Annotated in this window: 52 protein-coding genes, 2 tRNA genes and 2 pseudogenes; 18 read left to right on the forward strand and 38 right to left on the reverse strand. The window is 30.4% G+C overall.

The window, feature by feature from the left end:
• Positions 1-413 precede the first annotated feature (413 nt).
• The 13 genes from hypA to AJ888_RS04600 form a co-directional block, all read right to left on the reverse strand.
• Positions 414-758, reverse strand: coding sequence for a hydrogenase maturation nickel metallochaperone HypA (gene hypA, locus AJ888_RS04540; protein ID WP_002826529.1), 345 nt, complete (start codon positions 756-758; stop codon positions 414-416).
• A complete protein-coding gene (gene hypE / locus AJ888_RS04545) occupies positions 758-1,732 on the reverse strand; it encodes a hydrogenase expression/formation protein HypE (RefSeq protein ID WP_002861327.1) in 975 nt (324 codons plus the stop codon). Before hypE ends, hypA begins: the two co-directional genes overlap by 1 nt.
• Positions 1,729-2,820 carry a hydrogenase formation protein HypD gene (hypD, locus tag AJ888_RS04550; RefSeq protein ID WP_002861326.1) on the reverse strand — a complete coding sequence of 364 codons (1,092 nt, stop codon included), beginning with the start codon at positions 2,818-2,820 and terminating at the stop codon, positions 1,729-1,731. Before hypD ends, hypE begins: the two co-directional genes overlap by 4 nt.
• Positions 2,804-3,085 carry a HypC/HybG/HupF family hydrogenase formation chaperone gene (locus AJ888_RS04555; protein ID WP_002776342.1) on the reverse strand — a complete coding sequence of 94 codons (282 nt, stop codon included), beginning with the start codon at positions 3,083-3,085 and terminating at the stop codon, positions 2,804-2,806. The genes hypD and AJ888_RS04555 overlap by 17 nt, the downstream gene beginning before the upstream one ends.
• On the reverse strand, positions 3,085-3,828 hold the full coding sequence (gene hypB / locus AJ888_RS04560; RefSeq protein ID WP_002861325.1) for a hydrogenase nickel incorporation protein HypB: 744 nt from the start codon (positions 3,826-3,828) through the stop codon (positions 3,085-3,087). Before hypB ends, AJ888_RS04555 begins: the two co-directional genes overlap by 1 nt.
• Before the next feature lie 77 nt (positions 3,829-3,905).
• A complete protein-coding gene (gene hypF, locus AJ888_RS04565; protein WP_002861324.1) occupies positions 3,906-6,095 on the reverse strand; it encodes a carbamoyltransferase HypF in 2,190 nt (729 codons plus the stop codon).
• The gene (locus AJ888_RS04570; protein ID WP_002861323.1) at positions 6,076-7,596 is read right to left on the reverse strand and encodes a hypothetical protein; all 1,521 of its coding nucleotides are present in this window, start codon (positions 7,594-7,596) and stop codon (positions 6,076-6,078) included. The genes hypF and AJ888_RS04570 overlap by 20 nt, the downstream gene beginning before the upstream one ends.
• A gap of 41 nt (positions 7,597-7,637) precedes the next feature.
• Entirely contained in the window at positions 7,638-8,285 is a 648-nt protein-coding gene (locus AJ888_RS04575) for a M48 family metallopeptidase (RefSeq protein ID WP_002861322.1), read from the reverse strand.
• Positions 8,261-9,577 carry an MATE family efflux transporter gene (locus tag AJ888_RS04580; protein WP_032603301.1) on the reverse strand — a complete coding sequence of 439 codons (1,317 nt, stop codon included), beginning with the start codon at positions 9,575-9,577 and terminating at the stop codon, positions 8,261-8,263. The genes AJ888_RS04575 and AJ888_RS04580 overlap by 25 nt, the downstream gene beginning before the upstream one ends.
• 78 nt (positions 9,578-9,655) lie before the next feature.
• The gene (gene pstB, locus AJ888_RS04585) at positions 9,656-10,396 is read right to left on the reverse strand and encodes a phosphate ABC transporter ATP-binding protein PstB (protein WP_002776307.1); all 741 of its coding nucleotides are present in this window, start codon (positions 10,394-10,396) and stop codon (positions 9,656-9,658) included.
• A complete protein-coding gene (gene pstA, locus AJ888_RS04590) occupies positions 10,393-11,481 on the reverse strand; it encodes a phosphate ABC transporter permease PstA (RefSeq protein WP_070296147.1) in 1,089 nt (362 codons plus the stop codon). Before pstA ends, pstB begins: the two co-directional genes overlap by 4 nt.
• A complete protein-coding gene (gene pstC / locus AJ888_RS04595; RefSeq protein WP_053872560.1) occupies positions 11,478-12,392 on the reverse strand; it encodes a phosphate ABC transporter permease subunit PstC in 915 nt (304 codons plus the stop codon). Before pstC ends, pstA begins: the two co-directional genes overlap by 4 nt.
• Positions 12,393-12,401: 9 nt before the next feature.
• On the reverse strand, positions 12,402-13,397 hold the full coding sequence (locus AJ888_RS04600; protein WP_070296148.1) for a substrate-binding domain-containing protein: 996 nt from the start codon (positions 13,395-13,397) through the stop codon (positions 12,402-12,404).
• A 178-nt stretch (positions 13,398-13,575) separates the two neighbouring features.
• Between AJ888_RS04600 and ctf the strand changes: the two genes are divergently transcribed.
• Genes ctf through AJ888_RS04620 form a run of 4 tightly spaced genes read left to right on the forward strand, consistent with a single transcriptional unit; the run spans position 13,576 to position 17,677 of the window.
• Positions 13,576-14,079 carry a non-heme ferritin gene (gene ctf, locus AJ888_RS04605; protein ID WP_002871370.1) on the forward strand — a complete coding sequence of 168 codons (504 nt, stop codon included), beginning with the start codon at positions 13,576-13,578 and terminating at the stop codon, positions 14,077-14,079.
• Between the two features lie 45 nt (positions 14,080-14,124).
• Positions 14,125-15,501, forward strand: coding sequence for an MBOAT family O-acyltransferase (locus tag AJ888_RS04610; protein WP_002861315.1), 1,377 nt, complete (start codon positions 14,125-14,127; stop codon positions 15,499-15,501).
• Positions 15,502-16,512: a DUF459 domain-containing protein gene (locus AJ888_RS04615; RefSeq protein WP_002861314.1), complete on the forward strand. Its 1,011-nt coding sequence runs from the start codon at positions 15,502-15,504 to the stop codon at positions 16,510-16,512.
• Complete coding sequence (locus AJ888_RS04620; protein ID WP_002861313.1) at positions 16,499-17,677, forward strand: SGNH/GDSL hydrolase family protein; 1,179 nt, start codon at positions 16,499-16,501, stop codon at positions 17,675-17,677. Before AJ888_RS04615 ends, AJ888_RS04620 begins: the two co-directional genes overlap by 14 nt.
• Positions 17,678-17,679: 2 nt before the next feature.
• Here AJ888_RS04620 and AJ888_RS04625 read toward each other — a convergent pair whose 3' ends face one another.
• From AJ888_RS04625 to ppk2, 5 genes are all read right to left on the reverse strand, one after another.
• The gene (locus AJ888_RS04625) at positions 17,680-19,050 is read right to left on the reverse strand and encodes a TolC family protein (protein WP_002861312.1); all 1,371 of its coding nucleotides are present in this window, start codon (positions 19,048-19,050) and stop codon (positions 17,680-17,682) included.
• Between the two features lies 1 nt (position 19,051).
• A complete protein-coding gene (locus tag AJ888_RS04630; protein ID WP_002861311.1) occupies positions 19,052-20,977 on the reverse strand; it encodes an ABC transporter permease in 1,926 nt (641 codons plus the stop codon).
• Positions 20,977-22,149 carry an efflux RND transporter periplasmic adaptor subunit gene (locus tag AJ888_RS04635; RefSeq protein WP_002861310.1) on the reverse strand — a complete coding sequence of 391 codons (1,173 nt, stop codon included), beginning with the start codon at positions 22,147-22,149 and terminating at the stop codon, positions 20,977-20,979. The genes AJ888_RS04630 and AJ888_RS04635 overlap by 1 nt, the downstream gene beginning before the upstream one ends.
• A gap of 78 nt (positions 22,150-22,227) precedes the next feature.
• On the reverse strand, positions 22,228-23,418 hold the full coding sequence (locus AJ888_RS04640; RefSeq protein WP_002861309.1) for a M20 family metallopeptidase: 1,191 nt from the start codon (positions 23,416-23,418) through the stop codon (positions 22,228-22,230).
• 8 nt (positions 23,419-23,426) lie between these two features.
• On the reverse strand, positions 23,427-24,308 hold the full coding sequence (ppk2, locus tag AJ888_RS04645; RefSeq protein ID WP_002861308.1) for a polyphosphate kinase 2: 882 nt from the start codon (positions 24,306-24,308) through the stop codon (positions 23,427-23,429).
• A gap of 93 nt (positions 24,309-24,401) precedes the next feature.
• On the opposite strand from ppk2, the gene dsbD reads away from it, so the two are divergent.
• The 3 genes and pseudogenes from dsbD (at position 24,402) to AJ888_RS04660 (ending at position 28,160) form a co-directional block, all read left to right on the forward strand.
• Positions 24,402-26,105: a protein-disulfide reductase DsbD gene (gene dsbD / locus AJ888_RS04650; protein ID WP_002861307.1), complete on the forward strand. Its 1,704-nt coding sequence runs from the start codon at positions 24,402-24,404 to the stop codon at positions 26,103-26,105.
• Positions 26,102-26,766 (forward strand): annotated as a pseudogene (locus AJ888_RS04655) (MOSC domain-containing protein). The gene dsbD and the pseudogene AJ888_RS04655 overlap by 4 nt, the downstream one beginning before the upstream one ends.
• Before the next feature lie 50 nt (positions 26,767-26,816).
• The gene (locus AJ888_RS04660; RefSeq protein WP_070296149.1) at positions 26,817-28,160 is read left to right on the forward strand and encodes a sodium-dependent transporter; all 1,344 of its coding nucleotides are present in this window, start codon (positions 26,817-26,819) and stop codon (positions 28,158-28,160) included.
• On the opposite strand, the gene AJ888_RS04665 is transcribed toward AJ888_RS04660, so the two are convergent.
• The 5 genes from AJ888_RS04665 to peb4 form a co-directional block, all read right to left on the reverse strand.
• Positions 28,152-29,027, reverse strand: coding sequence for a 1-aminocyclopropane-1-carboxylate deaminase/D-cysteine desulfhydrase (locus tag AJ888_RS04665; RefSeq protein WP_044779328.1), 876 nt, complete (start codon positions 29,025-29,027; stop codon positions 28,152-28,154). The two genes, AJ888_RS04660 and AJ888_RS04665, sit on opposite strands and share 9 nt — an antisense overlap.
• On the reverse strand, positions 29,014-29,967 hold the full coding sequence (locus tag AJ888_RS04670) for an OmpA family protein (RefSeq protein ID WP_070296150.1): 954 nt from the start codon (positions 29,965-29,967) through the stop codon (positions 29,014-29,016). The genes AJ888_RS04665 and AJ888_RS04670 overlap by 14 nt, the downstream gene beginning before the upstream one ends.
• A complete protein-coding gene (locus AJ888_RS04675) occupies positions 29,964-31,406 on the reverse strand; it encodes a MotA/TolQ/ExbB proton channel family protein (RefSeq protein WP_002861303.1) in 1,443 nt (480 codons plus the stop codon). Before AJ888_RS04675 ends, AJ888_RS04670 begins: the two co-directional genes overlap by 4 nt.
• A 94-nt stretch (positions 31,407-31,500) precedes the next feature.
• Complete coding sequence (gene fbaA / locus AJ888_RS04680) at positions 31,501-32,565, reverse strand: class II fructose-bisphosphate aldolase (protein ID WP_002861302.1); 1,065 nt, start codon at positions 32,563-32,565, stop codon at positions 31,501-31,503.
• On the reverse strand, positions 32,565-33,386 hold the full coding sequence (peb4, locus tag AJ888_RS04685) for a peptidylprolyl isomerase PEB4 (RefSeq protein ID WP_002931939.1): 822 nt from the start codon (positions 33,384-33,386) through the stop codon (positions 32,565-32,567). The genes fbaA and peb4 overlap by 1 nt, the downstream gene beginning before the upstream one ends.
• Positions 33,387-33,466: 80 nt before the next feature.
• Between peb4 and nth the strand changes: the two genes are divergently transcribed.
• From nth to AJ888_RS04710, 5 genes are read left to right on the forward strand one after another with little or no spacing between them, the layout of a single operon-like run.
• A complete protein-coding gene (nth, locus tag AJ888_RS04690) occupies positions 33,467-34,093 on the forward strand; it encodes an endonuclease III (RefSeq protein WP_044779333.1) in 627 nt (208 codons plus the stop codon).
• Positions 34,090-34,740 (forward strand): DNA/RNA non-specific endonuclease, encoded by a 651-nt coding sequence (locus AJ888_RS04695; protein WP_044780003.1) that lies wholly within the window; start codon positions 34,090-34,092, stop codon positions 34,738-34,740. Before nth ends, AJ888_RS04695 begins: the two co-directional genes overlap by 4 nt.
• Positions 34,741-34,750: 10 nt before the next feature.
• Entirely contained in the window at positions 34,751-35,383 is a 633-nt protein-coding gene (locus tag AJ888_RS04700) for a trimeric intracellular cation channel family protein (RefSeq protein WP_002861298.1), read from the forward strand.
• 58 nt (positions 35,384-35,441) lie between these two features.
• Positions 35,442-35,882, forward strand: coding sequence for an EexN family lipoprotein (locus AJ888_RS04705; RefSeq protein WP_070277248.1), 441 nt, complete (start codon positions 35,442-35,444; stop codon positions 35,880-35,882).
• Positions 35,873-36,094, forward strand: coding sequence for an EexN family lipoprotein (locus tag AJ888_RS04710; RefSeq protein WP_072225837.1), 222 nt, complete (start codon positions 35,873-35,875; stop codon positions 36,092-36,094). The genes AJ888_RS04705 and AJ888_RS04710 overlap by 10 nt, the downstream gene beginning before the upstream one ends.
• On the opposite strand, the gene cmoA is transcribed toward AJ888_RS04710, so the two are convergent.
• From cmoA to AJ888_RS04760, 10 genes are read right to left on the reverse strand one after another with little or no spacing between them, the layout of a single operon-like run.
• A complete protein-coding gene (cmoA, locus tag AJ888_RS04715) occupies positions 36,084-36,794 on the reverse strand; it encodes a carboxy-S-adenosyl-L-methionine synthase CmoA (protein WP_072225838.1) in 711 nt (236 codons plus the stop codon). The two genes, AJ888_RS04710 and cmoA, sit on opposite strands and share 11 nt — an antisense overlap.
• Positions 36,781-37,635: a bifunctional riboflavin kinase/FAD synthetase gene (locus tag AJ888_RS04720; RefSeq protein WP_070233256.1), complete on the reverse strand. Its 855-nt coding sequence runs from the start codon at positions 37,633-37,635 to the stop codon at positions 36,781-36,783. The genes cmoA and AJ888_RS04720 overlap by 14 nt, the downstream gene beginning before the upstream one ends.
• Positions 37,601-38,362: a TlyA family RNA methyltransferase gene (locus tag AJ888_RS04725; RefSeq protein WP_070296151.1), complete on the reverse strand. Its 762-nt coding sequence runs from the start codon at positions 38,360-38,362 to the stop codon at positions 37,601-37,603. Before AJ888_RS04725 ends, AJ888_RS04720 begins: the two co-directional genes overlap by 35 nt.
• Complete coding sequence (locus tag AJ888_RS04730; RefSeq protein WP_079860372.1) at positions 38,359-39,363, reverse strand: hypothetical protein; 1,005 nt, start codon at positions 39,361-39,363, stop codon at positions 38,359-38,361. The genes AJ888_RS04725 and AJ888_RS04730 overlap by 4 nt, the downstream gene beginning before the upstream one ends.
• Positions 39,344-41,287 (reverse strand): NAD-dependent DNA ligase LigA, encoded by a 1,944-nt coding sequence (ligA, locus tag AJ888_RS04735; RefSeq protein WP_070296152.1) that lies wholly within the window; start codon positions 41,285-41,287, stop codon positions 39,344-39,346. Before ligA ends, AJ888_RS04730 begins: the two co-directional genes overlap by 20 nt.
• On the reverse strand, positions 41,288-42,430 hold the full coding sequence (folP, locus tag AJ888_RS04740; RefSeq protein WP_070276040.1) for a dihydropteroate synthase: 1,143 nt from the start codon (positions 42,428-42,430) through the stop codon (positions 41,288-41,290).
• A gap of 1 nt (position 42,431) precedes the next feature.
• Entirely contained in the window at positions 42,432-43,031 is a 600-nt protein-coding gene (locus tag AJ888_RS04745; RefSeq protein ID WP_002880295.1) for a DNA polymerase III subunit delta', read from the reverse strand.
• Positions 43,032-43,036: 5 nt separating this feature from the next.
• Positions 43,037-43,573, reverse strand: a complete 537-nt coding sequence (locus AJ888_RS04750) for a HobA family DNA replication regulator (protein ID WP_070296153.1) — start codon at positions 43,571-43,573, stop codon at positions 43,037-43,039.
• Positions 43,574-44,776 (reverse strand): aspartate kinase, encoded by a 1,203-nt coding sequence (locus AJ888_RS04755; protein ID WP_070274079.1) that lies wholly within the window; start codon positions 44,774-44,776, stop codon positions 43,574-43,576.
• 1 nt (position 44,777) lies between these two features.
• The gene (locus AJ888_RS04760) at positions 44,778-45,248 is read right to left on the reverse strand and encodes an RNA pyrophosphohydrolase (protein WP_044794063.1); all 471 of its coding nucleotides are present in this window, start codon (positions 45,246-45,248) and stop codon (positions 44,778-44,780) included.
• Between the two features lie 101 nt (positions 45,249-45,349).
• On the opposite strand from AJ888_RS04760, the gene hemW reads away from it, so the two are divergent.
• From hemW to queA, 4 genes and pseudogenes are all read left to right on the forward strand, one after another.
• Positions 45,350-46,417 (forward strand): radical SAM family heme chaperone HemW, encoded by a 1,068-nt coding sequence (gene hemW / locus AJ888_RS04765; protein WP_070296154.1) that lies wholly within the window; start codon positions 45,350-45,352, stop codon positions 46,415-46,417.
• A gap of 58 nt (positions 46,418-46,475) precedes the next feature.
• Positions 46,476-46,891: pseudogene (tatB, locus tag AJ888_RS04770) on the forward strand (Sec-independent protein translocase protein TatB).
• Positions 46,884-47,621 (forward strand): twin-arginine translocase subunit TatC, encoded by a 738-nt coding sequence (tatC, locus tag AJ888_RS04775; RefSeq protein ID WP_002856930.1) that lies wholly within the window; start codon positions 46,884-46,886, stop codon positions 47,619-47,621. Before tatB ends, tatC begins: the two are co-directional and overlap by 8 nt.
• Positions 47,614-48,642, forward strand: coding sequence for a tRNA preQ1(34) S-adenosylmethionine ribosyltransferase-isomerase QueA (gene queA, locus AJ888_RS04780; protein WP_002861285.1), 1,029 nt, complete (start codon positions 47,614-47,616; stop codon positions 48,640-48,642). The genes tatC and queA overlap by 8 nt, the downstream gene beginning before the upstream one ends.
• Here queA and lpxD read toward each other — a convergent pair.
• The 5 genes from lpxD to AJ888_RS04805 are packed head-to-tail and all read right to left on the reverse strand — an operon-like array spanning position 48,631 to position 53,246.
• A complete protein-coding gene (gene lpxD / locus AJ888_RS04785; protein ID WP_070296155.1) occupies positions 48,631-49,596 on the reverse strand; it encodes a UDP-3-O-(3-hydroxymyristoyl)glucosamine N-acyltransferase in 966 nt (321 codons plus the stop codon). The genes queA and lpxD overlap by 12 nt on opposite strands.
• Positions 49,593-50,057, reverse strand: coding sequence for an acetolactate synthase small subunit (gene ilvN, locus AJ888_RS04790; RefSeq protein WP_002852211.1), 465 nt, complete (start codon positions 50,055-50,057; stop codon positions 49,593-49,595). Before ilvN ends, lpxD begins: the two co-directional genes overlap by 4 nt.
• Positions 50,054-51,754, reverse strand: coding sequence for an acetolactate synthase large subunit (locus AJ888_RS04795; protein ID WP_002881862.1), 1,701 nt, complete (start codon positions 51,752-51,754; stop codon positions 50,054-50,056). The genes ilvN and AJ888_RS04795 overlap by 4 nt, the downstream gene beginning before the upstream one ends.
• 17 nt (positions 51,755-51,771) lie before the next feature.
• Positions 51,772-52,215 (reverse strand): GatB/YqeY domain-containing protein, encoded by a 444-nt coding sequence (locus AJ888_RS04800; protein WP_002852081.1) that lies wholly within the window; start codon positions 52,213-52,215, stop codon positions 51,772-51,774.
• An 11-nt stretch (positions 52,216-52,226) separates the two neighbouring features.
• Positions 52,227-53,246, reverse strand: a complete 1,020-nt coding sequence (locus AJ888_RS04805; protein WP_070296156.1) for a bifunctional 3,4-dihydroxy-2-butanone 4-phosphate synthase/GTP cyclohydrolase II — start codon at positions 53,244-53,246, stop codon at positions 52,227-52,229.
• Between the two features lie 92 nt (positions 53,247-53,338).
• Here AJ888_RS04805 and AJ888_RS04810 point away from each other — a divergent pair.
• Positions 53,339-53,413, forward strand: a tRNA-Gln gene (locus AJ888_RS04810).
• Positions 53,414-53,446: 33 nt separating this feature from the next.
• Positions 53,447-53,522 (forward strand) — tRNA-Met (locus tag AJ888_RS04815).
• Positions 53,523-53,726 lie beyond the last annotated feature (204 nt).

The following is a 53,726-nucleotide window of genomic DNA, read 5'->3' on the forward strand; positions in this document are numbered from 1 at the left end:
CCCCCCCCCATGGACACTTTATTTGAAATAATATTTTTACTCAAATATTTTTCTCCTTCCTTATTTAAAATGGTTTATTTTGAAATTAATTTCATATTATTTATTTTTTAATAATAATATAAAATATAAAAATAAAATAGCGGAATATTAAAATATTTAAACTTAAAATATAATTAAATATTAATTATTATAAAACTATATAGTTTGAATTTAAATTTTATTTTATAAAAAAATTGATTTAATGAGAGTAAATTTATATGAAATGTTGTAAATATTTTTGTATTTATAAATTTTTATTTAAAATTATCATCTTTGGTTTTTATATTCTAGATAAAAATTTAAAATTTTTGATTTTGTATTTTTTAGATATTTTATCTATAGGTTAACCATACTTAATCAAGTATCACAATATATTATTTCATCACAAGTCGCATAAGGTGTAAGTCCTCGCCTTGTATGATTTTATATTCTATACTTTGACATTTAGGACACTTAAAAACATTTTCTTCTAAAATACTTGTTTGATCGCATTTTAAGCATAAAATTTCAAGCGGAGCAAGCTCTATAAAAAGTTTAGCATTTTTGCAAATATTTGAGTTTTCTTTAAAAGTTTCAAAACAACGCTTAAAAAGATCCACTTCTATACCGCTTAAACGCCCGATTTTTACATAAATTTCTTGCACATTACAAGCCTTATTGTTTAAGGCATTTTCTTCGCAAAGTTCGATTAAAGATTCTACTATACTTAATTCGTGCATTAGCAAATTCTTGGTAAAAGTTCGCCTTTAGGACTTTCTAAAAAGCGTTTTGCTCCATAAGCGTTTTGTAAGATCACGCGTGCTTTTTTCTCTTCTAAAACTTCTCCTATAATACTCGCATTTACATTGTATTTTTTTAGAATTTCCAAGGCTTTTAACTCATCTTCTTTTTCCACACAAAGTATAAAAGTGCCTTCATTTGCAAGTTCATAAGCTTCATAACCAAAAAGCTCGCAAAGTCCTAAAACCTCATCTTGAACGATGATTTTTTCTTCAAAGATCAAAAGATCATTTCCACTTTGCTTTGCCCACTCATTTAAAACCGCACTAAGCCCCCCGCGAGTAGCATCTCTCATTGCTACAACCTTTATATCTTTTTCTAAAAGCTCTAAAACCTCTTTATTCAAAGCCTTGCAATCACTTTTAATATCAGCTTCTAGCTCATTTCTTTTGATTAAAACACTAGCTCCATGCCTTCCTATATCGCCTGAAAGAAGTATGCTAAGCCCTGCTTTGATATTTTTACTTTCTTTTTTAGAAATAATTTCACCTAAGGCTGTAGTGTTGATATAAATTTCATCTGCCTTACCCTTAGGAACGACTTTAGTATCGCCACAAACTAACATAACTCCACATTTTTCACATTCTTCTTTAATGCTTTTTAAAATGCGTTCTAGTTTTTCTAGCTCAAAACCTTCTTCCAAGATAAGTCCTAAGCTTAGATATTTTGGCTTAGCACCCACCATCAAAACATCGTTAATAGAACCACAAGCACAAAGTTTGCCTATATTAACCTCTTCATCTAAAAAAATCGGACTTAAAACAAAAGAATCCGTGCTTAAAGCCAAATTTCCCAAAATCGCCGCATCATTATTTGCGTTTAAAATTTCATTATCAAAGATCTTAAAAAGCTTAGTTAAAAGCTCATTCATCTCTTCTCCGCCACCTCCGTGGGCTAAGGAAATATTTTTCATGCATTCACCTTTGAGTATTTATAATACGCCGCACAAGCACCCTCGCCAGAAACCATACAACTTCCTATAGGACTTCTTGGCGTACAAGCCTTACCAAAAACCTTACAATCATAAGGCTTGGCCAAACCTCTTAAAATTTGCCCACAAATACAGGCTTTGCTTTCATTTTTACTTTGCACCGCACAATCAAATTTTTTACTTGCATCATAGGCGCTAAATTCTTCTTTTAGCTCCAAACCCCCATCTTTAATAAGTCCTAAGCCACGAAATTCAAAATCACACACTCTAAAGTATTTTTTTACTAAATTTTGCGCTTTAACATTGCCTTCTTTGCTTACGGCTCTTTTGTATTGATTATACACTTTAAAAGTGCCTTCATTGCTTTGTTTTATGATATTTAATACACTTTCTAAAATATCAACTGGCTCAAAACCACTCACCGCTATAGGGGTTTTAAACTTTGCTGCCAAAGGCTCATAAATACCATAACCTGTTATCACACTCACATGAGAAGGGCCTAAAAAAGCATTGATTTTTACATTTTCATCATTCATGATCGCTTCTACAGGTGCTGGAACTGTGATATGATTGATATGAAAAAAGACATTATTTATTTTTTCTTCTATAACCTTTTGAAGAAGTAAAGCACTCATAGGCGTAGTAGTTTCAAAACCTATAGCAAAAAAGATGATATTTTTGTTTAATTTTTGCTTAGCAATTTCCAAAACTTCAAGTGGAGAATAAAGTGCTCTAACATCAGCCCCTTTAGCTCTTAAATCAAGCAGAGAAATTTCACTTCCAGGCACTCTTAAAAGATCTCCTAAAGTACAAAAAATCGTATCTTTCATAGAGGCTAACTTGATAGCTGTATCAATGCGAACTCTTGGCATAACACAAACAGGACATCCTGGCCCATGGATAAAGTTAATCTCCTTTGGCAAAATAGAAGGCAGGGCATATTTCATAATACTATGTGTATGCCCACCGCAAATTTCCATGATGTTAATAGGATTTTTAAGTTCTTGTTCTATGAGTTTTTTTAAAGCTAAAATACTTTCTTTATCTCTAAATTCATCGATGAAATTCATTTAAACCCAAATCTCCCTCATCGCTTTTTATCTCTCCGCTATTCATTTTTTCTACTATTTCTTGATAGGTTTTAATGCTTTCTAGTGCAGCTTCTTTGTCGATTTTTTCCATAGCAACTCCTACATGGATTAAGACATAATCGCCTTGTTTTAAAGGCTCATCAATCAAATCCAAATTAACTTTTCTTTTTACACCTAAAGTTTGCACTAAAGCATTGTTTAACTCATCGATTTCTAAAATTTCAGAAGGTATGGATAAACACATTAAAAAAGCTCCTTTTTAAGTTTAAGCACCTTATACCAAAGCTCCATATTGGTGCCATTTTTTGCATCAAGAGTGATAATATCTGCTCTAGGATTTAATTCTTTAATCAACCTAGTCGCCTCTTTAACATCAAAATCAAAATGATGAGCCAAATCTGCCTTTGTGATTAAAACTATATCAGCCTTTTTGAACATCACAGGATATTTTTGCGGTTTATCACTTCCTTCGGTTACCGAAAGCAAAACTACATTTAAATGCTCTCCTAAATCATAGCTTGCAGGACAAACTAAATTTCCAACATTTTCTATAAAAAGCAAATCCACATCATCAATTGCCAAATGATGCAAAGCCTCATGCACCATAAAAGCATCCAAATGGCAGCTTTGCCCTGTAGTGATTTGATATGCCAAAGCTCCGGCATTTTTTACTCTTAGAGCGTCATTATTGGTTTCTAAATCCCCTTCAATCACAGCGATTTTAAGCTCATTTTTCAAAGCCTTGATCGTACTTTCTAAAAGCGTGGTTTTTCCACTACCTGGAGAACTCATTAAATTAATACAAAGCGTGTTGGCTTCATTAAAATGCGCTCTATTGTGCTTAGCTTCTTCGTCGTTTTTGCTTAAAATTTTAGAAATCACTTCTATGGTTTTACTCTCTTTTAAGCTTGGATTTTCATGGTAGTGATCGTGATGATGATCGTGCGTATGGCTTGAATTTATAGAACAGCCGCAATCTTTACACATTTTCTTTCCTTTTATATTTTTTGTTTCATTTTAACCTTAAAAGCATTAAAAAATTATGAGTTTTTAGAATATTTGCTTTATTTTTCTAAATTTAAAAAATGTACCATTTGCCCTAAAGCTATGGAGCTATCATTGCAAGGGTATTTTAAAGGTACAAAAAAATCAAAATTTTTAGCTTTTAAAATTTCAAGCAAGGTTTTGTTTTGAAAAACTCCTCCACTTAAAAGCACTTTTAAATCATAATCTTTGCTAAAATCTATGATAAAATTTGCCAAGGCATTAAACATACCTGTAATTGCCTTAGTTTTTTCATCTTGCAAAGCCCCTAAAATTAAATTTTTAAAATTAACCTGCCCTTTTTCTACAAAAAGCTTATAAGAAAAATCAAGATTTTTATCATAAAAAGCTTCACACATCAAGCCAACTTGAGCCTCATAAGAGCTTTTTTCTAAGTTAAAAACAATACTTCCAAAAGCATCGATAATGCGTCCTAAGGAACTTGTTTGTAAGTTAGAATGTGAATAAATTTTTTTAAGATTTTCAAGTTTAATTTTTGGAATTTTTGCTAAAAACTCCTTAGCCTTATCTTCTAAATCATAATGAAAAATAAGACTTAGAGCTAAATTTTGTATATTTTTAATATCACTATTTATAAGAGTGAAATTTTCAAAATGTGCAATTCTTTCATATTCTTTTAAATTTCCTACAAAAACTTCTCCACCCCAAATTTTGCCATCTTCGCCATAACCTGTTCCATCACAAATAAAAGCTAAAGCCTTTTCATCTTTTGCAAAATTTTCTTCGTATTCAAAATAAGCCGCACAAAAATGCGCATAATGATGAGAAATTTTAATCCTTTCTTCAAATTCTTTTGCATAGCTAAAATGCGGGTGTTTATCGCACAAAATCGCATCAAATTTCAAATCATAATTTTGTTTAAAAAATTCTAAAAGTTTAAAAAATCTCTCATGCACATCAAGACTTTTCAAATCCCCTATATAAGGAGAAATTAAAAGTTTATTTTCATAAAAAATCACAAATTCATTTTTAAGCTCCGCGCCCAAAGCTAAAAAAGTGCCTTTTTTATTAAAATTTCTTTCCAAATAAAAAGGATTTAAACCCCTTGAAGTACGCAAAAACATAGTTTTACCATTTACCACTTGAGCTATGCTATCATCACTTGCGTTGATAATTTCTCTATCATAATCCAAATAAAAATCAAAAACTTTATCAAGTTTTTGACACAAATTAAACTCATCTTTAATGATACTTTCTCCGCTTAAATTCGCACTCGTTGCCACAAGACTTCCTTTAAAATACTCAAAAAGCAAAAGATGTAAAGGCGTATAAGCTAGCATAATACCGATTTTATCAACATCAGGTGCGATTAAAGAAAAGGCTTTTTTTGCCTTTAAAATCACAATAGGAGCTAAAACCCCACCAAGCAAAGATTCTTCTTTTTCATCTATAAAGGCAAGTTCTTTAGCACTTTGTAAATCTTTACACATCAAAGCAAAGGGTTTTTTGGGGCGATTTTTTCTAAGTCTTAGAGTTTTTAAAGCTTCTTCATTAAAAGCATCACACATGAGATGAAAACCGCCCATGCCTTTAATGGCTAAAATTTTACCTTCCTTTAAAAACTTCGAACTTTGCATAAAAGCTTCTTGATCTTTGGCTAAAATTTCACCCTTTGAATTTTTAAGAAAAACATTGATTTTACACTTAGGACAACTAATAGGCTGGGCATGAAAACGCCTATTTTTAGGATCTTCGTATTCGCTTTTGCAAAACTCACACATCAATAATTCTTGCATGGAAGTATGGGCTCTATCATAAGGAAGACTTTTTATAATACTAAAGCGTGGCCCACAATGTGTGCAAGTGATAAAAGGATATAAAAAGCGTGGATTTTTTTCATCAAAAAATTCTTTTTTACATTCCTTACAAAGCGCAAAATCACTTAACATAGGTGTGCTTTTTGTGTTCTTTAAAGAAGGAGTGATACTAAAATTTTCATAGTTTGAAATAGAAATTTGCGTGATTATAAGCTTGTCTATTCTTGCTAAAGGTGGGAGATGATTTTTTAAATTCTCTATGAAATTTTCACATTCTTTTTGAGTACAAGCAAGGATGATTTCTACCCCAAAACCATCATTTCTTACCTCTCCAAAAAGCTTTGATTTCAAAGCTAGTTCATAAACTAAAGGGCGAAAACCCACCCCTTGAACTAGACCTGAAATTTTGATCTTATATCCTAAGTGGCACATCGCTTAACTGACAATTTTTAAGATGTTTTAAAGTATTTTTAAGTAAAGATTTATGTTCAAACAAAGAGCCACTTATAAGCGCTAAGTCGCTTTGCTTTTTCTCTCTTAATTCATCATAAGTATCACGCAAGAAATAAGCCAAACTCTCAACCGCTCCATAAGCGATATTAGCACTATCCACACCTGCTAACATAAAACTCATAGTAGATCTTAAAGTTCTTGTATAATTAAAACTTTTATCTTCTTTCAAGCGATAATCAATCTTTACTCCACGAGGCATTTTTGATTCATCAGCAATTTTTAAAAGCTCACTAGCACTCTCTTGTAAATTTTTACCCAAATTTAGCACTCTGCCTACCAAGCCAAGCAAGGAATAAAAATTGTTTTGAAGCTCAAAATTTTCATCTAAAAGAGGAAATTCCTTGCTAAAATTTTCTAAAAGCCTTGCACCAATTTCATCTTTTTTAATCTCTTCATAAAGTTCTTTGCTGTGTTTTGGTAAGCAAAGTTTAAGCAAATTAAGCTCTTTGTTAATAAGCAAAATATCTTCATAATCTTTGCTAAGCTCTAAAATAAAAGCCTTTTCTTTATAACGGCTTACAAGATAAGAAATTCTTGCCATATTTTTATCTTCTTTAGAAAAAATAAGCTCTCTTGCCTTAACATTGATAAATTCAAAGCCTTCCAAAACCACCACTTGCTCATCTAAAGCACTGATATAAAAATCTTTTTGGTATTCTTCTATTTTTTTTACGCTTAAAAATTTATATTCATTTTCAAAAAGTTTTAAACCTAAAGCAAAGCAAAACAAATCTCTAGCAAGTCTGATTTTAAAATCATTAAAATCAAGATTGTGATTTTTTCTAAACATGGCATTAAGTCTTAGCTTCATCAAAGGTTTTTCTAAACTTGCAAGAAGTTTTAAATTTTCATTTGAACAAACAAAAACTGAATTTATAGCCTTAATATCACAAGGAAGTAAAAAATCTCCTATAAATTCGTTCTTAAACAAAGAAAATTCATAAATGCCATTTTTATCTTTTAAATAAATCTTTTTTTCTTGACTTAACAAATCAAAGGCAAGATTTAAAAAAGTATTGAAATTTTCTTCATTGATTTTTTCAAATTCTGATAAATTGCTTGAAAATTCACACTCACAAAACACGCCCCACTCGTTTTTGTTTAAAAGTTTTTTTTCTTGATAGGCATTAGAATTTAAATGAGTAATATAAGAAAATCTTGAAAATTCTTTATCTTCTGGCATACAAGGGTTAAAATCCTGTCCCGCTTTTACATCAAATTTTTTCAAAAAAACACTATGACTCATGAAATTCAAAGAATCACAAAAAGTCTTTAAATTTTCTTCATCTGCATCGATAGAAAAATGATAAATATTTTCTTCTTTGCTAAGGGTGTAGTTATAATTTTTCGCATAAAAACGCAATAAATATTCAAAAATATCATTATCCGCATTATAAATAAAATCAAAATCCAAAGTCATATTATGCCTTTTTTGAAAAATAAACTATAAATATAACATTTTTAACTTAAAAATTCTTTCTCTCTTTGTCTAAAATCGCTCATAAAATGCTCCATAAAAGCGTAAAATTCTTTGCTGTGATTAGGGAATTTTAAGTGGCTTATTTCATGCAAAATCACATATTCAATAGCCCTTAAACTCTTTTGAATGAGTTTTAAATTTAAATTAACATAAGCTTTATTGTGATTACAAGAACCCCAACGCGTTTTCATATTTTTAATGCTTAAATGCGTGTAAAATAAACCTGTTTTTTGACTCCATTTTTTAAGATAAAAAGTAAAAATCTTTTTAGCATTTTGTCTTAAAAATAAATCTAATTTTGCTTCATTTTGACAAAGAATTTTATCTTTATTAAAATAAGTTTTTTTGGCATTTTCATCAAAAATAATTTTATATTTTTTAGCTAAAAAGATTAACTCATCATCTTTTAAGGCTTTTTTTTCAAATCTTTTTTTTGCCTCATTCATCCAAGAACTTGATTTATCTAAAAACTCATAAACGCTTTTAAAGGTGCAAAAATAAGGAATGCTAAGAACAAATTCACCCCTTTCATTTAGCCTTAATCTTAAAGTTTTTATGCGTTTTTTAGAATAAAAATAACACTCATCTTTATAAATAAATGATTTTAAACTAGAGCTTTGCCTTGCCATTTTTTACTTTTCCATCTGTATGAATTTACCATTCCACGCAAAAACTCATCTGCACAAAATCCTATCCAAACCCCTAAAATTCCAAGATTAAAATGAAAACAAAGCACATAACCCACAGGCAAAGATACTCCCATCATAAAAACAAGTCCGCTAAAAAATGGAAACTTAGCATCGCCACTTGCACGTAAGGAATTAACCATGACTATATTGAAAGTTCGTGAAATTTCAAGAAAGATTGAAAGGGCAAATAAAGGTATCATTAAATTTTTTAACTCTTCTTTAAGTCCTAAAATTTGCATAGTAAAATCTTGGCAAAGATAATTCAAAAGTGCCACTAAAGCACTTGCCACCACACTAAAATACAAAGCACGCCAAGCATGTTTATAAGCGATATTTTCATATCTAGCACCGACTAATTTACCTACTATGATTTCATTAGCTATGCTTGTAGCTTGTCCTATAAGCATGATAAGCATTGAAATTTGAAAATAAATCGTTTGCACACTCAAACTTGCTTCGCCTAAGCTTGCTACAAAAGCAAAAGCTATAGTGTATTGGACTATCCACAAAAGATTTTCCCCTGCTGAAAATCCACCTATATTTAAAACCTTTTTTAATACCTCTTTTTCAAGTTTTATCATTTCTTTGATTTTAAGATGAATTTTAAGTTTATAAAAAAGTATCACAAGTAAAGCCACTATAGCAACAATACGAGCAAAAATATTACTAAGCCCCACTCCAAAAAGTTCTGATTTTGTATGATGCAAAACATAATAATTTCCACAAATCACCACTATATCCATCAAAAAGCCTATAAGCATGACCCAATAAGCCATATTATAAACCCTTACAATAGCAGCTAAAACAATTCCTATGGCATCAAAAAACAAACAAATTGCAAGCATATGCAAGTAAATTTCACTATCTTTGAGCAATTCTTGTGGGATTTTTAAAAGATAAAGCAAATACTTCCCATGCCATAAAATAAGCGCGCCACACACAAAGCCTAAAAGTGCATTTAAAAACAAACTTTGATGAATCACTTTTCTTGCTAAAACATGATCTTTTGCACCAATAGCCTGAGCTATCACCACACTACAACCCACACTTAAAAATGAAAAAATAGTGATAAAAAGATCTAAAATTTGATTTCCAGCCCCCATAGCACCGACAAGAAAATTAGAATAATGCGACACCATAGCGGTATTGATAATCACGGTTAAATACTTAGAAAGCAAGTCCCAAAATATAGGAAAACTAAGCCTTGTTAAAGAGAGTTGTTTTTTTGCCATAATTAATGCCTTACAAAGATAAAAGGCAAATTTTAACAAATTTTTCTTAAAATAAAAAACCGCTAAAAAGCGGCTTTATTATCCAAAAGCACCGCTTAGATAAGCCTTGGTTTTTTCTTGTTTTGGATTTTCAAAAAATTCTTTACTTTCACCAAATTCTATAAGCTCTCCAAGGTGAAAAAATGCAGTATAATCAGCCACGCGTTTGCCTTGTTGCATGTTATGCGTTACCATAATCATAGAAAGATTATGACTTAATTCTTTTAAAAGCTCTTCTATAACACCTGAGCTAATAGGATCAAGTGCGGAAGTTGGCTCATCTAAAAGCAAGAGCTTAGGTTTTATTGCTAAAGCTCTTGCGATACAAAGGCGTTGTTGTTGTCCGCCTGAAAGAGCTAGAGCATTTTGCTTTAATTTATCTTTAACCTCTTCAAAAAGTCCTACTTTTTGCAAACAATCCACCACCAAAGCTTCTTCTTCATCTTTATTTTTAATCATACCATGAAGTTTTGGTGCATAAGAGATATTTTCATAAATGCTTTTTACAAAAACATTAGGTTGTTGAAAAACCATGCCTACATTTTTACGCAAAGCTACTACATCTTGATTTTTAACATCTTTTCCTTCAATTTCTACCAAACCATCGATTTTTGCGATTTTATCATTCATTCTGTTAAAACAACGCAAAAAAGTGGATTTACCGCATCCTGAAGCACCGATGAGTGCGGTAATTTTGTTTTGTTCTATTTGCATATTGATATCAAATAAAGCTTGTTTTTTTCCATAAAATAAATTTAAATTTGTTGTTTTTGCTATCACTTTAATTTTCCTTGAAAATATTTTCTTAATAATATCGCACTAAGATTTAACACGACTAAAAGTCCTAAAAGCACAATAATACCCGCTGCTGTTCTTTCTAAAAATGCACGCTCTGGCATAGCTGACCATGAGTAAATTTGAGCAGGCAAAACGCTAGTTGGATCAAAAATCGAACTAGCTACATCAGGGATAAATGCTATCATACCGATAATCATCAAAGGTGCAGTCTCGCCTATAGCCCCAGCTAAAGTCAAAATAGAACCTGTTAAAATCATAGGCATAGCCAAAGGCAACATAATACCTTTTACCATTTGAACCTTTGTCATACCTAAGGCATAAGCAGCATTTTTCATGTTAATGTCCACACTTTTTAAAGCCGCTTTGGTTGAAACAATGATAATAGGTAAACTCATGATCGCCAAAGTAAGCCCACCCACTAAAGCACTTGATCGAGGCATTCCAAAAAGATTGATAAACACTCCAAGTCCTAAAAGTCCAAACAAGATACTTGGAATACTTGCAAGGTTGTTAATACACACTTCTATAAAATGTGTAAATAAATTTTGCGGTGCAAATTCTTCTAAATAAATTGCTGCTGCAACGCCTATAGGAACACTCACAACCATACAAACAAGCATAACAAGCAAAGTCCCTACAACTGAAGATAAAATTCCTGAATTTTCAGGAGATTTTGAGTCCCCATTTAAAAAGAAATTGCTATTAAATTTAAGCTCTATATCGCCTTTTTGCACAAGATCATCGACTAAAGTTCTTTGTTTTTCACTAAGGCGATTATATTTTTGCTTCATATATTGATCCACTTCTGAATTTGCCAAAAGCCAAGTTTTTTCAGCGATTTGCCCTGTTCTTATTTTTCTTTGCTCAGCACGAGATAAAAGATCATAAACAGGAGAATTTCTATTAGCCTCTACAAAAATATAAGTTTGCTTAAAAGCTCCAATTCCAAGATAACCCACACTTCCTAAAAAGATACAAAGAAAAATTAAATTAATATAAAGCCCCATTTTACAAAGTCTTTTAAAAGACTTTGAAGCTTTTTGTCTTTTTTTAAAAAGTTTTTTCATAAATTTTTCCTTTTGTGAAAGCGATTGATAAGATAAACACTAAACATATTGATGATTAAAGTGATGATAAAAAGCACCAAACCTAAAGAAAAAGCACTCAAAGCCAAAGAACTATCAAAAGCTTGATCTCCGCTTAAAGCTTCTACGATTTTTACCGTTACCGTTGTCATATCTTCTAAAAAATTCATCGTTAAATTTGGACGTAAGGAAGCTGCCATTACCACTATCATAGTTTCGCCTAAGGCTCTTGAAAGTCCTAAAAGACAAGCTGCAACTATACCAGGAATAGCCTCAGGTAAAATCACAGCAAAAACCACTTCTTTTTTTGTCATACCTAAAGCATAAGCGCCATTAATCCTTTTCTCGCTTACTGCTTCAATGCAATCTTGAGATAACGAAGCCACTATAGGTACTATCATGATCCCCATGATAAAACCTGCGCCTAAAGCACTTTGAAAACTTGCTTGTATGCCAAATAAAGAAAAAAACCACACTATAAAAGGCGCTACGACTATAGCTGCAAAAAATCCAAAAACAACAGTAGGAATCCCTGCAATGATTTCTAAAATAGGTTTTAAGTAATTTTTAGATTTTTTGCCAGCAAAAACACCTAAATATATAGCACACATAACCCCTAAAGGTAAAGCCGTTAGCATAGCAATCAATGAAATATAAAAAGTTCCCCAAAAAAGCGATAGCGCTCCAAAAACACCTTGTTTGCTCGTACCATCTGCATTCATAAAAGCTGCATCAGCTGCCCACTGACTTGAGAATAAAAAGGTAGCAACACTTTCTTTTTGAAAGAATTTTAAAGCTTCAATTAAAATTGTAAGCATGATAGCAAAGCTTACTATCACGCTTACAAAAGCACATAAAAAAAGTGCAAATTTGATTATTTTTTCTTTTAGCAAAGTTTTTCCTTAAAAAACTTTTCCAGCTTTTACAAGCTCATCATTTAAAATTTTTCTATCTTCTATATGTTTTTGAGAAGCTTTTAATTTATCATCGCTTAAAGGAACAAGTCCTATTTTTTCAAGTTCTCCGCCACTTTTTGCCAAATCATCACTCATGTAAATTTTTGCAAAATCAAAGGCTTCTTTTGGATTTTTCTTAGCATTGATATAAATAAACAAGCTTCTTGCAAGTTCGTATTTTTCATCTGCAATATTTTCTTCACTTGGTGTAACACCATCGATAGTAGCGACATTGATTTTATCTGAGTTGCTCACTAAAAAGCTATAACCAAAAATTCCAAAAGCATCTTTATCAATAGTAAGTTTTGAAACGATTAGATTATCATTTTCACCGCTTGGGATATAAGCACCATCTTGACGCAAGGTTTTATACTCGCCTTTATACTCAGGAATTTTTTTAGACACATCACTCATAATAAGCTCTTCTATAGTATCTCTTGTTCCTGAACTTGATGGTGGACCATAAACACTAATTTTACGATTTGGTAAATTTTTATTGATTTGATTCCAGTTTGTATAAGGATTTGGTATAAGTTTTCCATTTTGTGGAATTTCTTTTGCCAATGCTAAGAAAAGTTCTTTTTTTGTGATATTTAATGGAGCATTGGTTTTATTTTGAGCTAAAACTATACCATCATAACCTATCATAATCCCTACTATATCAGTTACCCCTGCTTTTTTGCAAGTTTCAAATTCACTTAATTTCATAGGTCTTGAAGCATTAGAAATATCAGTAGTTCCTTCACAAAATACCTTAAATCCACCCCCTGTTCCCAAGCTCTCTACTATAGGAGTTTTTGTATTTTTAATCGAAGCATATTCTTCAGCTACAAAAGAAGTAAAAGGATACACAGTCGATGAACCTGCGATTTTTAAATCTGCTGCATTTAAAGCACCACAAAGTGCAAGACTTACCACACTTAAAGATAGAATTTTTTTCATTTTTTCTCCTTAGCTTTAAAAAAGTAATGGAAGTTTAAAAAAACTTGGAAACATTTTGGAAACATTTTTTATTTTGTATTTTTCTTAAATATAATTTTTAACTATCAAAAATTTAGCTTGTTTTTAAAAAAATAATATATCATTATAAAACATTTTAAATTTTAATAAGGAGATAAAAATGCTTTCTAAAGAAGTTGTAAAATTACTCAATGAACAAATAAACAAAGAAATGTATGCAGCAAACTTATATCTTAGTATGAGTTCTTGGTGCTATGAAAATAGTCTTGATGGAGCTGGTGCCTTCTTGTTTGCACATGCAAGCGAAGAAAGCGATCATGCCAAAAGGCTTATCACTTATCTTAATGAAACAGATTCTCATGTAGAGCTTCAAGAAGTAAAACAGCCTGAACAAAATTTCAAATCTTTACTTGATGTTTTTGAAAAAACCTATGAACATGAGCAATTTATCACAAAGTCAATCAATACTTTAGTTGAACACATGCTAACACATAAAGACTATTCTACTTTTAATTTCTTACAATGGTATGTAAGCGAACAACACGAAGAAGAAGCACTTTTCCGCGGTATAGTTGACAAGATTAAATTAATCGGGGAACACGGAAATGGACTTTATTTAGCTGATCAATACATCAAAAATATTGCATTAAACAGAAAAAAATAATCTTTGCCCTACTATGGGCAAATCTCGCTTTGGATTAAAAAAGGTATGACTTATTTTTCTTTAGAATTTAGTATTTTAATGATAGCTTTTTTTGCTATTTATTGGACTTTTAAAAATGATTACAAAATACAAAATATTTTAATTTTAATTTTCTCTTATATTATTTATATTTTAATCAATCCTTATTTCGCCTTGGTTTTATTTATATATACCTTTTTTATACATTATTTTGCCTTGCTAATTTTTGTGCGTCGCAAGCGTTATATTTTCGCTATTTGTATGGCTTTTATTATTTTAAATTTATGTTTTTTTAAATACTTTCCTAGCATCAAAGGAAGTGTTGATGAGATATTAAATTTTTTCGGTTTAGAATTTTTAAATATTGATTTAGTATTTCCAATAGGAATTAGTTTTTATACCTTTACTTCTATCACTTATCTTGTAGAAGTTTATCAAAAACGCCGTTTAGAAAGTTTTTTAAATTTGGCAACCTTCTTATCATTTTTTCCAACACTACTTTCAGGGCCTATTATGCGAAGTTCTTTTTTCTTTGAACAGGCCTATCAAAAACGCGAATTTAAACATGCAAATTTAATCATCATCTTGCTTGTTTTTGGTATAGTTAAAAAAGTTTTAATAGCTAATTACCTTGGAATTTATGCTAAAAGTATTTTAGACTTTCCACAATCTTATAATTTCATACAACTTTTAAGCGCAATTTACGCCTATGCGATTCAAATATACTGTGATTTTAGCGGATATGTTGATTTAGTTTGTGCTTTTGCTTTAATGTTAGGTTTTACCCTTCCGTCTAACTTTAACATGCCTTATCTTGCAAAAAACCTAAAAGATTTTTGGACTAGATGGCATATCAGTCTTTCAACCTTTATAAGAGATTATATCTATATACCTTTAGGGGGCAATAGAAAAGGAATGCCACGCACTATAGTTAACATACTCATCGCTTTTATACTTTCAGGTATGTGGCATGGCAATACACTTGCTTTTATTGTTTGGGGTTTATTGCATGGTATTGGCATAGTTTTTATACATTTGCTAGCTTTAAGCAAATTTAGTTTACAAAAAATTCCAGCTTTAGGAAGATTTTTAACCTTTCAATTTGTATGTTTTACTTGGATTTTCTTTTACTATAGCAAAAATCTAGAAGATGCAATAGAATATTTTAAAGCTTGTTATTATAATTTCTTCCAAATTCCATCTTATAATGATATTTATATGTTGGTTGCTTTTGGGGTTCTTTTTATGATTTATCCTTTATTTATTAATTTTAAAGAATATTGCATTAAGATTTTAAACCTTACTCCATTTTTACTAAAACCTTTTATCATAGCTTTTATTTTACTTTTGGTTTTTGCTTTTATGCCAGATGGAATTCCTGATTTTATTTATTCGAGTTTTTAGATGAGTGCAGTTAGATTTTTCTTCATTTTGATTATAGTGCTTGGCTTGGTTGTTGTAGTTATGAATCAGAGCATTAGCTCTTATATAGAACAAAAATATCACTTTGCATTCTATCCCCATAATGATCTTTTAAAAGAAGCCAATGGCTTCAAAATTAAATTAGAACAAATTCGTGCAATTTTAAGCAACGAACCCTTGCCTCAAACCAATGAAGAAGATACAAATCAAGAAAGTAAATCAACAGATGAAAACTTAAGTAAAATAGATAAAGTTTTAAACACTTTAGAAAATGATGAAAACACTACTCATAAAGAAACAAATCTAACCTTAATCCAAGATGCAAATATTAGTTTTATCGACAATACCAAATTAGAGCTACAAAATGGAGATGAGTTTTTATTTATCGGAGATTCTTTAATGCAAGGTGTTGCAATAGCCTTAAATAGAGATTTAAGAAATTTAAATCTTAAGGTAACCGATCTTAGTAAACAAAATACAGGCCTTTCTTATAAATCCTATTTTAACTGGTCAAAAGCAACCAATGAAGCTTTTGTTAAAAACTCAAATATTAAATATCTTGTTGTTCTTCTTGGTGCTAATGATCCTTGGGATATTAAAAAAGGAGGAAATTACCATCGTTTTGGCTCCCCTTCTTGGATAGATATTTATACAAATCGTGTAGATGAAATCATTAAAATCGCTAAAAAACATAAAGCCAAAGTTTTTTGGTTTGAAATCCCTCCTGTAAAAAAAGAAGATTTGAACAAAAAAATACAAGTGCTCAATAAAATTTACAGCAATGAAATTCTTAAAAATAAAGAAATTTTTATCAACACTAAACTATTTTTTAGTGTCAATGATGAATACTCAGCTTATATAAAAGATGAAAACAATAGAAGTATAAAAGTAAGAACAGATGATGGGATTCACTTTACCCCAAGTGGTGCAAGAGAAATGTCTAAACTTTTATTAGAACACATAAAACTTAAGGAAGAAAATGCTAGTAAATAAATTTAAAATTATCTTATTGTTTTTTATTATTTTTACTAGCTCTTATGCACAAAATTTAAATACAAATGACACAATAGATTCCATACTCAATCAAAACAAAAATCACTCTGCTTTAACAAGTTATGTATTAAAAAAAGATCTTAAAAATCTAGAAAAAAAATTAGAAAAAAATCAAAACATAGGAATTAGAATTTATGGAGATTCTCATATGGCAGCTGATTTCTTTCCGCGTGTCATAAGAGGATATTTAATCCGCTCTAACTCTATAGGTTTTGCCTATCCTTTACAGCCCAAATATCAACAAAATCTTAATCTTGTTTATTCTTATAAAAACTTTGAAATTTTAAACTCAAGAAATCCTGCTAATGCTGGACATAATTTTCCACTAGGTGGGATAATAGCCAAAGCAAAAATCAAAGGTGCAAAAATCAACCTTGATACAACCTTAGATAAAAAAAAATTCAAGATAGGATTTTTATTTAAAGCCAAACAAAATACCAATGCTTTTAGCATCAAAGATGCAAAAAATCAAAGCTATGAGTTAAGAACCACACAAATTAACAAATGGTCTTATAAAGAACTAGAACTTGATCTTCCTTTGCAAATTTCAGCCTTACAAAAAGATGCTGAGCTAGGAGGATATTTCATCACAAATAAAGATAATAATGTTTTCTTAGATACCATTGCAATCAATGGTGCCAAAAGTGATTTATGGCTCTCTTGGAATCAAGCAGTTGTAAAAAAAGAACTAGAACTTTTACACAACGATTTGATTATTCTCGCCTATGGTTCTAATGATGCACTCTTTAAAGGGTTTGAAAAACAAAAATTCAAAAATAATTTAAAAAAATGGATTAGCATTTTAAAAACTTACAATAAAAACGCTGTTATCATGCTAATCTCTCCACCAACTATAGTTCAAAAACAAGGTAAAAACTACAAGCTTGCTCCTGATTTTTTTACTATACGCAAAGCATTATATGAAGTTGCTAAAGAAGAAAAAACTCTTATCTTTGATATGCATCAGTTTATGCAAGATAGTGGGGGAAAAAACAAATGGATAGAACAAAAGCTTTCGCTCAATGATGTACATCTTACTATAAAAGGCTATGAGCTGATGGCTAAAAAATTACTCGAGGATTTAAAAAATATCATCGATTATTAAATTTAATACTTAGGAAATTCTAAGCTTTCATCATTGAAACTTAAAGCTGTGATTTGATAGTAAGAATTAATGGTTTTTAAAAGATTAAATCTAGCTCTTAAAAATTCTTGCTGGGTAGAATTTAAAGTATTATTTGCATCCAAATAATCCTTTAATTCACTTTTTCCTAAAATATATTTTTCATAATACGTCTTAGTGATAAGCTCTTGTTTAATGTTAATACTTTGCAAATTTTGCAAAAGTAAGGTGTCGCTTTGATAATCTTTATAATTCAATACAAATTCATTCATCGCACTTTGCAAAGCTTGCTCATAAGAAATTAAAAGTTGCTCATAAGTAAATTGTGAAATTTTGATATTTTGCTTTACTCTACCATAATCTAAGAAAGGTAAAGAAATCTTAACATTACCACTTAAAATTTCAAATTTAAAACTATCATCAATTTTTTTATCACTCCCACTTAATGCTCCTCCTAAAGAAATACTAGGCAAAATAGATTTTTGCATGGAAGAATAATCCTTAAAGGCCGATTTTAAGCTATTGAGTTTAGATCTCACATCTGCACGATACGCTAAAGCTTTTAAAGGTATATTAAAATCAGGACTTAAGGTTTTAAAATCATTTAAAGATAAAGTTTTAAAATACTCTATATAAGCAAAACCTTCTTGCTTTGCCAATAAATCTTGTAAATTTTTTATGAGTAAATTACGATTTTGATCATTGCTTAATAAATTTTGTTTAGCTCTTAATAGACTTTGTTCTATGTTTAAAAGATCTAATTCTTCTATTTTTCCAAGCTCGTATTTATAACTATAAAGCTCTTTCATTTGTTCTAAATTTGAAAGATAAGCTCGAAGCAATTTATCTACATCGTTAAAATAAGCCAGCTCAAACACATCATTTAAAGCTGTATTGATCATACTTATTTTTAAATTTTCAAGATCATAAGCACTTGCTTTTGCACTAAATTCACTCGCACTTGCACTATCTCTTAATTTGCCATAAATATCAAGCTCATAGCTTAAATTTAAAGAATTATTGAAATTTTTACTTTGTTTGCCTGAATTTAAATCTTTATCCACACCAAAACCCAAATTTCCACTTAAAGTCGGATATAAATCATAATCAATCAAATCGGCTCTAGCCAAAGCTGAAAGCAAAGTTTTTCTAGCAATATTAATATCGCTATTATTCAATAAAACAAAATTTAGAAATTCATTTAATTTTGCATTATCATAGGATTTATACCAATCATAAGTGAGATTTAAATCTTTCATTTGTTCTTGAGTTAAATCAACTTCTTTAGGCAAGCTAAGTTTTGCACCACAAGCACTCAAGAAAAATGTTAAAAAAATGCTAAGTATTATTTTCATATCATTCCTTTGATAATGCACTAATAGGATTTAAATTTGCTGCATTTCTTGCAGGGAAAAAACCAAAAACCACACCGATAAACATAGAACTTAAAAGCCCCAAAAGCACAGAATAGGCATTTAAAATCATAGGAAAATCCGTACTTAAGGTATTAAAAGCAAAAATAATAAAAATCGATAAAATCACACCCAAAATCGCCCCTATAGTACAAATCATAACCGCTTCAATTAAAAACTGCATCATAATATCTTCTCTTCTAGCTCCTATAGCCATACGTATGCCTATTTCTCTTGTTCTTTCACTTACAGAAACAAGCATGATATTCATCACTCCTATACCCCCAACAATCAAAGCAATCACAGCCACACAAGCTGTAAGTATCGTTGTAGTGCGTTTATTTGCTGTAATAGCTTGCTTAAAGGTGTCAGAATTAAAAGTAAAAAAATCCTTTTGTCCGCGTTTAATTTCTAAAATTCTTATGATAGCATTTTCAGCCAAAGTTGAACTCACATCATCTTTAACCTTAACTATGATTTCACGCAAATTTCTATCTCCTGTAAGCTTATTCATCAGTGTTGTATAGGGTATATAAAGACGCACTACATTATCTTCTATAGGCTTGTCTGTATCTTTTTGCAAAACTCCTATAATCTTAAAAGGTTGAGAATTAAAAAGCACCACACGACCTAAAATATTTTCACTTTTTTCATTAGGAAAAAGATTTTTTTTAGCATTAAAATCTAGCACAGCAACATTGGTACTATTTTTTACATCATCATTATTTAAAATTCTTCCCGCATCTATCCTTAAACCTTCTATAGCAAAATTATTTACCCCCACTCCTTCAGCTCTTGCACTTAAAGAAATATTAGTATAAGTTGCCACACCTGAAGTATTTGAATGAGCATCAACTGCTTCTAAATATTCTAAAGATCTTAGCGTTTCTAAATCACTAAAATTAAGCCTTGTTTTACCCGAACGCAAATCCCCAAACCCCTTTCCAGGGCGAATTTCAATAGTATTTGTCCCAAGTCTTGCAATAGACTCAAGCACTTTAGCTTGAGAGCCTAATCCTAAAGCTACAACACAAACTACAGAAGCAATACCTATGATGATTCCAAGCATAGTTAAAATAGAACGAAGTTTGTGCGCAAGTATGGAAGAATAAGCTATCTTAAAACACTCAAAGGCTTGATTTTTAAGCAAAGTAAGTGTTTTTTTCTCTTTAGACATTGTTTTTAAAATAAGTTTTTCTTGAGCTTTTTCCTTTTTAGTATCGCTTAAAATTTCTCCATCTTTAATCTCTATAACCCTTTTAGCTTGTGCTGCGATTTTTGGATCGTGAGTTACTAAGACTATAGTATGACCTTGTGTATTAAGTTTTTGTAAAATTTCAAGCACCATAATACCGCTTTTACTATCCAAAGCTCCCGTTGGCTCATCAGCCAAAATAAGCTCTCCACCATTCATTAAAGCTCTTGCTATAGAAACGCGTTGTTGCTGTCCTCCGCTTAATTCATTCGGTTTAGAATCTAACTTATGAGCTAATTCTAAATCATTTAAAAGTTTTTTAGCGTTTTGACTCCTTTCTTGTAAATTTTTTCCCGCATAAACTGCAGGTAAAGAGACATTTTCTTTAGCACTCAGCAAGCTTAAAAGATTATATCTTTGAAATATAAAGCCTATTTTTTCACGCCTTAATCTTGCTTTTTCATCGTTATTAAGTTTAGTGACTTCATATTCATCAAAAATATAAGTTCCACTACTTGGCGTATCTAATGTTCCTATGATATTTAAAAGTGAAGTTTTACCACTTCCACTTTGTCCTATAATGGCAACAAATTCACCTTTTTCTATACTTAAACTTACATTTTTTAAAATGGCATTTTCGCCTATATTTTTGCAAATATTTTTAAGAAAAATCATTAAAATCTCAACTTCATTTTAGGAGCTAAGCCATCAGCACTTGAGCTTACTATCAATTCTTCATTTTCATTTACACCTTCTAAAATTTGAGTATTGATAGAATCTTTAATGCCAAGTTTGACATATTTTTTAACAGCTTTTTGATTTTCTAAAATTTCAACATAATAGCCTTTTGGATCGCTTTTAATTGCATAAGTTGGCACTGCTAAAACAGCTTTTGCACTTGCTACAACAATTTCATTTTGTATACTCATACCAATACGCAAAAAATCATCTTTATTGGCTACACAAAATTTTGCGTAATAATAAATAGCATTTGATGAGCTTGAGCTTGAAGAACTCGAACTTGATGAGCTTGAGCTTGTACTAGAATCACTCACTTCAGTATCAGCTGGATCTATACTTGCAATCTTAGCATGATAAGTTTTTTGAGGATCATTAAGCAAAGAAAAATCAAGCTCTGTTCCTACTTTTATCTTACTCACATCAGCCTCTGCTATTTCCATTCTTACTTCCATTTCGTCTAAATTAGCTATACGGACTATAGTAGGAGTGTTTTGATTAGCATTAACTGTTTGTCCTTCATCTACAGCTACATTAATCACAACACCATCCATAGGAGCAGTAATGGTTGTATAACCTAAATCTTTTTGTGCATTTTTAAGAGTGATTTCAAGCTGAACTACTTGAGCATTAAGCTCTGCAACATTAGCTTTTAAAGTATAATAATTATTTTTTTGAGTTTCTAAATTTTCAAGAGAACTTGCTTTAGCTGCATAAAGTTTTTGCTCTCTTTGATACTGCTTACTCGCAATCTCAAGAGCAACTTTTTTACTCTCTAAATTAGCCTTAGCGCTTTCAAGCTGAGCTTTTGTAATATCTAAATCGTTTTGTTGTTTATCTTTGTCAATTTGAGCGATCAAATCACCTTGCTTTACATGAGTTCCCACATCCACATAAAGTTTTATAATTTGTCCGCTAACTTGAGCACCCACATCAACTTGATCTTTGGCATATACCTTTCCTACTGCCTCTATGGTTTGAGATATATCTTTTTTTTGTATTTTTTGAGTTAAATAGCTGATTTTTTCATCATTATTAAAAAAAATAAAATAAGCCCCAACACTTCCAAGTATTGCAATTAAAATGATTAAAACAATCTTCTTTTTCATAATAACAAATCCTAAAGAAAAATCAAGATTAAATTTTACTCATTTTTTGTGAATTTTTTGTGAATTTTTAATTCTACTTTATAAATTTAAAAATTCTAAAGCCATCATCACATCACCCTGCATTAAAACTTTTAAATTTTCATCATCCCAACAAAAAGTAGAACTATGGTGCAAAGCTGGATGATTTAAATCCTTTGAAATTCCAACAAATACATAAGCTCCCATTCTTTCTCGTGTTAAAAAAGCAAAATCTTCAGCCCCCATGTCAGGTTTAGAAGAAACAATGATATTTTCTTCTCCTAAGACCTTTGCAAAAGCTTTTCTTGCTATTAAAGCAGCTTTTTCATCATTAATCAATGGAGGAAATTCTTTAGTATATTTAAGCTTATAATCTCCACCATTAGATTTTGCTGTAGCAGCAGCCACTTCTTCTAGAGAACTTTTTAAAATATCTTGTGTTTTATCATTTAAAAAACGCACGGTTCCTTTTAAATAAGCATTTGTAGGAATAACATTATAAGTAGTTCCTGCACAAATTTGACCTACGGTAATCACCCCTGCTTCACAAGGGGCTAAACGCCTAGAAACAACACTTTGTATATTATTTACAAATTGCGTTGCCATAATTATAGGATCTATACAAGTGTGCGGATGAGCTCCATGTCCTCCTCTGCCAATAAATTCCAAATCAAAAATATCCGTTCCAGCCATCATTTCACCACTTACAATTTGAGCAGTATTTTCAAGCAAAGGCCCCCATAAATGACAACCAAAAACTGCATCAACATAAGGATTTTCCAATACACCTGATTCTATCATAGGTTTAGCTCCACCGCTTCCCTCTTCTGCGGGCTGAAACATAAACTTAATCGTGCCACAAAATTCATCTTTAAGTTCATTTAATATCAAAGCAGCTCCCAAAAGCCCTGCTGTATGTCCATCATGTCCACATGCGTGCATCTTACCATCAATTTTTGAAGCATAACTTAGATTAGTTTTTTCTTGCACAGGCAAAGCATCCATATCCGCTCTTAAAAGAACACATTTTGGTTTTTTCTGACTCTTCTTTTTTCCTTCTATAATAGCTAAAATTCCTGTTTTTGCAATATTTTTTTGATATTTAATGCCAAACTCATCTAAAATTTTACACACTAAATGAGCTGTATTTTCTTCTTCAAATTCAAGCTCAGGATGCATATGAATTTGATGTCTTAAATCAACTACTTTATCATAGTACTTTAGTGCTAAATTTTCAACCAGCTTATGCATTCTTTTCCTTAATCTAAATCTTTTATTTTCTCATCTGCTTTTTTACTGTCAAGTTTTTCCAAATTCGCCTCCATTTTTCGTATTTCTTCTTCTCCACTACGCACTAATTTTGCATCAATTTTGGAAAAATCTCCAGTTTTTTTATTTGGATATTCTACCTTAGAAAGTATAAAACGCAATAAATTTAATCTTGCTTTTTTCTTATCATCTGAAGAAATAATAGTCCAAGGACAAGTTGGAGTATTAGATGCTAAAAGCATAGAGTATTTAGCTAAAGTATATTTATCCCATAATTCTTGTGATTTTTGATCTACAGGAGATAATTTATATTGTTTAAGTGGATCACTTCGGCGTTTTTCAAAACGTTTTTTTTGCTCGTCTTTTGATACTGAAAAATAAAATTTAAAAAAAATAATATCACTATTTGAAATCATATTTTCAAACAAAGGCACTTCTCTTAAAAAATCTTTATGTTGTTGCGGTGTACAAAAACCCATAACCGGTTCTACTCCTGCACGATTATACCAAGATCTGTCAAAAATCACAATCTCACCGGCCGAGGGCAAATGTGCTATATAACGCTGAAAATACCACTGTGTTTTTTCCACATCACTAGGTTTTTCAAGAGCCACAACGCGGCAACCACGCGGGTTTAAATGCTCAATCAAACGTTTAATCGCCCCACCTTTTCCAGCTGCATCGCGTCCTTCTATAAGTATAAGAACCTTTAAACCCTTGGCTTTAACATGATTTTGAAATTTCAAAAGCTCAATTTGCAAATTCTTTAAATCTTTTTCATATTCTATTGTACTTTTCTTTCTTTTAACAGAAATATAAATTTCATTCTTTTTAACAGCCCCTTGTGTTTTTGAAGAATTATTTTCTTGCATTTTCAAACCTTTATAAAGTATTTAAAGTAAATTTATCATAATAAATTATAATTGAAGCTAAAGATAAAGGAAAAATAAGTTTTTAGGAAATTTATGCGTATTTTTGGTATTATTTTATTAAGTTTTTGCTTATGTTTTGCTTCTATATTGTCTTTAAATGAAGCTTTTAATGTAAAATCAAACTCTTATAATAATTCTATCTCAATTGATATTGAACTTGGAAAAGATATTTATCTTTATTCTAATAAACTTAAATTATATATAAACGAAAAAGATATAAGTTCTTTGATTAATCTACCTCAAAGCTCTACAAGAGGCAATGAAAATGTTTATTATCAAAAATTAAATTTAGCTTTGCCAAATTTACTACTAGAGCGCTTTGCAAAAAATACCACAAATTTAATCAAACTCGAATTTCAAGGTTGTTCTGAACAAGGCTTGTGTTATAATCCTCAAACTTGGTACTTTGATCTCATTTCTAAAAAAGATGCTTTTGAAATTTCAAAACCTTACAAAACTCAAAAAACAGATAAAAAAACTAAAATTGAATCTGAAGAAAGCTCTATAGCAAATTTTTTAGCAACAGATAACTTTTTTTGGATTTTGCTAAGTTTTTTTGGCTATGGACTTTTACTCTCCTTAACACCTTGTATTTTACCTATGATTCCGATTTTATCTTCTCTTATCGTAGCAAAAAGTAATGCTAAATTTTCAAAAAAACATAGTTTTTTTCTCTCTTTTATCTATGTTTTTTTCATGTCTTTAGCCTATGCTATTGCTGGAGTTATAGCAAGTTTTCTAGGAGCAAGTATTCAAGGAATTTTACAAAAACCTATTATTTTAATACTTTTTGCTCTAATTTTCATAGCTTTTGCTTTTGCTATGTTTGGAGCTTTTCGTTTTGAATTGCCATTAAGATTTCAAACCTTTATACATAAAAAAAGCGAAAAAGGAAAGGGAGTTGTAGGTATAGCTATTATGGGATTTTTATCTGCTTTAATAGTAGGTCCTTGCGTAGCAGCCCCTTTAGCAGGTGCTTTAATTTATATAGCCAATACAGGCAATGCTTTATTAGGTGGTAGTGCGCTTTTTATCATGAGTTTTGGCATGGGTATACCTTTGCTTTTCATAGGCTTAGGATTAGGTTTTATTAAACCTGGTTTTTGGATGGAAAAAGTAAAAATTTTCTTTGGTTTTGTTATGTTGGCTATGACTATTTGGATACTTTCTAGAATTATTGAAGAAAATTACATTTTAATTGCCTATGGAATTTTAGGTGTATTTTTTAGTGTTTTTATGGGAATTTTTGAAAAAAGTTTTACAATAATTTCTAAAATTAAAAAAAGTATTTTAATTCTTATTTTAGCTTATTCTCTAAGTATTTTCCTAGGGGGACTTTTTGGGGCTAAAAATTTCTTAAATCCTTTAAATTTCAATACTATATCTGCCTCAAAACCTACTTTAAGCTATGATTATATCAACAATTTTGAACAATTAAAGCAAGAAATACAAACAAATACAAAGCCCATAATGCTTGATTTTACTGCATCTTGGTGTGAAAATTGCAAACTTTTAGATGAATTAACCTTTAGCGATGAAAGAATCATACAAAAAATGCAAAATTACAAACTTATCAAAGTTGATGTAAGCGAAAATAATAATGAACAAATTAAAACCATGAAAGAATTTAATGTTTTTGGCCCACCTGTTTTAATTTTCTTTGAAAATGGAAAAGAAAAATTAAAAATCACGGGTTTTATCAGTGCTGATGATTTATTAAAAAAACTAGAACCATGAAAATTCAAAGTTTGCAAATAGGGAAAATTAAAAACTATAAAAATTTCCAAAACGCATTTATTAAAGATATTTACCTAAAAAACACAAATTGATTTTCTAGGTATTTTAGATGATCAAATAGCTAATAAAATTCATCATGGAGGCTACCATAAGGTATTTTTACCAACTCTTGTCAAAACTATCCTATATGAGAAAGATTTCTTAATAAAAAGCTAAATTTTGGCTCAATGGGTGAAAATTTGAGCATCAATGGGCTTTGTGAACAAAATGTTTGCATAGGTGATATACATCAAATTTCAAATGCAATACTGCAAGTAAGCGAACCTAGAAAACCTTGTGTAAAAATTTCTAAAATTCACAATAATCCAAATTTTACACATGAAATTTTTAAAACGGGCTTGAGTGGATGGTATTATAAAGTTTTACAAGTTGGACAAATACGAAAGCATGAAAACATTAAAATTTTAGAAAAAAATTCTACTTCACTTAGTGTATTTGAACTCAGTCAACTTTTTTACTCCCCACATCAAGCTCTTAGACAAAATCCGATTTTTTAGATAAATTAGAAAAATTAAACTCTCTCATATCTCAAAATTGGCACGAAACGATACACAAACGCTTAAAAAATACTTACGATATAAGCTATATGGATAGCTTATAAGTTTTTAAAGTTATTTTTAGGTAAAATAATTCTTTTTCGAAAGGATAATCATGCAAAGACAAACATGGAGTAGCACACTAACTTATATTCTAACAGTTGCTGGAGCAACCATAGGATTTGGAGCAACTTGGCGTTTTCCCTATCTTGTAGGAGAAAATGGTGGCGGTGCTTATGTATTAGTTTTTTGTATAGCTATGATTATCATAGGCATTCCTGTTATTTTAGTTGAAAATGTCATAGGCAGAAAAGCAATGACAAATAGCGTAGATGCTTTCAAACAAAAATGGCAAAGTATTGGATATATGGGACTTTTAGGAAGCTTTGGCATAATGGCTTACTACATGGTACTTGGAGGATGGGTTTTAGTTTATATTTGGGAATTAACCCTAGGGAATTTTAGTCTTGCCAATGTAGCAAGCAAAGAATTTACTCATCAGTTTTTTAACGACAAAATAGCCTTCAATCCTTTAGGAGTTGGTATTTTTACCACTGTTTTTGTAATTATTAATTATATTATTTTAAAAAGAGGCATTATAGATGGTATAGAAAAATCCGTCAAATTTTTAATGCCTTTATTATTTATCTGTCTTATTATTGTTGTGGGACGCAATTTAACCCTTGATGGAGCTATGGCTGGAGTTAAATTTTATCTTGAACCTGATTTTAGTAAAATTTTATCATCAAAACTTTTAATCGATGTTTTAGGGCAAGTCTTTTTTGCTTTATCCCTAGGTTTTGGGGTGATGATAACACTTTCATCTCATCTTAATAAAAATGAAAATATGGCAAAAACCGCTATTTATACAGGGGTTTTAAATACCATTATAGCTGTTTTGGCTGGTTTTATGATTTTTCCAGCACTTTTCTCAGCAGGACTTGCTCCAGATAGCGGGCCTTCTTTGGTTTTTGAAACTTTACCTATAGCATTTTCTCATATCCATTTTGGTACCATTGTGTGTATTTTATTTTTTGTCTTACTCTTGATTGCAGCTTTAACCACAAGCTTGCCAATTTATCAAGTTATTATTAGCGTATTAGAAGAAAAATTTAAATATTCTAAAAATCTTTCTATTAACCTAACTCTAGGGTTTATCTTCATACTTGGCAATCTTCCTTGTATTCTAACTTATGGGCCTTGGCGTGACATTGTTATCATCAAAGGAAAAAACATTTTTGATAGTTTTGATTTCATTAGTGGAAATATTTTGTTTGTTTTAACTGCATTTTTTTGCTGCATTTATGTAGGTTGGATTTTAGGCAAACAAGAAAGTTTAAAAGAACTTAGCAATAACGATACACTTAAAAGTCCATGGTTTGGAATTTGGTTTTATTATGTAAAATATATAGTACCTTTGATTATTTTAATCATTTTTATCTATGGAATTTTAAACTAATTTTTTAAATTTATATCTCTCTAACATAGTGGAATTTCCTAAAATTCCACCTTGATGTATATAAAGCAATGGTTTTTTCCACTCTTGTTTTAATGCTATACTTAATCCTAAAATATCATACAACAAGTCAAATTCTATATTGCACTTTAACTTTAAATCCATATAAAGCTCATAAAATTCTTTATACGGCTTAGCAAAGTGATATTTTTTATCACTTGTTAAAAATTCTAAATTTGAAAAATCATAGCTTGGATCTAATGTTAAAATTTGTTTTTTAAGATATTTAATATCACCTACACAAGCGCAAGTAAATACTTTAAATTTAGAATACTTTGCCAAAAAAGCTGCCGAAGTGCCTGTACCCGAAGGTAAAAAAATATCAAAATCAAGCTTTAAACTTTGACTTTGCATTTGAATTTCTTGAGCAAGTTCCATATAGCCATATTGAGCTTCTAAATTAGCTATGCCTTGTTCTATAAAAATATCATCTTTTTTACACAAAGACAAAGCAAATTGCTTTAAGGATAAAGAATGGATATTTTCTACAAAATCAACACCATTTTCTAAAGCTAAAGCATAGTTTCCACAAGGATTATTCTTAAGAAAAGTAGAAATTTTTTCACAAGCAAAAACAAGCTTACATGATCTTTGTTTAGCAAAAATACTTAATGCCGCCAAAGCATTACTTTGGCTTCCTCCATAACTTACAAAAGATTGATTTTTAGGATATCTTTGATGGATATAAAAAGCAAGTTTCCTAGCTTTATTTCCATTAATTTCCCCTAATAAATCATCTCTTTTAATATAAAATTCAAATCCGTTAAAATTGATTTTTTGTATAGGACTAATTGTTTTAATGAAATTCAAAGAATTTTTCTACATCTTTTAAAGCATTATCATTTTTAATGCTAAATTTTATCTCTATGCGACGACTCTTATCCTTATCTTCAACTCCGTTGACAAACACAGGATCTGAAAAAGAACGTCCACTTGCCATTAAAAGCTTTTGAAGCTTATCACTCTTATAAAAAGTATAGATAAAATTCATCACCTCATAAGCTCTTTTTTGCGACAAATCTAAATTATAAATATAAGATCCATCACTATCAGTATGTCCTTCAATAATGATATTTTCAATGTTAGAAGAAATTTTTGGATCTTCAAGAATAGCATCAAAATATTCGCTTAAGATTTTTCTCAAACTTGCCTTTGCCTCATTTTTTAACACATAAGAATCTTTATCAAAAAGTACTTCAGCAGGCAAAGCAATAGATCCTGTCTTTTCATCTATAGTGATATTATCATCAAGTTTGCTTTGTAATTCCTTGCTTAAATTTTCACGAATCAAACCAAGATTTTGCACCTTTTCTTTAGCTTTTTGAAAATCTTCTTGTAAATTTTTAAGCTCTTCATCTTTTTTCTCTAGTTGACCTAGTAAAATCAAAATTTGCTTATCTTTATTATCTAAAGTTGAGTTTAAATCTTTGCTTAATTGCTTGTAATTTGTAATATTAGCCTCTAATTCTGCTTTTTGAGAATTAGCAAGATTTAAAGCACTAGAAGCATTGTTTAAATCAGAACTTAGTTTAAACACTATAGCTTCTTTATTTCTAAGCTCTTCTTTGCTCTCCTCTAAGCGTGCCTCTTGTTTATTGAGATTGTCTTTGATTTCTTTTAAATCACTTTGAGTTAAAACATATTTTACAACAATAGCTCCTATTAGCAAAATAAAAACAAACAGCAATCCCGCCATTAAATCAGCATAAGCTATCCAAAAATTGCTATCTTCTTTTGACTCATTTTTCATTTATTTTCTTTATCTTCATTTTTTAGTTCATTATTGCTTTCTTGCTTAGATATTTCTGCTTGAATTTTATCTTGATTTTCTTCAGTCTTAGACTCTGAAAAATCTTCTATTTGTTTAGTTTCATTTTTTTTATTCTGATTTTCATCCCCAGAAAGCTTACTCATCATTTGACTTGTTTCTTCATCAAGTGCTTTCATTTCTTTTTTAAGCTCATCCATCATTTTGATTTTAGCATCGATACTTTTTTCTTCTTCATATACTTCCTTAAATTTATGCATACCTTCAAACAAGCTTGCTTTAAATCCCTCAAAAACCTTTTCTTGACTTTCCAACATTGCTTTTTCATAAAGTTCAAAATTTTTACCAAAACGCTCTACTTTTTCATCGAATGCACTTAACGTCTTATCAAGATGATGAATTTTATCACTACTGATATCGAGCAAGCGATTATATTGTTCTGACATTCTTGTATTGATTTCTTTCAAATTTTGATTGAGCAAACCTATGCCATTTAACATTTCACTATAAAGCTTTCCAAGATCGCGTTGATCTCTTTGTGCTTTACTAAGCTCACCCATGGTTTGTTTGATGTGTTCACTACTTAATCTAATAGCCTTTTCTTCTACATTTAGCATATCTTGAAAAATGCCAAATTTTCTATCAATAGCATGATCAAGCTCTGCAAAAAAATCATCATTACTAACTTGTTTAAAAATTGCTCCAATTTTTTCAAAATGTTGCAAACTCTCGGTTAAATATCTTTGATCAAGCTCTTCTTTTGTCCAAAAAAATCCGCTTGTGGCGTTTTTTTGACGATTTAGCAAACGATCTATTTTACTTTTACCATATTTTTCAAAAAACATCCACCATAATGCAAGAAAAATTCCATAAATTGAAACATAAAAAGCAGTTCCTACTCCACTTAACAAATCTGCAATTTCTTGTTCTAAAGCAGCTGTATTACTAGAGCTAAAATTTGGCATTGAAAAAGCTATACTGATAAAAGTCCCTAAAATTCCCATCATTGGAAAAATTGCCGAACCTATACTGGCAAAGTTCTCATTTCTTGCACCTTTAATATATGCATAAGCAAAGTCATCAAAATTGGCATTTGATTTCGTGTCTTTCCCTATGGCAAGAAAATGCCTCATAATATGTCTTTTTAAAGCCTGTTTAAATTCATCTTTTTGTTGTTCAAAAATACTATACGCATACTCAGCACTATGTCTAGCAAAAATCAATGCTGTAAAAAAAATCACACCTGTCATAATAACCGTATGTAATTCAACCTTAAAGTCAATTACATTAAAATAACCCAATAAAATCAAAATATAAAGAAAAGCTGGAATAAAAATAATTTTAAAATAAACCAAAGAACCTCTTGCATCTTTGCCTTCAGGCAAAACAAGTTCTGAAATTTCATCTGATTTAATCTCCATGAAACCAATACCTCAATAAAAATTTTATTTTAAAGATTGCTACTTAATTTGATAAAAATTTTTAAAACAAAATAAAACTAAGCCTTTAAAATGCTTAGTTTTTGTTTATACAGTTTAAATCTTCAAAAGCGACTTCAAGACGCTTTATCATGCTTTCTTCACCACTCCTTAACCAAACACGCGGATCATAGTATTTTTTATTTGGCTTGTCATCACCTTCTGGATTTCCAATTTGTCCTTGCAAATAAGCCCTATTTTTAAGTTCATATTCACGTACCCCATCCCAAAAAGCCCATTGGGTATCTGTGTCAATATTCATCTTAATTACGCCATAGCTTACTGCATCTTTAATATCTTTTAGCTCACTACCACTACCGCCGTGAAATACAAAATTTATAGGCTTATCACTATTTAAAGCAAATTTATCTTTTACAAATTTTTGTGAATTTTTTAAAATTTCAGGTTGTAAGCTAACATTTCCTGGCTTGTAAACTCCATGTACATTTCCAAAGCTTGCTGCAATTGAAAATTTATCACTAATTTTTCCAAGTCTTTCATATGCAAGTGCTACATCTTCTGGTTGGGTATAAAGCTTGGAATTATCAATACCTGTATTATCCACTCCATCTTCTTCACCGCCTGTACAACCTAGTTCTATTTCAAGCGCGACACCTAAAGCATCAAGTTTTTGAAGATAAACTTCACATGTGTTAAGATTTTCTTCTAAACTTTCTTCGCTAAGATCAAGCATATGAGAACTAAATAAAGCTTGTCCATGGGTTTTTTTATATTGTGCATTTGCCTCAATAAGCCCATCAATCCAAGGCAAAAGTTTTCTTGCGGCATGATCAGTGTGTAAAATCACAGGTACACCATAAGCTTTAGCAAGTAAATGTACATGTTTAGCCCCACTAATTGCACCTAAAACTTCTCCATTAGGACAATTCTTCCCTGCATAAAATTTTGCCCCACCATTTGAAAACTGGATAATAACTGGAGAGTTAACTTTTTTTGCAGCTTCTAAAACTGCATTAATAGAATCAGTTCCTACAACATTAACAGCAGGGATAGCAAAACCCTCTGCTTTAGCATAGTCATAAACTTTATTAAGCTCATCTCCGCTAATCACCCCTGCTTTTACAATGTCTAAAACACCCATTATTTATATTCCACTTTAGCACTATTTAAAAGATCTTGGCCTTTTTGATTGATAACTTTTTTAAATTCTTCAAATTTAAGTCCGTTTTCAATACCTTGTTTTACTTCATCAAATTTGATTTGACCTTTAGCCTGCGAATTTTCTTTTAAGATTACATGATAGCCAAAATTCGTTTTTATTGGAGTTGTAGTAATAGTACCATTTTTAAGTGCAAAAGCAGCATCTGTAAAAGGCTTTACCATAGTTGATTGATCAAACCAACCAAGCTCACCACCTTGGTTTTTTGAACCTGGATCAATTGATTTCTCTTTAGCAAGCTCACTAAATTTAGCATCTAGTTCTTTACCTTTTAAACCTTTAAGTTCGTTAATAATATCCTTAGCTTCTTTTTCTGTCGCTACTAAGATATGTTTTGCTTGCACTCTCGCAGGTTTTACGTATTTGTCTTTATTTTGATCATAAAAAGCTTTAACTTTAGCCGCATCAATTTTAATTGTATTTAAAATTTTCTCTTGATAAACATTAACAAGTATTGCATCTTTTGCACGATCAAGTTCTTTTGTGTATAAAGGATCTTTTTCTAAATTTTGTTTTTTAGCATCTTGCAAAATTAAGTCTTGCATAATATACTGCTGAATAAGAGCTTTTTTTTGATTATCTGGCAAAGTTTTAAAATCCTGTCCTCTAAGCATAGGGGCAAAAAATTCACTTACTTCTGTATCACTAATGCTCTTGCCATTAACAGTGGCTACTGTAGCTGCATTTACATTTAAAGCTACACCTGCAATCAAAGCTGCTGCAACTAAAGAAATTTTTTTCATTGGGTTTCCTTTTTAATAAAATGTATATAAAATCGATTATATCTAAACTTGGTTTAAAGCTAATTAACTAAAATTAAAAAATGAAAAGAAATTTAGAAATCAAAGAGCTTTTTTTAAAACATTTTGAGAAACCTGTAACAGAACTTAAATTTTCAAATTTATACGAACTATTAGTCTGTGTGATGCTTTCAGCCCAATGCACTGATAAAAGAGTTAATCTCATCACTCCTGATCTTTTTAAAGCTTATCCTGATATCAAATCTCTTGCAAATGCAAATTTATCAAGCCTTAAAACCTACATACAAACTTGTTCATTTTTTAATAATAAAGCACAAAATCTTATAAAAATGGCAAAATCAGTTTGTGAAAATTTTGACGGAGAAATTCCCCTTGAAGAAGAGAAATTAAAATCCTTAGCAGGCGTGGGACAAAAAACCGCCCATGTGGTTTTAATAGAATGGTGTGGAGCAAATTTCATGGCTGTAGATACTCATGTTTTTAGAGTTTCTCACCGCTTAGGACTTAGCAAAGCAAAAACTCCAGAAGCTACAGAAGAAGATTTAACACGCATATTTAAAGATAATCTTAACTATCTTCATCAAGCCATGGTTCTTTTTGGACGCTACACTTGTAAAGCTAAAAAACCTTTATGTAAAGAATGTTTTTTAAATCATCTTTGCAAAAGTAAAGATAAGGAACTTAAATGAAAATTTTCATCTTTTTACTCGCTATATTTCTTAATATTTTCGCCTTAGAATCTTACGAGCCTAGTGCTGTTTTTTCTTCTTATTTTAACAACATAAATTGCTCGCAAATCTTAGATAAGTTTTTTTATCTAAATTGCTATGATTATAAACTCAAAGGTACAAAAGCCGTTGCTTATAAAGTAGAAGCTTCAAATTTAAAAAATAAACAAATTAAAAAACGCCCTCGCTTTGAAGATGATACAAATATTCCTAAAAAATACCGCACTACTTGGAGTGATTATAAAAACAGCGGCTACACGCGAGGACACACTGCACCCAATGCTTCTTTTAGCTTTAGTAAAGCTGCCCAAAATTCAGTATTTTTAATGAGTAATATTACCCCACAAAATGCGCAAATAAATAATATAATTTGGAATGAAATCGAACAAAGAGAAAGAAATTTGGCTTTAAAATTTCAAAGTATTGAAGTTTTAAATTTAGTACTTTACGATAAAGAACCACAATACATTAAAAACCGTATTGCTATACCAAGTTTTTATGTAAAAATTATTAAAACTCCGAAATTTAAAGAATGCTATCAAGTACCAAACCACGAAGTAAATGATGAAAATATTAAACAGTATCAAATAAATTGTGATAAATTTTAAGGTATAAATTATGGAGATAAATGCTCTTACAATAACCACTCTTTATATCATAGGTATTTCCGCAGAAGGAATGACAGGGGCTTTAGCTGCAGGACGCCATAAAATGGACCTTTTTGGAGTTATTTTTATTGCTCTCGTAACAGCAATTGGAGGTGGAAGCATACGAGATGTGCTTTTAGGACATTATCCTTTAACTTGGGTTAAACATCCTGAATATATTATTTTAATCTGTTTTTGCGCCCTTATAGCCACAAAAATTCCACGTGTAGTAACCAAACTTGAAACTTTATTTCTAACTCTTGATGCTATAGGACTTGTTGTTTTTAGCATACTTGGAGCTCAAATAGCCATAGATCAAAATCATGGGTTTATCATAGCCGTTGCTGCTGCTGTAATTACGGGTGTTTTTGGTGGAATTTTAAGAGATATTTTATGTATGAGAATCCCTTTGGTATTTCAAAAAGAAATTTATGCAGGAATTGCCATAATTGCAGGAGCAATCTATTATTCTCTAATAATGTGGCTTGAGCTTAATGCTCTAGTTTGCACACTTTTAACTCTTTTTATAGGAGTTATTGCAAGGCTTTTAGCTATCAAATATCAATGGTCTTTACCTATTTTTTCTTATAATGAAGAAAAATAATTTATCGTTGCTTTATACAAGTTTGCTAAGATGCTAAAAATTTTTAGGAGATTGATAAATGCAAAGACTAAGTATTTTACTTACAATTTTAATAATTATTAATATAACAGCTTGCGATAGCAAAACAGAAAATTACTACAAAAATCATCCTAGCGAAGCAAAAGAAAAAGCAAAAGAATGCAAAGAAAGCGGAACTCTTAGCGAAGATTGTATTAATGCATTAGAAATTGGTATTAAGCCAACAAATGAAGAGAGTAAATACAGTCCAAACACACCAAAAAAATCTGATAATCAGATATTAGAAGCTTTAAAACAAAATGATTTAAAAAAAGAAAAAATCACAAAAGATATTAACCAAAGTTCAGAAAATAATGAAAGTATTATAATGCCGCCCATAGCAGAAACACCTTCTGAAATTTATCCTTCCAAAACAACAGAAAACAATCAAAGTTCTATCTTTAGTGATGATATTAATATAACACAGGAAAAATTACCATGAAAATAACTCTTTTTTTAAGCCTTATTGGTATATTTTTTGCAGCATGCGAACAAACCAAAAGTGTAGAATATTATCAAAATCACCCTGAAGAAGCAAAAAAAAGAAGTTTAGAATGCAGGCACAAAGCTATCATCAGTCAAGATTGTGTTAATGCGTATAAGGTAGGTTTTCCAAAAGATGAATGGGAAAATGAAAATATCTCTAATCCTTAAAAGCTATAAAAGTTTCAAAATTTGCCCATTTAAAAATACTTTCTATTTTCTTAAAACCTGCCTTTTCTAGCATGTTTAAATTTTCTTTTTGACTATAAGGAATTAAAACATTTTCTAAGGCTTCTCTTTTAGCTGCAATTTCAAATTTAGAATAGCCTTGTTTTTCTTTGTAGTCTGCATAAAGTTCTATGATATTTTTAGACAAAAAAGCATCTTCATAAAGGATTTTTTCACTCATAATCAAAATGCCTTTAGGATTTAAATTTTTATAAATTTTATCAAGCAATTCCTGTCTTTTAGGAGGACGAATAAACTGCATGGTATAATTTGCCACAAAAACATCGCAAGTAAAAAAATCAAATTCGCATAAATTAGCTTCAAAAAAACTTATATCAAGTCCATAAGCTTTAGTTTTTGACTTTGCAACTTCAAGCATAGAAGCAGAATTATCCACGCCAAAAAGTTTAAAATCCTTTCTTAGATTTGCCAACAAAATCAAAAAATTAGCACTTGAACAGCCCAAATCACAAATACTTGCATTTGCAAGTAAAATTTTAGCCAATAAATTAGCACAAAGTTCTAAATTTTCCCTATAAAATGGTACAGAACGATTAATCATATCATCAAAAACACTAGCCACGCTTTTATCAAATTCAAATTGTTTTTTAGGGCTTTGTTTAAAAAGTTCATCTTTCATCATTTTTCCTTAATAATTCTCTAGCTTGTTCTATGTCTTTGGCAATTTGATTTTTAAGTTTTTTTAGATCTTGAAATTTCTGATTCTCTCTTAGAAAAGATATAAACTCAAGTTCGAAAAACTCCCCTTGTGTGAAATTTTCACCCAATTCCTCTAAAATATGACTTTCTATGGCAAAATTTTCATCGCTTGATCTTACACCTAAAAAACTCACACTTTTATAAATATTTTTTTGGCTTTTTAACAAAGTAGCATAAACACCATTTTGAGGCAAAAAATAGCCTTTACAATCTAAATTTATAGTCGCAAAAAGTTCTTTAGAGCCCAAACCTTGTCCTTTAATCAACTTTCCTTTAATACTATAATCTCTTCCTAAAAATTCTTTTGCTTTTTGTAAATTTGCTTTTGATAAAAAATCCTTAATTAAACTTGCATGAACACCTACTCCGCCTATACTAAATTCATCAACTATTATAGTTTTTATCCCACTTAAAGACTCAATATCTTTAGCACTATAAGCCCTATTTTTCCCGAAAGAAAAATCATATCCCACTACTATAAATTTCAAATTGATAAATTCTTTTTTCAAAAAGCTTAAAAAATCTTTACCATCTAAAGATTTTATACTTTCAAAATCCACTTCTATAACTTTTTTTCCTGAAATTTCTTCTTTTTGACGATTTGAACAAAGAAATTGACCCTTAAATTTATTAATAACCAACAAAGCCCCATTCTCATCTAAACATTTTACAAGTTTTAGATGCCCTAAATGTATACCATCAAAACAACCTATAGCTAAAGAAGTAATATTAATTTTTGATATAGTAGTAAAAATATTCAACATTACCTTCCTTTCCTTTAATGCTTGATTTTTGCGTATTTTTTAAAAGCCAACCTAACTTAGCACATGCTTTTTCAAAATCCATTCTTGCCTTTAAGATTGCCTTGTCATCTTTTAAAACACCTTTTTTATCTCTTTTGATATTTTTTCCCACTTCAAACTGAGGTTTAAAAAGTAAAATAATTTCCTTTAAAGCTAAATTATCGATATAATAAAGTAAATTAATAAGAGAAATAAAACTCACATCACAAGTAACAAGTTCAAATTTTTCTTCACTTTTAAAGGCTCTAAGATCTGTATTTTCATGCAAGATAATTTTTTCATTTGCTCTTAAATTTGAATGGAGTTGATTGCTACCTACATCAAGGGCAGTGATTTTTAAAGCCTGATTTTCAAGTAAAATTTGCACAAAACCGCCCGTGCTAGATCCTATATCAAGACAATTTTTATGTTTTATTTCAATATCATTTTCTTCTAAAAAATTTTTTAATTTCAAAGCTGCTCTTGAAACATAAATTTCACTTAAAAGATCCAATTTTAACTCATTGGCTAAAAGTATATCTTCAAGATTTAAATCTTGCGTTTTTTTTAAATTTTCTAAAAAATTTTTCACATCAAAAGAAGCTTTAAAACTTTTACTATTAAGTAAAATCTCTTCATTTTCTATAAGCTCTAAAGCTTTATTTCTACTGATATTTAAACGCTTTGAAACAAAAAAATCAAATCTCATTTTAAACTCTCATTTATTCTTTTTTCCAAGTCTTCTTTTTCTTTAGAAAACCACCAAATTCCTATTTCAAAAGCATTTTTTTTAAAAATTTCTCTAAGATCTTTAAGATCTTTTTCAAAAAGATCTTTTTCTTTTTGAATTAAACTTAAGTTATTATCTTTTAAAAAATTAAAATTATTCATCCATAAAAGTATTTGTTCTTGTTCAGATTTTAAGGCATTATTTCTTTGCTCTTTTAAAAAATAACTTCCTAAAACCATGATAAAACATAAAAATAAAACAATTATTTTTATGTTTATTTTCAAAACAAAATTAAAAACAAAAGCCAAAAGAGAGCAAAACATAAAAAAATTAAAAAAATCAAAAATAAAATTTAAAGCTCTAAAGCTCAAATATCCAAAATGAGAAAAAATAAAAAGTTTTAAATTTGAAACAAAATACAAAAATTCAGATAAAAAATCAAAATAAACAAAAGAAGCACTCTTATAAGCAATGATTTTCCTAGAAAAAAGTTCTAAATTTAAAAGCTCATTGTAAGTAAAAAAAAGCCCATAAAATGCATAAAATAAAGCAGTAAAAAAACTAGCGATAACAACTATTCTAAAGTCATTATAAGCATTATCTACAAATTGCAAATGTAATTCTTTTTTTAAAAATATCATCAATAAAGGCAAAATTATAAATATAAAAACAAAATCAATTTTTTCAAGATTTAAAAAATTTAAAAATAAAGAAATAAGTCCAAAAATCGCCAAGAAAAAACTAAAAATATAAAGATAAAAATCCCCCATACTAACACGATAAAACAAACTTCCCTTAATCAAAGTAGCTTCTTTTATAATATTTTTTCTAAGCTTTAAAAATAAAAAGAATTCCCAAAAAAGTGTTAAAAAAATAGGAATTAAAAAAAATAAAGAAAAAGCACTCCTTTGCCAAGTTAGCAAAAAGCCAAAAAGGCTTAAAAGCGTTAAAATATAAGAACTATTCTTTAACAAGCTCATTAAAAGCACTTTCATCTATACATTTTACTTCAAGCTCTTTAGCCTTACTAAGCTTAGAACCTGCCTCTTCTCCAAAAAGCACATAGTCAGTCTTTTTAGAAACCGAGCCGCTTACCTTACCCCCAAGCTTTTCTATCAAAGCCTTAAACTCATCTCTTGGACGCGAAAGAGTACCTGTAATCACAAAAGTTTTACCAAAAATCACACCATCGCTTTTGATTTCAAGTTTTTCTATTTTCAAATTTAAAAGCTTGTAAAACTCATCAATTCTTGTATGATTAACGCGCGTAAATTCGCAAAGACTTAAAGCCATTTGCTCTCCAAAACCTTCTAAATTAGTATAAGCTTCAAAGCTTTGCTTGTGCCACTCTTTACCAAAACTTAAGCTTAATTTTTTAGCCGCAACCTCGCCAATATGCTCTATCCCTAAAGCTGTGATAAAACGAAAAAGCTCACATTCTCTTGCATGTTCTATGGCGTTTAAAAGATTGTTGATTTTCTTTTCCTTAAAGCCTTCCAAACCTTCAAAATCACTAAATTTTAAATGAAAAATACTCTCAAGTGTAGTGATTTTTTTGTGTTTATATAAAAGCTCTACTATATTTTCTCCAAGTCCGTCGATATTAAGACATTTTTTAGAAACAAAATGAATGATAGAATTTACAAGTCTATCTTCACAATCTATATTTTGACATTTTATTAAAGTTCCTTCATCCAAAAGCTCACTTTGGCAAGTAGGACAAAGTTTAGGGCGTAAAATTTCCATCTCTAAACCTTCTCTACGCTCTTTAAAAACCTTAGTAATTTTAGGGATAACATCGCCACTTCTTATCACGCTTACAAAATCATTGATTTTAACATCAAGTCTTGCAATCTCATCAAAATTATGAAGGGTGGCTGATTTTACTACAACCCCATCTAAATTTACAGGCTCTAAAACCGCCACAGGAGTGATCACCCCACTTCTTCCTACTTGTAAATTTACCCCTGTTAAACGCGTGGTTTTTTCAAGTGCAGGAAATTTAAAAGCTGCCATAAATTTTGGAAATTTTACCGTATAGCCTAATTCTTCACAAAGCGCAAGATCATCAACTCTTACCACCATTCCATCCATCATCATAGGCTTTTTTTCTCTTAAAGCTAAAAGCTCATCATAAGCTTTTAAAACCTCATCTAAATTAGCGCAAAGTCTTACAAAATCATCTTTTAAAAAACCAAGCTCTCTGATAAATTGCATCACCTCACTGTGTTTAGTAAAATTTAAGGTATTTTCCCCTATTCCCCAAGGATAAAATTTCAAATTTCTTTCTTTAGTGATGCTTGTATCAAGCTGCCTCAAACTCCCGCTTGCAGCATTGCGTGGATTAGCAAATAAACTTTGATTTAAAAGAGCTCTTTTTTCGTTGATTTTCTCAAAATCATCTTTTAAAATCACCACTTCTCCACGAATTTCTATCCTTTCTTTATAGGCTATATTTTTAGGTATATTTTCTATCTCAAAAACATTAAGTGTTATATCCTCGCCCACTTCGCCATCACCTCTAGTGGCACCGCTTACTAATTTACCATTTTCATAAAGCAAATTTAGACTCGCTCCATCAAATTTAGGCTCTATAAAAAAGTTTTTTTCACATTTTGCACGTTTTGCCCAAGCCCTAAGCTCACTCTCATCAAACACATCTTCCATCGACCACATACGCTTTAAGTGAGCTATTTTTTTAAACTCGCTTTGTATGGCAGGAGCTATTTTTTGCGTTGGAGAGTCTTTTGAAATTTCATCTTTGTTTTGTTCTTCAAAAACTCTTAATTCTCTGATTAAAGCATCGTATTCTTCATCACTAGCCAAGGGTTCATCTTTTTCATAATATGCCCTCATCCACAAATTTGCTAAAGCAACTTTTTCTAAATACTCTTCTTTTTTCATCTAAACTCCTATATTGTCCATTGCCTGCACTAAAGCAAAAAGTTGTTTGTGCTCGTATAAATCATGCACTCTTATAATACTAGCACCATTTTCAAAAGCCTTTAAATGCAAATACAAAGTTCCTGCTAAACGATCTTTAATCTCGCTTTGAAAATACGCATTAATCACACTTTTGCGACTCGCACCTATAAGTAAAGGTTTATTAAATTGCAAAAAATGCTCTAAGTGTTTGATTAAAATCATATTATGTTCCGCACTCTTTCCAAAACCAATACCTACATCTAAAATACTTTCTTTTACTCCAAAACTTTCTAAAAGTTCAAGTTTTTCTTTAAAAAACAAAGTCATCTCATCGAGCAAATCTTCATAAAAAGGATTATCTTGCATGTTATTCGGATTGTTTTGCATGTGCATTAAGCAATATTTTGCCTCATATTTACTTGCAAGTTTAGCCAGATTAAGATTTCTTAAACTTGTAATATCATTTATAAGTTTAAAACCCTTATTTAAAGCATATTCTAGACAATATTCATCAAAACTATCTAAACTAAAAATCGCTTTTTCATGATAATTTTTCTCATAAATTAAATCAAGTACTTTTTTTAGTCTTTTAAATTCCTCTTCCTTGCCACAATACTCACTCCCAGGTCTCGAACTAACCGCACCTATATCGATATACTCAGGCTTTAAAGCAAGAAAGTCATTAAGCCTTTTTTCAAAGTCTTCTTCACTCACACGACTTTTTGCATTAAAACTATCTTCATTGACATTAATCACTGCCATAAGCTCAGCTTTTTTTGGTTTTAAAAAATCTTTTTGCAAAAAAAGAGCCAAATTTTTAAGTCCAAAATCTTGAAGTTTTTCTTTAGCAATAAGTTTTTGAATTTGTTCTTTACTTGCCATTAAAAGTGCATTTGAATGAGTGATTTTTGCGGTAATTATTTCTTTATGGGTGATGAGCTCAGCTCCTACTCTTAAGGCATCTTGTTTTAAAATATTTGCTGCAGGAGTAGAAATATCTTTGATAAAAATAAAATGAATTTTTGTTTTTTTACTCATAATCTTTTGCCCCATTTTATGAGGGTTTATGAAAGAACAAAGTAAATTAAAATCGGTATTTGGATTGATTTTAAAAAATTTCATTTTATTTCTTTGTATAGTAATTTAGCAAAAGAGTAGCTAAAAGCACCCCACTTTTAGAATTTAATTTTGCAAGCTCATAGCTTTCATAAAAGAACTCTAATTCTTCAGCATTAAAATCTTTATATTTTACACATTCTTTAGCAAGTAATGCAATTTGTTCCATAAGTTCATTTTTATCCAAATTTTCATTTTTTTGCAAAAAATCAAAAAGCATTCTTAAATCCATTCTTTTAAGATCCAAATCAAGTTTTTTAACCTCCTTTTCAACTTTTCTTTTTTCACAAATAAGACGTGATTTTATAGTGGGCAAAAGTAAATTTTTAGAAGGTACCACGATAAGAAATTTAATATTTTTTGGAGGTTCTTCAAGAAGTTTAAGTAAAAAATTTTGTGCTTCTACCCTATAAGAATCCGCCATTAAAACAATAATTTTTTCTTCAGTTTCTGCGATATAGCTTTCTTTTTCAACTGCTCTTGCATCATCGAGTAAAAATTCATTTTGTGGCATAAAAAATCTTAATTTTTTAATACCAAAATTATTAATCATTTCTTCTTTAATACCTAAAAAATCTTCACTGATAATAATCTTACTAATAAACAAAATATTTATCCTAATTGCACCTTGGAAAATAATATTGCATCCAAACTTACATCAAAAAGTTGATATAAACTAATAAGCTTGATATCCAAGTCTTTATCTTTAGAATTTAAATAAAAACTATCTTGCAACTGCTCATCAAAAAGCCACAATAAACTATCATCTCTTGATTTAGCGATTAAAGATTTATTATCAGAAGCACTTCCTATATAAAAATACACATAACCATTAGGAAAAGAAATGTCAAGCAAGTCGTTAAGCAAAGCTATATCCTCTGAACTTTGCACTTTCTTTTTACATAAAGAATTTAACGACACAAAAGGAAGCATGGGACGAGCGGCTTTTGAATTTATATTTTTTAAAAAATACTCTTCATACCAAGATCTTTGTTCATCACATATTAAGACAAAAGTGCGTCCCTCTAAAAGATATTTAAGCCTTGCAGCCATCAAAGGAGCCCATTCTAAACGACGCGACTCCAACCATGCCATAAAAGCTCCGCCATTGCGAATATTTTCAAGGGTAAAACTTAAAAAATCACTCATTTATTTATCAAGCCCATAGCACTCATGTAGTGCTCTAACTGCAAGTTCTCCGTATTTTTCATGAACTATCATCGAAATTTTTATTTCACTAGTAGAAATCATACCAATATTAATACCCTCATCAGCTAAAGCTTTAAAAGCTTTACTTGCCACTCCTGAATGTGATTTCATGCCTACGCCGACTATAGAAACTTTTACTACAGCACTATCACTTTCTATAGTTGTTTTTGAGCTTAAAATTTTTTGCATAGCATTTTTGACTAATTCAAGTTCATTTTGAGGAACCGTAAAACCCAAATTTGTAGCGCCATCAACTCCAACATTTTGTATAATCATATCTACATTAATATTTTCATTTGCTAAAACAGAAAAAATTTCAGCTGCGATTCCAGGCTTATCTTCTACATTTCTTAAAGTCACTCTTGCTTGATTTTTATCCAAAGCAATACCACTTACTAAAGCTTGTTCCATTCCATCTTCCTTTGTTATCATTGTTCCTTCGTTATTGTTAAAACTACTTCTAGTTACTAAGTTAACATTTAATTTTTTTGCAAGCTCTACAGAGCGATTTTGCAAAACTTTTGCACCCAAACTTGCAAGTTCAAGCATTTCTTCATAAGAAATTTTATCCAATTTCTTTGCCTTTGGTTCAATTCTTGGATCTGTTGTATAAACCCCATCAACATCGGTATAAATTTCACACAAATCCGCATTTAAGGCACCAGCTACTGCCACAGCACTTAAATCGCTTCCACCACGCCCTAAAGTAGTTACATTACCTTCATCATCTACACCTTGAAAACCTGCTATAACGACTATTTTACCATTTTGAAGTTCTGATTTTATCGCTTTTGTATCAATATGATGAATTCTTGCCTTTGTAAAAACACTATCTGTAATAATTCCCGCTTTTCTCCCAGAAAATGATATAGCAGGATAACCCTTTTCATTTAAAGCAATAGAAAGTAAAGCGCTTGTTACACGCTCTCCACTGCTTAAAAGCATATCCATATCTTTACCATTAGGGGTTTTACTAAAATATTCAGCTTGCTCGATAAGAGTATTTGTCACCCCACTCATTGCAGATACTACAACAACAAGTTGATTACCCTGTTGCGCACTTTGGATAACCCTATTGGCTACTGCTTCGATACGCTCAAGTGTTCCAACGCTTGTTCCACCATATTTTTGAACTATAAGCATTTTAGATATAACCTTTCTCTTCAAAATATTTGATCACTTTAACATAAATATTTTTTTTAAAATGATTAATCATTTCAAAAATTTGTTTAACACTCACAAATTGATAATCATCAAATTCAGGATGCTTGGTATTGATATTGATTGTAGCACTGTGCTTTAAACGCACTAAAAAATATTTTTGAATCTGTCCATCATAAGGATACATTTTTTTAACAATTTTACTCGGAAAATCATAACTCAACCATTCTGGATACTCAGCAATGATTTCAACCTCATCGGTGCCTATTTCTTCTTTTAGTTCTCTAAATAAAGCGTTTTTGACACTTTCACCTTTATCAATACCTCCTTGTGGAAATTGCCAAATATTATCCATATCACTTCTTCTAGCTATAAAAATCTTACACTCAAAAGGATAAGAACTTGACAAAATAACAGCTGCAACATTTGGTCTATAATTTTTCTCGTTTTCCACAATATTTTTCCTTAATTTAAAGGAAATAATTTTAACCTAAATCAAATCAAATTTTTATTAAAATACATTAAAAAAATTTAATAAAATATTTTAGGGTTTTTATGCATTTTTATATCCATATTCCATTTTGTGAAAGCAAATGTAATTATTGTGCTTTTACAAGTTTGAAAAAAAATGATTATGAAAAAGCCTATTTTAAGGCTTTAAAAGAAGATATTATTTTTCAATTAAAACAATTTAACATTCAATCAAATCAAATTAAAACCTTATTCATAGGCGGAGGAACACCAAGTTGTGTTGATGCGTATAATTATGAAGATATTTTTAAAATTTTATATCCTTTACTAGATAAAAATGTAGAAATTTCATGCGAAGCTAATCCCAACTCAGCAACATTAAATTGGCTTAAAAATATGAAAAATCTAGGAGTTAATCGCATTTCTTTTGGAGCTCAAAGTTTTCATCCTAAAAAACTTCACTTTCTTGGAAGAATTCATAATCAAGAAATGATTATCAAAACATTAGAAAACGCAAATAAAGTAGGTTTTAAAAATATCAATTTAGATCTTATTTATGATACAAAATTAGACAATAAAAAAATGCTTGAATTTGAACTCTTATACTTAAAACAAATCAAGGCTTTAATCACACACCTTAGTGCTTATAATTTAACCATAGAATCAAACACAGCCTTTACCAAAAAAGAACACTTTAAAAAAAATGCTCCTAATTTAATGAAATTTTTCATCAAGCAACTCCTAGAACTTGACTTTTTTCAATATGAAATCAGTAATTTTTCAAAAACCAAAGCCCAAATTTGCAAACATAATCTTGCTTATTGGCAAGGAAAAAACTACCTAGCTTGTGGATTAAGTGCGGTAGGATTTTATGAAAACAAGCGTTTTTATACAGCAAAAAATTTAAAAAATTACATAGAAAATCCCACTTTTAGATCTATAGAGCAGCTAAGTTTTAAAGACTTGAATTTAGAACACCTATTTTTAGGACTTAGAAGTATAGTAGGGATTGATGAAACAAAACTCAATCAATGGCAAAAAGACAAAATAAATATATTATTAAAAGAAAAAAAACTTTTTTACAAAAATAAAAGATATTTTAATCCTAATTTTCTCATTAGCGATGAGCTTGCTTTATATCTCTCATCTTAAATTTAAGTTTTTTAAGTAAAATATTTATTTAAAATATCAAATCAAAGAGTAACGATTAATGAGTTTTGGTGAAATTATAGTTATTTTAGTTGTAGCGATTTTAGTCTTAGGGCCTGATAAACTTCCAGAAGCTATAGTACAAATAGCAAAAATTCTAAAAGCTGTAAAACGCAACATAGATGATGCAAAATCAAGCATAGAAAAAGAAATACGCATCAATGACTTAAAAGAAGAAGCTAAGAAATACAAAGATGAATTTTCAAGCACTAATGAAAACATACGCAAAAAACTCAGTTTTGAAGAATTTGATGACCTTAAAAGAGATATTTTAGATAAAACAAAGGTGGATTTAACCTTTGATAGCAGAGATGATAACACAAAAAATAACCTTAGCGGACAAAATTTAAATACAGAAGAAAAACCAAATCTTAGCAAATTAGAAACACAAGATAAAACGGAAAAATAAATGTTTGAAGAATTAAGACCTCATTTAATAGAACTTAGAAAACGCCTTTTTATAAGCGTTGCTTGCATTGTAGTTATGTTTATTGTATGTTTTGCTTTACGAAGCTATATCTTAGATATTCTAAAAGCTCCACTTATAGCTGTTTTGCCCGAAGTAGCCAAACATGTGAATGTAATTGAAGTACAAGAAGCCTTATTTACTGCAATGAAAGTTAGTTTTTTTGCAGCCTTTATCTTTTCTTTACCTGTAATTTTTTGGCAATTTTGGAAATTTGTAGCTCCGGGACTTTACGATAATGAAAAACGCCTTGTGGTGCCTTTTGTTAGCTTTGCAAGCATTATGTTCGCCTTAGGGGCTTGTTTTTGTTATTTTGTTGTAGTGCCTTTGGCTTTTAAATTTTTGATTAATTTTGGTTTAAATGAAGATTTTAATCCTGTGATTACCATAGGAACTTATGTAGATTTTTTTACAAAAGTTGTTGTGGCTTTTGGCTTAGCTTTTGAAATGCCTGTAATTGCCTTTTTCTTTGCTAAAATCGGGCTTATAGATGATAGTTTTTTAAAACGCCATTTTCGCATAGCTGTTTTAGTTATTTTTGTTTTTTCAGCCTTTATGACTCCACCTGATGTTTTATCTCAATTTTTAATGGCAGGACCACTTTGTGGACTTTATGGACTTTCTATTTTAATTGTTCAAAAGGTAAATCCTGCCCCAAAAGATAAAGAAAGTGATGAATAAAGACTTACTTCTTTCAAGCTATGATTACACTCTAGCTAATGAACTCATAGCTAACTATCCTGCAAATCCAAAAGAAGATGCTAGGCTTTTGGTTTTTGATCGCAAAAACAAAGAAATTTTTCACACTACTTTTAAAAATTTACAAGACTTTTTACCCAACTGCGCGATTTTTTTCAATGATACTAAAGTTATTAAAGCAAGAATTTATGGCAATAAAGCAAGCGGAGGAAAAATAGAGCTTTTCTTGCATCAACCTTTTTTAAATTCTCACAATCCACTTTTTCTAGCTCAAATTAAAGGGCGTGTTAAAAAAGATGAAATCTTATATTTTAGGGAGGATTTAAAAGTGCGCGTTGTAGAACTTTTAGATGATGGTCTTCGAAAAGTTCAATTTTTTCAAAATGATAAAACCTTAGACACCTCAAATCTTTACAACCTGCTTGACAAGATAGGACATATACCCTTGCCTCCTTATATTAAAAGGGAGGATGAAAAAAGTGATTTGAAAGATTATCAAAGTATCTTTGCAAAAAATTTAGGCGCGGTAGCTGCTCCAACTGCAAGTTTACATTTTAGTGAGACTATGCTTGAAAATTTAAGAAAAAAACACGAAATTTATCATTTAACCTTACATGTAGGAGCTGGAACCTTTAAAAGCGTGGAATGTGAAAATATACAAAAGCATAAAATGCATAGCGAATTTTTTAATATTCCGCAGCAAGCATGTGAAATTATAGATTCAAAACAAGCTATTTTAGGCGTAGGAACAACGGTAACAAGAACTATAGAATATTACGCAAGAACTAAAACAAAAAATGGTTTTTGTGATCTTTTTTTACACCCGCAAAATCCACCTATAAGACAAAATCATCTTTTGACCAATTTTCATTTACCAAAATCTACTCTTATCATGCTAGTTTCAGCTTTTATCGGTAGAGAACAGTGTTTAAAACTTTATGAACTTGCCATAAAAGAAAAATATCGCTTTTACTCTTATGGCGATGCGATGCTAATCTTGTGATTTTTCTTTAAAATTTATTGCTATTTTAGCTTGAAGTTTTAGCCAATCTTTTTGAAGCATGATAGGAAAACCACCATAAACGCGCCCGCCTTCTAAATTTTTACTCACACCGCCTCTTGCAGCTATAGTACTAAAATCGCCTATTTTTAAATGTCCACTCGTTGCGCTTTGACCACCCATAATAACATTGCGTCCTAACTCACTTGAACCTGAAATTCCAGTTTGTGCTACAATGATACAATTTTGACCTATATTGCAATTGTGTCCGATTTGAACTAGATTGTCTACCTTAGTACCTGCTTTGATAATAGTACTATCAAAAACTGCTCTATCTATAGTTGTACAAGCCCCCACTTCTACAAAATCTTCTAAAATCACATTGCCATTATGATAAATTTTATAATGTTCGCCGTTTTTATTGTGCGCATAACCAAAACCATCGCTTCCTATTACACAATTGGCAAGCAAATGACATTTTTTACCAATTTTAGTGTCATTATAAATCACTACATTAGGATGGATAATACTCTCATCGCCAATGCTGACATTATCACCTATATAAGCTCCTGCCATAATGATTACATTTTCACCTATATTTACATTATCACCTATATAGACATTAGGCATAATTCTTGCGCTTTTTGCGATATTTTGCACTTTTTCTTTAGCTGTGCCTATCAAAGGCTTAGCAAAAAGCTTGCTTAAAAAAGCAAAATTCAAATGTGGATTTTGAGTAATCAAAGCTTTAGTATCTTTAGGCACTAAATTTTCATATTCTTTAGATACTAAAATAGCAGCAGCTCCTGTGTAAGGTATATCTTTGGTATTTTTCTCACCATCACAATAAGTAAGCTCTGTAAAATTTGCTTTCAATAAAGAATTTAAAGCACTGATTTCTATATCCTCACCTTTATACTCCAAGCTTAAAAATTCTGCTATTTCACTTAATTTCATTTAATCTCCATCAAAACAGATCCACTGCGAACTATATCGCTAGGATTGTATTTTTTAATTGTTTTTAAAAAATTATCAATGCGATTTGCATCATCAGCAACCATTAAAAACAAAAAATTCTCATTGCTATTTGCAATAGTACCATTATAAGCTTTCAAAACGGCATCAAGTCCACCTAAATTTTCATTTAAAGGAATTTTCACTAAAGCCATTTCTTTATCAATAAATTCTTCACTTTCTATCACTTTATAAGTAGGAATAAGCTTATGAAGTTGTTTGACTATCTGCTCAAAAGTTCTTTCATTTCCTGAAGTGACTATATTAATACGCGAAAATTCTTTATTTTCCAAAGGTGCTACTGTGAGCGAGTCAATATTATAACCTCTTCCTGAAAAAAGTCCTACTATACGAGATAAAACCCCATGCTCATTTAAAACAATTACCGATAAAACCCTTCTCATTGTCTATCCTTTGCCTTTGGTAAAATCATATTATAAATCGCACTTCCTGCAGGCACCATAGGTAAAACATCTTCAAAGCGATCAATTTTTACATTTAAAAGAGAGGTTTTATCACTTTTTAAAGCTTGGTTAAAAGCTTGAATGAATTCTTCTTTGCTTGAAATTTCATAACCTTCGCAACCAAAGCCTTGAGCAATTTTGATAAAATCAGGCTGAGTGCTTAAATCTGTTTGTGAAAAATGCTCTTTATAAAACATACTTTGCCATTGTCTTACCATACCTAAAAAGGCATTATTTAAAATAATATTTATAGTTTTTATACCATACTCACGAGCAGTCATAAGCTCTTGGATATTCATTAAAACCGATCCATCACCTACGAAATTAATCACCACTTCTTCATCCACAGCAAGCTTTGCACCCAAAGCAGCAGGCAAAGAATATCCCATAGTTCCTTGCCCTCCACTTGTTGCAAGCTGTCTTGGATAATTAAAAGGATAAAACTGTGCTACCCACATTTGATGCTGACCCACATCGGTAATAATCCTTGCATCTGGAGCCATCTTCGCACATTCTTCAATCACCCATTGCGGTTTTAAAACTTCATTGCTATCTTCATAAGAAAGTGGATAAAGTTCATTATAACGCTTTAAAGTTTCGTGCCATTCTTTAAAAGTTGTGTTGAAATTTTCCTTTTTAAGCTCTTCTAAAAGCTCTTTAAGAACTTCTTTAATATCTCCTACTATAGGATAATGCGCATTGATAATCTTTGAAATAGAACTAGGATCAATATCAACATGAACTATAGTCGCATGTTTGGCAAATTCACTTGTTTTTCCTGTAATCCTATCATCAAATCTCGCTCCTACACTCACAAGCAAATCACACTCACTTAAAGCCATATTAGCAGCATAGCTTCCATGCATGCCTGCCATTTTGAGATTAAAAACATCATCACTTCTTAAAGTTCCAAGCGCCATCAAGGTTTCAACTGCTGGAATTTTTGTAAATTTTACAAGCTCTCTGATTTGCTCACTTGCATTAGAACTGATACAACCTCCACCCAAGTAAAATAAAGGTCTTTTTGCTTCTTTTAAAAGCTCTGCAAATTTTTTAATTTGCTTTGAGTTACCCTTATAAACGGGTTTATAAGTTTTCATAGAAATTTCTTTAGGATATTCCCAAAGTCCCAAAGTTGCACTTACATCTTTTGGCACATCTATATGCACAGGCCCAGGTCTACCACTTCTTGCTATATAAAAAGCCTCTTTTAAAATGCGTGGAAACTCTTCTATGCAAGTAACTAAATAATTATGCTTTACACAAGGTCTTGAAATACCTACTGCATCAATTTCTTGAAAAGCATCTGTACCAATAAGAGAATTTGCCACCTGCCCTGAAATCAATATTAAAGGGATAGAATCACTATAAGCCGTAGCTAGGCCTGTAATAGTATTTGTAAAACCTGGTCCGCTTGTAACTATAGCTACGCCCACTTCTCCGCTCATTCTTGCGTAAGCATCAGCAGCATGCAAAGCCGCTTGTTCATGACGCACTAAAATATGTTTAAAATACTTTTGATTGTAAATTTCATCATAAATATTAAGCGCAGCGCCTCCAGGATAGCCAAAAACAATTTTAACATTTTCTTCTTTTAAAGCCTCGCAAATCATTGCTGAACCGCTTAACTCTTTCATAATAACACTCCAAAAAATTATTGTAAAAGCTCTTTAAGTGCTAAATTAAGTCTTTTACCATCAACACTCGCACCTAATTTTATTTTAGCTTCTTTCATCACCAAACCTTGTTCTTTTAGTGAACTTACGCCCAATTCTTCTATAAGTTGTTTTAAGGCTAAAGTTAACTCCTCATCACTTAGTTGTTTAGGCAGATAAATTTCAAAAAGACTTATTTCATTTTGTTCTTTTTGTGCTAAATCTTCACGATTTGCCTTAAGATAAAGTTCGATTGCGTCTTTACGTTTTTTGATTTCACTTGCAATAATTTTATAAATTCTTTCATTATCTAATTCTATTCTTTCATCCACTTCTATTTGCTTAAAAGCTGCATTTAAAGTTCTTAAACTATCTCTTTTAAAATCATCTTTTTGTTTCATTGCCTCTTTGATATCGTTTAAAATTTGTTCTTTTAAAGTCATTTTTTTCCTTTTTAGTTAAAATTACAAGCTTTAAGATTTAAACCAAAACCTTCTAAGCCTATATAGTCTTTATCACAACTTTGAGATAAAAGTTTAATTTCTTCTATACCAAAATATCTTAAAATCTGCGCTCCTATACCATAGTTTTTGTATTGAGTGGTACTGGATTTTTCTCCTTGCATGAAAACTATAACGCCACCATTTTCACTAAGAAATTTGATTTGCTCTAAAAGTTTTGAAAATTTATCTGAAGTTAAAAGCTCAAAATCACTACCACTGATATGAAATTTAACATTTTCACATTTTTTGATATCTTTAAAGCAAAAAGCTATGTGTTGGGTTTGATTATGATCGCTAAAGATAAATTTTTCTGCTTTAAAGCCTGCTAAAACACTTTGACTTTTTTCTTCAAGCTTAATAAGGCTTTCATGTTTTAGGCGATATTCTATAAGATCACTTACGGCTATCATGTTTAGATCATGTTTTTGGCAAAAAATTTCTAGATCTTCTCTTCTTGCCATATCTCCATCATCTTTTACGATTTCACAAATCACACAAGCACCTTTTAATCCTGCTAATTTACAAAGATCAACCGTACCTTCTGTATGACCTGTGCGTTCTAAAACTCCGCCTTTTTTTGCGATTAAAGGATTGATATGTCCTGGTCTTACAAAATCACTCGCTTTAGCATTATCATCAGCAAAAATTTGTATAGTCATATTTCTTTCATAAGCACTAACTCCCGTTGTAGCATCTTTTGCATCTACGGTTATGGTAAAAGCGGTTTCGTGGTTTGAAGTATTTTTAGGCACCATTAAAGGAAGTTCAAATTTTTTTGCCAAAGTTTCATCTAAAGCTACGCAAACCACACCACGAGCTTCTTTTATCATGAAATTTACTTTTTCTTGAGTGCTAAATTGCGCAGGAAAGATTAAATCGCCTTCATTTTCTCTATCTTCTGCATCTACCATTACAAGCATTTTCCCTGCTTGTAAATCCCTAATCGCTTGTTCTACGTTAACAAATTTCATCTTTATTTCCTTAAAATTTTTAAAATTATAACTTAAATTGCTTGACAAATAAATTAAAATTCACTATAATTACACTTTTAAAAAATATTTATTGGGGTATCGCCAAGCGGTAAGGCAACAGGTTTTGGTCCTGTCATTCAGGGGTTCGAATCCCTTTACCCCATCCACTTCTTATTTTATATTTCAAATATCTTATATGCCGCGAAGTAGAGCAGTGGTTAGCTCGTCGGGCTCATAACCCGAAGGTCGGGAGTTCAAATCTCCCCTTCGCAACCAAATGTATTAATCTTCAATCCTCTTCACTTCTTTTTAATCGTATTAAAATAATTTAAAATGATTGTATTGTTAATCTTAGCTGAGTTTTTAAAATACTTTAAAAGAATGATTGCAATCCAAAAAGAATTTAACGACTTTAACAACATCCATCCTAATAATTTTAAAATTATCAGGATGAAATTTTAACAAGCTAGGAGAGTAAAC

The sequence above is a fragment of the Campylobacter sp. BCW_6467 genome (genome assembly GCF_001762855.1).
Lineage (GTDB): Bacteria > Campylobacterota > Campylobacteria > Campylobacterales > Campylobacteraceae > Campylobacter_D > Campylobacter_D jejuni.

Excerpts from the sequence above, each read along its gene's own strand:
- hypB (WP_002861325.1), bottom strand. The coding sequence starts at position 3,828 with ATGTGTAAAGATTGCGGCTGTTCTATAAATTCAAGCCATACGCACGAT.
- ligA (WP_070296152.1), bottom strand. The coding sequence starts at position 41,287 with ATGAAAAAAGAAGAGTATTTAGAAAAAGTTGCTTTAGCAAATTTGTGG.
- ctf (WP_002871370.1), top strand. The coding sequence starts at position 13,576 with ATGCTTTCTAAAGAAGTTGTAAAATTACTCAATGAACAAATAAACAAA.
- folP (WP_070276040.1), bottom strand. The coding sequence starts at position 42,430 with ATGAAATTTTTTAAAATCAATCCAAATACCGATTTTAATTTACTTTGT.
- AJ888_RS04720 (WP_070233256.1), bottom strand. The coding sequence starts at position 37,635 with ATGTTGAATATTTTTACTACTATATCAAAAATTAATATTACTTCTTTA.
- ilvN (WP_002852211.1), bottom strand. The coding sequence starts at position 50,057 with ATGAGAAGGGTTTTATCGGTAATTGTTTTAAATGAGCATGGGGTTTTA.
- AJ888_RS04575 (WP_002861322.1), bottom strand. The coding sequence starts at position 8,285 with ATGGCAAGGCAAAGCTCTAGTTTAAAATCATTTATTTATAAAGATGAG.
- AJ888_RS04660 (WP_070296149.1), top strand. The coding sequence starts at position 26,817 with ATGCAAAGACAAACATGGAGTAGCACACTAACTTATATTCTAACAGTT.
- AJ888_RS04610 (WP_002861315.1), top strand. The coding sequence starts at position 14,125 with ATGACTTATTTTTCTTTAGAATTTAGTATTTTAATGATAGCTTTTTTT.
- hypE (WP_002861327.1), bottom strand. The coding sequence starts at position 1,732 with ATGAAAAATATTTCCTTAGCCCACGGAGGTGGCGGAGAAGAGATGAAT.
- AJ888_RS04600 (WP_070296148.1), bottom strand. The coding sequence starts at position 13,397 with ATGAAAAAAATTCTATCTTTAAGTGTGGTAAGTCTTGCACTTTGTGGT.
- AJ888_RS04580 (WP_032603301.1), bottom strand. The coding sequence starts at position 9,577 with ATGGCAAAAAAACAACTCTCTTTAACAAGGCTTAGTTTTCCTATATTT.
- hemW (WP_070296154.1), top strand. The coding sequence starts at position 45,350 with ATGCATTTTTATATCCATATTCCATTTTGTGAAAGCAAATGTAATTAT.
- queA (WP_002861285.1), top strand. The coding sequence starts at position 47,614 with ATGAATAAAGACTTACTTCTTTCAAGCTATGATTACACTCTAGCTAAT.
- dsbD (WP_002861307.1), top strand. The coding sequence starts at position 24,402 with ATGCGTATTTTTGGTATTATTTTATTAAGTTTTTGCTTATGTTTTGCT.
- AJ888_RS04630 (WP_002861311.1), bottom strand. The coding sequence starts at position 20,977 with ATGATTTTTCTTAAAAATATTTGCAAAAATATAGGCGAAAATGCCATT.
- AJ888_RS04725 (WP_070296151.1), bottom strand. The coding sequence starts at position 38,362 with ATGAGATTTGATTTTTTTGTTTCAAAGCGTTTAAATATCAGTAGAAAT.
- AJ888_RS04730 (WP_079860372.1), bottom strand. The coding sequence starts at position 39,363 with ATGAGCTTGTTAAAGAATAGTTCTTATATTTTAACGCTTTTAAGCCTT.
- AJ888_RS04635 (WP_002861310.1), bottom strand. The coding sequence starts at position 22,149 with ATGAAAAAGAAGATTGTTTTAATCATTTTAATTGCAATACTTGGAAGT.
- AJ888_RS04615 (WP_002861314.1), top strand. The coding sequence starts at position 15,502 with ATGAGTGCAGTTAGATTTTTCTTCATTTTGATTATAGTGCTTGGCTTG.
- AJ888_RS04800 (WP_002852081.1), bottom strand. The coding sequence starts at position 52,215 with ATGACTTTAAAAGAACAAATTTTAAACGATATCAAAGAGGCAATGAAA.
- AJ888_RS04755 (WP_070274079.1), bottom strand. The coding sequence starts at position 44,776 with ATGCTTATAGTTCAAAAATATGGTGGAACAAGCGTTGGAACACTTGAG.
- AJ888_RS04705 (WP_070277248.1), top strand. The coding sequence starts at position 35,442 with ATGCAAAGACTAAGTATTTTACTTACAATTTTAATAATTATTAATATA.
- AJ888_RS04625 (WP_002861312.1), bottom strand. The coding sequence starts at position 19,050 with ATGAAAATAATACTTAGCATTTTTTTAACATTTTTCTTGAGTGCTTGT.
- hypA (WP_002826529.1), bottom strand. The coding sequence starts at position 758 with ATGCACGAATTAAGTATAGTAGAATCTTTAATCGAACTTTGCGAAGAA.
- peb4 (WP_002931939.1), bottom strand. The coding sequence starts at position 33,386 with ATGAAAAAAATTTCTTTAGTTGCAGCAGCTTTGATTGCAGGTGTAGCT.
- AJ888_RS04675 (WP_002861303.1), bottom strand. The coding sequence starts at position 31,406 with ATGGAGATTAAATCAGATGAAATTTCAGAACTTGTTTTGCCTGAAGGC.
- AJ888_RS04555 (WP_002776342.1), bottom strand. The coding sequence starts at position 3,085 with ATGTGTTTATCCATACCTTCTGAAATTTTAGAAATCGATGAGTTAAAC.
- pstA (WP_070296147.1), bottom strand. The coding sequence starts at position 11,481 with ATGAAAAAACTTTTTAAAAAAAGACAAAAAGCTTCAAAGTCTTTTAAA.
- AJ888_RS04695 (WP_044780003.1), top strand. The coding sequence starts at position 34,090 with ATGAAAATTTTCATCTTTTTACTCGCTATATTTCTTAATATTTTCGCC.
- AJ888_RS04620 (WP_002861313.1), top strand. The coding sequence starts at position 16,499 with ATGCTAGTAAATAAATTTAAAATTATCTTATTGTTTTTTATTATTTTT.
- AJ888_RS04570 (WP_002861323.1), bottom strand. The coding sequence starts at position 7,596 with ATGACTTTGGATTTTGATTTTATTTATAATGCGGATAATGATATTTTT.
- lpxD (WP_070296155.1), bottom strand. The coding sequence starts at position 49,596 with ATGAAATTAAGTGAAATAGCAGAATTTTTAAGCTTGGAGTATAAAGGT.
- nth (WP_044779333.1), top strand. The coding sequence starts at position 33,467 with ATGAAAAGAAATTTAGAAATCAAAGAGCTTTTTTTAAAACATTTTGAG.
- AJ888_RS04750 (WP_070296153.1), bottom strand. The coding sequence starts at position 43,573 with ATGAGTGATTTTTTAAGTTTTACCCTTGAAAATATTCGCAATGGCGGA.
- ppk2 (WP_002861308.1), bottom strand. The coding sequence starts at position 24,308 with ATGCAAGAAAATAATTCTTCAAAAACACAAGGGGCTGTTAAAAAGAAT.
- AJ888_RS04670 (WP_070296150.1), bottom strand. The coding sequence starts at position 29,967 with ATGAAAAATGAGTCAAAAGAAGATAGCAATTTTTGGATAGCTTATGCT.
- hypD (WP_002861326.1), bottom strand. The coding sequence starts at position 2,820 with ATGAATTTCATCGATGAATTTAGAGATAAAGAAAGTATTTTAGCTTTA.
- cmoA (WP_072225838.1), bottom strand. The coding sequence starts at position 36,794 with ATGATGAAAGATGAACTTTTTAAACAAAGCCCTAAAAAACAATTTGAA.
- tatC (WP_002856930.1), top strand. The coding sequence starts at position 46,884 with ATGTTTGAAGAATTAAGACCTCATTTAATAGAACTTAGAAAACGCCTT.
- AJ888_RS04700 (WP_002861298.1), top strand. The coding sequence starts at position 34,751 with ATGGAGATAAATGCTCTTACAATAACCACTCTTTATATCATAGGTATT.
- fbaA (WP_002861302.1), bottom strand. The coding sequence starts at position 32,565 with ATGGGTGTTTTAGACATTGTAAAAGCAGGGGTGATTAGCGGAGATGAG.
- hypF (WP_002861324.1), bottom strand. The coding sequence starts at position 6,095 with ATGTGCCACTTAGGATATAAGATCAAAATTTCAGGTCTAGTTCAAGGG.
- AJ888_RS04795 (WP_002881862.1), bottom strand. The coding sequence starts at position 51,754 with ATGAAAGAGTTAAGCGGTTCAGCAATGATTTGCGAGGCTTTAAAAGAA.
- AJ888_RS04640 (WP_002861309.1), bottom strand. The coding sequence starts at position 23,418 with ATGCATAAGCTGGTTGAAAATTTAGCACTAAAGTACTATGATAAAGTA.
- AJ888_RS04805 (WP_070296156.1), bottom strand. The coding sequence starts at position 53,246 with ATGAAATTTGTTAACGTAGAACAAGCGATTAGGGATTTACAAGCAGGG.